The organism is Gluconobacter sp. OJA (assembly GCF_039638325.1).
In the GTDB taxonomy this organism is placed as follows: Bacteria; Pseudomonadota; Alphaproteobacteria; order Acetobacterales; family Acetobacteraceae; genus Gluconobacter; species Gluconobacter cerinus.
This window is the reverse complement of the sequence record NZ_JBDIWI010000002.1, coordinates 112745-170204: the sequence shown is the minus strand read 5'-3', so window position 1 is coordinate 170204 and position 57460 is coordinate 112745. Positions and strand designations below refer to the sequence as shown.

Below are 57460 nucleotides of genomic sequence, written 5' to 3'. Positions count from 1 at the left end.
GCTTACGATAAGGATGAGAAGCTGCGCAGTGTTACGCTGACGGAAGCTGGCTCACACCGTATCGAAGAGCTCCTAAACCAGGACGGTGTTTTGCAGGAAGGTGGTCTGTACGACATTCATAACGTGGCTGTCGTTCACCACGTTCAGCAGTCGCTTCGCGCCTATACGCTCTTCACGCGGGACGTTGATTACATCGTCCGTGACGGCAAGGTGATCATCATCGATGAATTCACCGGACGTATGATGGATGGCCGTCGTTATTCCGATGGCCTGCATCAGGCGCTGGAAGCGAAAGAGCACGTCGAGATCCAGCAGGAAAACCAGACGCTCGCATCCATCACATTCCAGAACTACTTCCGCCTGTATCCGAAGCTCTCCGGTATGACGGGTACGGCCATGACGGAAGCAGATGAGTTCGCAGAAATCTATAACCTGACGGTTGTTGAAATTCCGACGAACCGTGCCGTCAAGCGGATTGATACGGACGATGAAGTCTATCTGACTGCGGGCGAAAAATATAACGCCGTTGCAGATCTCATCCAGGAAGTGAGCGCCAAGGGGCAGCCAATCCTGGTGGGTACGACGTCCATCGAAAGAAGCGAGTACCTTTCCAGTATTCTGGATCAGCGCGGCATCAAGCATAGCGTGCTCAATGCGCGTCATCATGAGAAAGAAGCCAGTATCATCGCGCAGGCTGGTGCGCCGGGTGCCATTACGATTGCCACCAACATGGCGGGTCGTGGAACGGACATCAAACTGGGCGGCAATATCGAGATGCTGACCCATGCTTATACGGATGGGATCGAGGATGACGCAGAGCGTGCGCGCATCACCGAAGAAATCCGTGCAGCCGTTGAAGCCAATCATGGCGCGGTTCATGAATCCGGCGGGCTATATGTCATCGGTACGGAGCGTCATGAGAGCCGTCGTGTTGATAACCAGTTGCGTGGCCGTTCGGGACGTCAGGGTGATCCGGGGAATTCCCGCTTCTTCCTGTCCCTCGAAGACGATCTGATCCGCATTTTCTCTGGCGACCGTATGGGCGCGATGATGCAGAAGATGGGCCTGAAGGAAGGGGAGGCGATTGTTCACCCCTGGCTGAACAAGGCCGTCGAGAAGGCTCAGAAGCGCGTTGAAGCCCGTAACTTCGACATGCGCAAGAACACGCTGAAATACGACGACGTCATGAATGACCAGCGCAAGGAAGTTTATTCCCAGCGCAAGGAATATATGTCGTCCGAAGATCTGTCGGGTGTGATTGCGGAACTGCGCCTGCACACCGTTGAAGATCTGGTTCACGCCCACATTCCTGAGAAATCCTTTGCCGAGGCTTGGGATACGGCTGGGCTCACGGCTGAAATTTCCCGCGTCCTGAATCTTGAACTTCCGATCGCTGACTGGGCGAAGGAAGACGGCATGGACGCTGACAGCGTGATCGAGCGCGTGGAAGCTGAAGCCCAGAAGGCTCAGGCTGCCCGGACGGCCAACATGGGGCCGGACCTCATGCGCATGATCGAGAAGCAGGTTGTTCTCACCACGTTCGATGCCGTCTGGAAAGAGCATCTGCATGGGCTGGATCAGCTTCGCCAGGGTATCGGCCTGCGTGCGTATGGTCAGCGGGATCCGCTGAACGAATACAAGCAGGAAGCCTTCCAGATGTTCACGGCGATGCTGGATGATATGCGCCTGCGTGTGACGCAGACGATGTGCCGCATCCAGGCTGTGAGTGAGCCGCCGCCGTATCCGGTGGTCGATAGCTCAGCACACCATGAAAGCTTTGAAGCGCTGCCAGCAGCGCCCGCACTGACGCAGCCAGAGCCTGTAGTGAGCTTTGCAGCGCCGCAGGCACAGTTTGCGGCTGCGGGCTCAGTTAACGAGCCGGATGCAGCGACGCTTCAGCAGTGGTATGAAGAAACGCCGCGCAATGCGCTTTGCCCGTGTGGCTCGGGCCAGAAGTTCAAACACTGTCATGGCAGGCTCGTCTGAGCCTCTGACACCCGTAGAGGAAGGAGCGACCGATGGCCGGTCATTCACAGTTTAAGAACATCATGCACCGTAAAGGTGCGCAGGATGCCAAGCGCGCCAAGCAGTTCGCCAAGATTTTGCGTGAAATCACGGTTGCAGCGCGGTCCGGTCTGCCTGACCCAGCCTCCAACCCGCGTCTGCGTGCTGCTGTCACCGCAGCGCGTGAAGCAAATATGCCAAAAGACAATGTCGAGCGTGCCATCAAGAAGGCATCTGGCGCTGCTGGTGGCGAAGACTATGTGGAAGTGCGCTACGAAGGCTACGGCCCGGCTGGTGTGGCAATCATCGTCGAAGGTCTGACCGACAATCGGAACCGGACGGCCGGTGAAGTTCGTGCCGCGTTTTCCAAGCATGGTGGCTCGCTGGGTGAATCGAACTCCGTGTCCTTCATGTTCCAGCGCCTGGGTGTTGTGACGTATCCGGTCGATGCCGCCTCGGAAGACGAGATGCTGGAAGCCGCCATTGAGGCTGGTGCGGATAATGCCGTGCTGACCGAGGAAGGGCACGAGATCACCTGCGAGATGGAGAACTTCTTCGCAGTGCGTGACGCTCTTGAAGGTCGTTTCGGCGAGCCACAGTCCGCCAAGCTCGACTGGCGCCCGGAAAACAGCATTTCTCTGGATGAAGAGAAGGCCCGGACAGTTCTGAAGCTGATCGACGTTCTGGAAGATAACGACGATATTCAGGCTGTTTACGCCAACTTTGACCTTCCAGACGATGTGGCGCAGGCGCTCGCCGCTTGATCCGTCTGATGGGAATAGACCCCGGCCTGCGTTTCATGGGCTGGGGAATTATTGATGTGGATGGCAACCGCCTGAAGCATGTGGCCTCTGGTGTGATTGCGACAGATGGTCATGAATCGGTTCCCCTGCGGCTCTGTGAGCTGCACGGGAAGCTCCAGAACCTGATTCGTGAGTATGCTCCCGCCGAAGCTGCGGTTGAGGAAACTTACGTAAACCGCAATGGCTCTTCCACGCTCAAACTCGGTTATGCCCGTGGCGTGGCACTCCTGACGCCCGCTTACGAAGGCCTTCCGGTAGCGGAATATGGCGCTATGACAGTCAAGAAATCTGTTGTGGGAACCGGGTCTGCCACGAAGGAGCAGGTCACGATGATGGTGAAGCGGCTGCTGCCTGGCGTCGCCATCTACAAGGCCGACGCTTCGGACGCGCTGGCTGTAGCGATCTGCCATGCTCATTATCGTGCAAGCGCGGCCTATGTAACGGCTGGAAGGCGGATGGCGTGATTGGACAGCTTACAGGGCTCGTCGGGCAGATCGAAGGAGAGCGCTGCATTGTTGACGTCAATGGCGTTGGATATGTGGTGTCAGCGTCAACACGCACACTCTCATCCGTTCCGCAGCCTCCGGAAGTCGTGCGTCTTCTGATCGAAACCGTTGTTCGGGAAGACGCGATCCTTCTGTATGGGTTCGTGACAACGGACGAACGTGAGTGGTTCCGCCTGTTGACGACCGTGCAAGGTGTGGGTGCCAAGGTCGCGCTGGCGATCCTTTCGGCCAATTCTCCCGGTGAGCTTCTCTTGGCAATCAATGCGGGCGATCGTGGTTCTCTGACGCGGGCGGCAGGTGTCGGCCCTCGTCTTGCCGATCGAATTCTGAGCGAACTTCGCAACAAAGTCGCCAAGATGCCCGGTGGTGGCGCGTCCGCCCCTACGCCAGGCGTGGTGACCGGGCCAAACGTCGAGAATGATGCGCTCCTGGCTCTGGCTGGTCTCGGCTTTCGGCGGGCAGAGGCCTGGCCTGTTCTCAGTCGTGTTCTGGCCGAAAACGAAAATGCCTCGCTTGATCTGGCAATTCGCCTTTGCCTGAAGGATCTCGCCCGATGAGCGAATTTCGTGAAACGGACGCCGCGCGGCTTCCGGACGATATTGCCGAAGGCGGCTTGCGGCCTGAAACGCTAGCGGATTTTACAGGGCAAAAAGCAAGCCGTGAAAATCTGGCTATCTTCATCGAGGCAACAAAGGCCCGTGGAGATGCTCTGGATCATGTGTTGCTGCATGGACCGCCAGGTCTGGGCAAGACGACACTGGCGCAGATTGTGGCGCGTGAACTGGGCGTTGGATTTCGGGCAACGTCTGGGCCGGTGATTCAGCGCGCTGGAGACCTTGCGGCAATCCTGACGAATCTTCAGCCTCGTGATGTGTTGTTCATCGATGAAATTCATCGTCTTCAGCCGGCGATCGAGGAAATTCTCTATCCGGCGATGGAAGATTTCCAGCTCGACCTGATTATCGGGGAAGGGCCGGCAGCACGTTCGGTGCGGATTGATCTGGCGCCATTCACGCTTGTTGCCGCCACAACCCGTGCAGGTTTGTTGGCAACGCCTCTCCGGGATCGTTTTGGTATTCCCCTGCGACTGGTGTTTTACACGCCGGAAGAGCTGCGGGCGATCGTATCACGGGGCGCCACGAAGCTCGGGGTTCATCTGAATGATGACGGAGCAGAGGAAATTGCCCGTCGTTCTCGCGGCACGCCCCGTATCGCGGGCCGTCTTCTGCGTCGTGTTCGGGATTTTGCGCTTGTCGCGAAGAAGCCGATCATTGATCGCGCGACGGCTGATGCCGCACTTTCGCGTCTTGAAGTTGATGAGCGCGGTCTGGATGCGATGGACCGCCGCTATCTTCAGCGTATCGCAGAGCATCACCATGGTGGCCCTGTGGGTGTTGAGACGCTGGCTGCCGGTCTGGCAGAGGCGCGTGACACACTGGAAGACGTCATCGAGCCTTATCTGATTCAGGAGGGGCTCATCCTGCGGACAGCGCGGGGGCGCATGTTGGGTGAGGCTGGGTGGAGACATCTGGGCCTGAACCCGCCAGCGAGCCAGGTTGATCTTCTGTCCGGGCTCGACGACGACACGGCAGGCTGAAGAGCTACTGCCAATGAGCGGAGAAACTGATGGCAACGCATAAGATCCGTTTCCGGGTTTATTACGAAGACACGGATGCAGGTGGCATCGTCTATCATGCCCGCTATCTCGGCTTTGCGGAACGTGCACGCAGTGAAGCCATGCGCGATGCAGGGGCTTCGGTGACGGAGCTTCTGCGCGATTTTGGTCTGGCGTTTGTCGTGCGGCAGGTTGGGGTGCGTTATCGCGCGCCGTTGCGACTCGATGATGAAATGGAAATCGAGACAGCGCTGGTTGCAATGACGCCAACGCGGTTGAAACTTGAACAAACTGTTCGAAACAGCACGAATGGCAACGAAACCGCCGTCGTCATTGACGTAGAGCTGGCGTGTCTTTCTGCCGAAGCCATGAAACCTGCCAAAATTCCGCCTCGGTGGTGTGATGCTGTTCGAAAACTCGAGGCTGGAGAGGTCTGACCCACTTTCCTGTTTCCTCACGAAGTGCAATGGAGAGTCCTGACCCGTAAGGGACAGGATCTGGACAGGAGAGAACAGTGGATCATGAGGTAAGTTCGAGTGCGCTTGGGGCGGTCGGTGCGGCCGGTCTGTCGCCTCTGGACCTGTTCCTGCACGCGTCCATCGTCGTTAAGCTGGTCATGGTCGGGCTCGTCCTGTGCAGTGCAGGCGTGTGGGCGATCATTGCGGAAAAAATCCTTCTGATGCGTCGCGTCAATCGCGAAGCAACGGAATTTGAAGACCGTTTCTGGTCCGGCGGTTCGCTGGACGACCTTTACGAATCTGATGGCGCACGCCCGACTCACCCGATGGCTGCCGTGTTCGGCGCTGCCATGGGCGAATGGCGTCGCTCGGCACGGATTGTCGGAATTGATCTGGCGCGCGGTGGCGTGCGGGACCGTATCGACCGTGCCATCAACATCACCGTTTCGCGCGAAAACGACCGTCTGGGTCGCCGCGTGATTTTCCTTGCCACGATTGGCCCGGTTGCGCCGTTCGTCGGACTGTTCGGAACGGTCTGGGGTATCATGCATGCGTTCGGCTCGATCGCTGCCATGCACAACACCAACCTCTCCGTTGTGGCTCCGGGTATTTCCGAAGCTCTATTCGCAACGGCGATCGGTCTTGTGACCGCTATCCCGGCCTATGTGGCCTATAACGTCATCAGCAACTCGCTGGACAAGTTCGCGGACCGCATGGATGCGTTCGGGACCGAATTTGCCGCCATTCTTTCCCGTCAGTCGGAAGAACGTGCGGACGAGACGTCCAGCGGGAAGGCCTGATCCATGGGGATGTCCGCTGGAGGAGGTGGGCGTATGGGTGGCCGTCGTCGGCGCCCCGCGTCTGAGATTAACGTTACGCCGCTTGTGGACGTCATGCTGGTGCTGCTCATCATTTTCATGGTGACGGCGCCGATGATGACCAGTGGCGTCAATGTCGATCTGCCCAAGACGGATGCCAGCCCGGTCAATGCTGACACCAAGCCGATCACGGTTTCCCTGCGCAACGATGGTTCGTTGTACCTGGGGGAAGACCCGATCACACCCGAGCAGCTTGTGGACCAGCTCAAGGTCCAGTCCCAGAACGATCCGAACCATCGGATCTTTGTCCGGGCTGATGCACATATCGACTATGGTCGCGTGATGCAGGTCATGGGACAGATTACGTCTGGCGGCTTTACGCATGTGGCACTGCTGGCTCAGCAGCCTCAGAGCGGCCAGTAAGAGGACACCGCAGTGGTGCGTCCACGTCGTTCGGACAGGCGTCGCTTTCGCAACGCGCTTCTGGGTTCAGTCGGTGTCCATGCGGCACTGATCCTGTACCTGGTTGTGCGGATCCCGTTCGAGAAACCACCTGAACCGCCGGAGCCTCCGGCGGTGCAGATGGAATTTGAGGAGGCAGGGCCTCCCACCCATCCCATCAAGGCTGACCATCCGGCTCCGAAGCCGGCTCCTGCGCCTGCGCCCGTGAAGAACGAGGCTCCTCCGTCTCCGACGCCTCCTCTGAAGGCGCCGACGGAAGAACCGCCTCCGCCACCACCGCCGCCGCAGCCTGTTCCGCCGACGCCTGAGACAAAGCCTCAGCCTCTGCCGCCGACGAAGCTTCCGCCAAAAATTACGGAGCCGTCGCCTGAGCCTGTTCCTGCGTCCCCGCCGAAGCCGTCTCCGCCGTCTAAGTCTGCAATGGTGGCTCCGCCGAGCCCGCAGACACAGAAGGCTGACAAACTGCCGGATACGCCGAAGTTCTCGCATCTGACCCAGCCGAATGCGTCCAAGAATACGCAAGCGGACAGTCATTCTCTTTTGGCGACGCTGGATAGCTTCCGCTCCGACCAGAAGCAGACGCATGCGCCCAAGGCGAAAGCCAACCCGCCGCAGGGTGGTGCGCCGGATGGCGGCGGTGTGCCGAATGGCGATATCACCAAGTCTCTGTCCATGGCGGATCAGAAGGCGATCGGTGGCTCCGTGCGGCGTTGCTACACGGAAGACACGGAAGCGCGGAACTATGCGAGCTTTGTCGCGCATCTGATTGTGACGGTGGATGCAACGGGTGAGGCGCGTCTTGTGAAGTATGCTCCTGATACGGCAGCGAAGATGGCGGCAGATCCATCCTATCGTGTGCTGGCCGAGCGTGCGCGGGATGCGGTTCTGAGCCCGACCTGTGCCCATCTCCCCATTCCTTCCAACCTGCTAGGCCAGACGCATCAGCTGCGTTTTGTCTTCAGGCCGTAAACCCTAGAGGAATCATCATGACCTTCATTTCCGATTCCGAAGCTGATGCTCTGAGCGCGCTGCTGTCGCGCCGTTCCATCCTCGGTGCCACAGCCGCGGCTGGTGGTCTTCTTGCAACCCCGCTTTCTGCTTTTGCGCAAGGAACTGCGGCCGGTGGGGCTGGGGAAGCTGAAATTACTGTTGATCAGGCCCGTCAGGCGCCTATCCCCATTGTCATTCCGAGCTTTGGTGCCGGAATGGGTGAACAGATCTCCAGTGTCATTTCTTCCGATCTGGCTGGGACTGGCCTGTTCAAAGTCATGACAGGCGATGTGTCGCCCAGTGGCACACCGGATTTCAGTGCACTCAAGGCTCAGGGCGCACGCGCTGCTGTTGCCGGACGTGCAGTTGGTTCGGGCAGTGTTCGTGTTGAGATGCGCCTGTGGAATGTTGTTGCCGGTGAGCAGCTTCAGGGTACGGCCTATACGGCGTCGCCATCCAACTGGCGCCGGATTGCACACATTATTGCTGACGTGATTTACGAGCGGATGTTGGGCGAGAAGGGGTACTTCGATACCCGTATCGCTTATATTGCCCGTACAGGTCCGCGCCGTCATCAGATCACCCGTTTGGCGCTAATGGATCAGGACGGGTTCAATTCCCGGATGCTGACAGGCGGCCAGTGGCTGACCCTGACGCCGCGCTTCAACCCGGCGCGCGATCAGGTTGCGTTCATGTCGTATGCGAACAACCGTCCGCGCGTGTATCTGTTTGATCTGGGCTCTGGCCGTCAGCAGATGCTGGGTGAGTTTGACGGCATTTCCTTCGCGCCGCGCTTCTCTCCGGATGGAAGCCGCGTTGTTCTGTCTGCAACGCGCGGTGGTGGATCTGACATCTTTGTTGTGGATCTGGCCTCCCGTAGCAAGCATCAGATCACCAGCTCTGGCGGTGCGATTGATACCAGCCCGTGCTTCAGCCCCGATGGTAGCCAGATCGTGTTCAACTCCGATCGTGGTGGCAGCCCGCAGCTTTACATCATGGGGGCATCGGGCGGTGGTGCGCGCCGGATTTCCTATGGCTCTGGCCAGTATGGATCTCCGGTCTGGTCACCTCGTGGCGATCTGATTGCCTTTACTCGCATTGGGCATGGTGGCTTCTCTCTGGGCGTCATGAACCCGGATGGTACGGGTGAACGTATCCTGACACAGGGCTTCACTGTTGAGTCTCCGACGTTCTGCCCGAATGGCCGTGTGCTGGCGTTCTGCCGTCAAAGCGCTTCGGGTGCGGGCGGTGCCGGGTTTGCATCTGGCATCGGTACAATCGACATCACGGGCTTCAATGAGCGCCCAATTCGCACGGCAACAGGTGCGTCTGATCCAGCCTGGTCTCCACTGAACGGCTGATCATCTTTTCTCTCCCCGTTGGCAATGATCAACGGGGAGTATTTTGCCCTGAACAGATCTGGAGCGTTCGCTCGATCACACAGGGGCACGACACATCTGTCCTGATGAAGTGCGTAAAAAATGGCTTTGAACGGAGTCGATTTGGGGCGTTCTCTCCAGGTGTCAGAGTCCGGCGTTCCATCGCATCTTCTGTAAATCGACTTTAGCGCCTCAGCTCCCGGATTGAATGTGCCCCGCATGCGGCGCTTGGCTGATACGCAAGGCTTGCATGAGGATAAAACGATTAAAGAATGTTCAGCAAAACAACTGGCAGAATTCCGCCACATTCCTGTCTAACTGCTGTGACATTTATGTTGCATTTTCTAGTTTCGAAACAGAATCGTTCTCTGGCTCGGGGGTAGGCCCTCACAGGATGCTTGACCCCGGATTTAAGTCATGGGTATGGGCGCTAGTGGCCAGTGCTTTTCCAGTGGTTCGCAGAGAGTTCGTAAAGGATTCTTGAGCGTTCCTGAGTGGAAGGGTGTGTGGTCCGGAACAACGCGGCAATATGCCGCATTTCGGTTTCTGATACGGAACCGTTCTCAGGGTTGAGACACATGAAGTTCAAGGTGTTTGGTGCGCTTGGTCTGGCGCTTGTTCTCGCAGCCTGCTCCGACGGCAAAACCGATACGGGCAACAGCACCGGTGCTGGCGCAGCCACGCAGGAAGCCGGCCCGACGCCGGGCAGCGAAGCTGACCTGGTTGCCAATGTTGGCGACCGTATCTTCTACGAGCTGAATGTATCCCAGCTTTCTGAAGAAGCTCGTGCAACGCTGGACAAGCAGGTTGCATGGCTTGCGAAGTACCCGCAGGTCAGCGTTCAGATCGCTGGTAACTGCGATGATCGCGGCACCGAAGAATACAACATTGCTCTCGGCCAGCGTCGTGCGAATGCTGCTCGTGACTACCTCGTTGCCAAGGGCGTGAGCGCTTCCCGCATCACGACGATTTCCTACGGCAAGGATCGTCCGACGGCTGACGGTGACGATGAAGCCTCATGGGCTCAGAACCGTAACGCGATCACCTCGGTTCGCTGAACCCAGGTCATCCGTCTGACGGACTGACAGTTTGAACGGCCGGGGGAGTTTATCCCCCGGCCGTTTCTGTTTTAAGACTGTTCATCAGCCGAACTCGCCGGTGATTGCGAGAGGGCGCTCAGGCCGGGCGTCGAACATGTTTCAGGAGATCTTGCATGGCCCTGTCCCGTCCCCTCCGTGCCGTCATGCTCGGAACGGCGCTTTCTGTGCTTTGTCCTGTCCTGCCAGTCATGGCTCAGGACGCGTCAGATGGTGGGGGTATTTCCTCCCGCGAGGCGATTGCCCTTCAGGATGAAATTGCCTCATTGCGGCAGCAGCTTTCGCAGATCCAGAACAGCGGGCCGTTGCCTGCGCCCAGTTCGTCGTCATCGCGTGGTTCCTCCTCTTCGGGAGCTGATGGCAACATGACCGCCCAGCTTCTTGAGCGTGTTGCTGCGCTTGAAGAGCAGAATCGTCAGATGCGGGGTGAGCTGGATCAGCTCAGCAATGCGCAGAAGGAAACGCAGGCCAATCTGTCCAAGCAGATTTCTGATATGCAGTTCGCCTCCCAGAATGGCGGCGGTGGAGGTGGAGCGTCTGCTCCTGCCGCCGCCGGTGCTACTGTGGCCACGTCTAAAGCGGCAGAGACGGCGCCTGCGTCTTCTGATGAGGCCCCCAAAACGGCTCTTGAAGCTTTGAAGGTCGGCAATGCTGCTCTCAAGGCTGGCAAGTATGAAGATGCTGAAACGAATGCACGCTTTGCCGTGAAGACCGCCAAAAGCGCTTCGGGTAAAATGGATTCTCAGTTCCTGCTGGCTCAGTCCCTTGCGGGGCAGAAGCAGTATCGTGAGTCTGCGGTCGCCTATTACGACGCCTACAATAAAGCTCCGAAAACGCCGAAAGCACAGGACTCCCTCCTGGGTGTTGCGGCTTCTCTGCTGGCTATGGGCGATAAGAACTCGGCCTGTCAGGCACTTGATAAGCTGAAGACCGAATTCCCGACACAGACGCCTCGCGTCAAATCGGCAGCAGCGACGTTCCGTGGGCGTGCAGCCTGTCACTGATGTAAATAATCCCATCCAGGTGGCGGAGTTTTCTGCCTGGATGGAGTCTTTGGGGCCTTGGTTGCCTGATGCGCCAATCGCGCCGGTTGGGCTTGCAGTTTCCGGAGGCGCAGATTCTCTGGCGCTGGCATGGCTTGCACGGCGTTGGCGTCAGCATGTTCTCGCCTTCATTGTTGACCATGCCTTGCGTCCCGAGTCCGCAGCAGAAGCGAGACTAACGGCTCAAAGGCTGTCCGAGATGGGCGTGGAAGCCCGGGTATTAACTCTGGCGCCATTTCCAAAGGGGCGGCTTCAGGAGCGAGCCCGGGATGCGAGATTTGATGCTCTGGAACGGGCATGTGTCGACGCAGGGTGCCTGGACCTTCTGGTTGCGCACCATCTTCATGACCAGGATGAAACCGTCTCGATGCGGCATGGTGCAGGAAGCGGACAAGCTGGTTTGGCCGGGATTGCTGCATCTGCCATTCGGGGGCGGATCAGGATTGTTCGGCCGTTGTTGGCCTGTCATCCCGAACGCCTGAGAGGGACGCTGCGGGCTGTCGGCCTGAGTTGGGTCGAAGATCCTTCCAATCAGAACCGTCGATTTGAACGGGTGCGATGGCGCCAGGATCTGACGCAGAGCGAGCGGACTCAAGCTCGCGAGTGGCAAGCGGGCGCTGTGCTGAACCGCGCGGTAAGAGATGCTAGTCTAGCTGACTTATTGGCGAATGAGGCCGTATGGCATCCTGCGGGTTGGGTTTTCTTAAGAAAAAACGGCGTTTGCGAGGACAGCGTGTCTGCTCTGGTACGGTTGGTCTCTGGCAGTCGTTATCGCCCATCGCGTGAGAAAGTCCTGTCACTCATAAAGCAGGGACGAGGCTCACTCGGGGGCGTGATCATGCGGACAGCAGGGCGATTTGGGGACGGCGTTATCTTTGTCAGAGAAATGCGATCTGTAGAGGCATCTGTCTGTGCTGCCGGGCAGCCTCTCTGGGATGGGCGCTGGCGATGCCTGCAAGAGGATGTGCCTGAAGGAACTCTTATTGGAGCTCTTGGAAGTGGGGCGCAGGGTCTTGATGCCAGACGATTGGGAATTCCTGTCGAAGCATTACAGGCACTCCCCGCTCTCTGGCGCGACGGCTATGTCATAGGGTTGCCAGATTTTCTGGAAAGGGCCGGAACGGTTCCATTCGTCTGGGCTGGCGGGGTTCCAGTTACCGGCGAAAACGGCGTAAATGGGTGAAAAGCGTACCAAAATGCGTGGAAATGCGTTTTCCTGCCCTTGGTGGGGTAGGATCATGGGCAGGACCGCCTATGTTATGAAGTCAACGCAGACTATGACGTCGGCCTGTTGAGATGATGAAGCCCCGCTGCATCTGACGGACAGTCTGAAGGACGACAGAGAACGAGATGAACAATTTAGGCCGTAACGTTGCGATCTGGGTGGTCATCATCATGGTCGGAATGGCAGTGCTGACCGCCTTCCAGCCCGGTGGAAGCCAGCATGCTGCCCAGCAGATCGCCTATTCCGATTTTGTCCATGATGTGGACGAGCACCAGGTGCGCTCGGTGGTTATCCAGGAACAGAATATTTCTGGAACACTGACGAACGGTACCTCCTTCGAAACCTATGCACCGATGGATCCGGGCCTTCCGGCTCGTCTGACCGGCGCGGGTGTTGAAGTGACAGCCAAGCCAATGGATAGCGGTGAGAACTCCATCCTGCGGTATGTGGGAAATTATCTTCCCGTTCTTCTGCTTGTTGGCCTGTGCTTTATGGTGTTTCGCCAGATGCAGGCCGGTGGTGGCCGTGCGATGGGTTTTGGCAAGTCCAAGGCTCGTCTGCTGACGGAAAAGACGGGCCGCGTCACATTTGACGATGTGGCAGGTATCGATGAAGCCAAGGCTGAGCTCGAGGAAATCGTCGAATTCCTGAAAGACCCGCAGAAGTTTACGCGTCTGGGTGGCAAGATCCCCAAGGGCGCCCTGCTGGTCGGCCCTCCAGGTACGGGTAAGACGCTTCTGGCCCGTGCGATTGCTGGTGAAGCCAATGTGCCGTTCTTTACGATTTCCGGTTCGGACTTCGTGGAGATGTTCGTGGGTGTCGGTGCATCCCGTGTGCGTGACATGTTCGAGCAGGGCAAAAAGGCTGCTCCGTGCATCATCTTCATCGATGAAATTGACGCCGTTGGCCGCCATCGTGGTGCCGGTCTTGGTGGCGGCAATGATGAGCGCGAGCAGACCCTTAACCAGATGCTCGTCGAGATGGATGGCTTTGAGAGCAATGAGGGCGTTATCCTGATTGCAGCAACCAACCGTCCGGATGTTCTGGATCCGGCTCTGCTGCGTCCGGGGCGTTTTGATCGTCAGGTCGTTGTGCCAAACCCTGATGTTGCTGGTCGCGAAAAGATCCTGCGCGTTCACATGAAGAAAGTACCGCTGTCTTCAGATGTGGACCCGAAAGTGATTGCTCGTGGTACGCCAGGCTTCTCTGGTGCTGATCTGGCCAACCTTGTGAACGAAGCTGCTCTGATGGCTGCCCGTCAGGGACGCCGCACGGTCGGAATGGCTCAGTTCGAAGAGGCCAAGGACAAGGTCATGATGGGCGCAGAGCGTCGGTCCATGGTCATGACCGAAGACGAAAAGCGCTCGACGGCTTATCATGAGGCCGGTCATGCCATCTGTGCGATCTTTACGCCGGGTAGTGACCCCATTCACAAGGCCACGATTGTGCCGCGTGGGCGCGCTTTGGGTCTGGTGACGACGCTGCCTGAGAAAGACAACATTTCCTACAGCCGGAAATGGTGCCTGGCGCGTCTGGTGATTGCCATGGGTGGCCGTGTTGCTGAAGAAATCATCTTTGGCCCGGAAGAAGTCAGTGCCGGTGCGTCGGGTGATATCAAGAGCGCTACCGATCTGGCTCGCCGAATGGTTACGGAATGGGGCATGAGCGACAAGCTCGGCATGATTTCCTATGGCGATAACGGACAGGAAGTCTTCCTGGGGCACTCTGTCACACAGAACAAGAATCTGTCTGAGCAGACGGCGCGCGATATCGACGTAGAGATCAAGGCTCTGATCGATACGGCTTACCAGCAAGCGCATCATCTGCTTCTGACGCGGATTGATGATCTGCACCGTCTGACAGCGGCTCTGCTCGAGTATGAGACCCTGACCGGAGACGATGTCGGTCGGATCATGCGGGGAGAGGCGATCGAGCGCCCGTCCGATGACGAGCAATTGCCGGATAATCGCCGCGCCTCTGTGCCGACGACACGTCCGGGTGCGTTTGATCCGGCTCCTCAGGCAGGCTAATCAAACCGTTAACCGCACCGCAAGGCGCGTCATTGGAGGGGAATTTCCCCTCTGGTGCCGCGCCTTTTTCTTATCTATCGAGACAGGCAGGATTTCATAACCATGGCCAGCAAGAGGGCTCTGTTCGGGACGGACGGCATCAGGGGAACTGCAAACACCGCTCCGATGACGGTGGAAGTTTCCCAGAAGCTTGGACAGGCCGCGGGCCTGTATTTCATGCGCAGTCAGAGCCGTCGACACACTGTTGTGCTGGGCAAGGACACACGCCTGTCCGGGTATATGATTGAATGTGCTCTTGTTGCGGGCTTTCTGTCCGCCGGTATGGATGTGATCCTTGTCGGTCCGCTTCCGACGCCAGCGATTGCCATGCTGACGCGGTCTTTGCGGGCGGACCTCGGTGTTATGATTTCAGCTTCTCACAATCCCTTCACCGACAATGGCATCAAGCTGTTTGGCCCAGACGGTTTCAAGCTCTCCGACGAAGTAGAAGGGGAGATTGAAGCCATGATGGGACAAGACCTGTCTCAGCGTTTGGCTTCGCCGGCAGAAATCGGGCGTGCCTCTCGTTTGAACGATGCCGCTGGCCGCTACATTGAGAATGCCAAGGCATCCTTCCCGCGCGGGCTGCGTCTGGATGGTCTGAAGATTGTTCTCGATTGCGCAAATGGATCCGCATATCGCGTGGCCCCAACTGCTCTCTGGGAGCTGGGTGCGGAAGTTATCAAGATTGGTTGTTCACCGGATGGCCTGAACATCAATGACGGTGTTGGCTCTACCCACCCAGAGACGCTTTGTGCTGCCGTGAAGGAACATGGCGCGGACTTCGGCATTGCGCTGGACGGAGATGCTGATCGTGTTCTGATTGCCGATGAGAATGGCAATCTGGTTGATGGCGACCAAATTCTTGGGTTGATCGCCCGATTCTGGAAGCAGCATGGACGTCTGCGGACCAACACGGTCGTGGCCACGGTCATGTCCAATATGGGGCTGGAGAAGGCTCTTGCGGAAGATGGTTTGGAGCTTCAGCGGACGGCAGTCGGGGATCGCTACGTCGTTGAGCGCATGCGTGAGAATGGTGGGAACCTGGGCGGGGAGCAGTCCGGGCACATGGTCCTGTCCGATTACGCTACGACCGGAGATGGGCTGATTGCCGCCCTCCAGGTTCTGGCTGTTTCAGTGGAGACCAAGAAGCCTGCCAGTGAGATCTGTCAGGTCTTCCAGCCTTTCCCGCAGCTTCTCAAAAACGTTCGCTACTCAGGGGCTAATCCGTTGAGCAGTCCCGAGCTGGCTGCTGCCAAAGCCTGGGCGGAAGAACGTCTTGCCGGGCGCGGTCGTCTGGTTCTGAGGGCCAGTGGCACCGAACCTCTGATTCGCGTGATGGCGGAAGCAGAAGACGACGCTCTGGTTCTTCAGGTCGTGGATCATGTCTGTGAGGCGATCAGAGCAATTACGGGGGCCTGACGTATGCGTGGCCGGGTTCTGACAGTTGCGGGAAGTGACTCGGGTGGCGGGGCCGGGATTCAAGCCGACCTGAAGACCATTACCGCTCTGGGCGGCTTTGGAATGAGCGCCCTTACAGCTCTGACGGCACAGAATACATTAGGCGTCTTTGGGGTGGAGGCTGTTTCCCCCGCGTTTGTTCGGCAGCAGATGCAGGTCGTTCTTGATGATCTGGGTGCAGATTGCTGCAAAACCGGAATGCTGGCGACGGCAGACATTGTTCATGCCGTTGCTGACGAACTGGAATGCCACCCGCAACTCCCGTTGGTGCTTGACCCGGTCATGGTGTCCACCAGCGGGTCAGCTCTTCTAGCCGACGATGCTGTAGACGCTGTGATGACCCGTCTTTTGCCGTGGGCCTTGGTCGTGACTCCCAATATTCCCGAAGCAGAAGTCATGACGGGTGAGGTCATTCATGATCTGGCAGGAATGCGTCGGGCAGCTCATATCCTGCAAAAGCGGGGAGCCGCGGCCGTTCTGCTTAAGGGGGGGCATATGACGGGAGAGGATCTCGAAGATCTTCTGGTCTTCCCAAATGGTGATGAGTACGTACACCGCGCGACGCGGATTTATACGCGTCACACTCATGGAACGGGTTGTACGCTTGCCAGTGCCATTGCGACGGGCATTGCACAGGGCATGGACCTTGAAGCGGCGGTGCGTCGGGCTCATGCCTATCTACGGCTCGCGCTCTCAAATGCGCCGGGATATGGCGCTGGTCACGGGCCGGTCAATCATGGTGTGACGATCCGGCCGGACTGGTACCAATCCTGAAAAGTACGCTTTAGGCGACGGTCAGTTCAGATGCAGTTCTGGTCATTGAGCTGACAGGCGCGGGCAGGGGCTCGGCTGCTGTTTCTTCACGCAGAATGTAACCACGTCCCCAGACGGTAGAGATGAGGTTACTGGCCCCTGCTTTCTGAAGCTTACGGCGAAGTTTGCAGATGAAGACATCGATGATCTTCATCTCAGGCTCATCAATGCCGCCATAAAGATGATTCAGGAAAGCATCCTTGGTCAGGACAGAGCCTTTCCGAATAACCAGAAGCTCCAGAATGGCATATTCCTTGCCCGTCAGGTGCAGGGCATTCCCCTCAACAGTGACGTTTTTCCCGTTCAGATCCAGTTCCAGATTGCCAATGCGCAGGCAAGGCTCGGAAAAGCCGCGAGAGCGACGCATGACGGCCTGAAGGCGGGCAACAAGCTCGCCTGAGTCATAAGGCTTTGTCATGTAGTCATCGGCACCCATCGAGAAGGCACGGATTTTGGCCTGGGGACGGAGAAGTGCAGAGAGAACGAGAACGGGCGTCGTAATCCGGGCTGCGCGGACACGGCGGATCACATCGTAACCTTCGATATCGTTCAGCATCAGTTCCAGCACCATCAGATCATAATCGTAATGCCGGAGCATCTCGATTGCTTCCTCGCCAGAGGACGTATGATCGACGGTGAAGGCAGCCGTACGAAGGGTCTGAGACAGATGGGCTGCGGCCTGAAGATCGCTATCGACAAGAAGGATACGCATGTTTCTCAACTCCCGGATTGGTGAAGCAATGGTTACTACCCAGAGTTGTGTTTGTCGATAGATACAAATCAAAAAGCGTAAAATTTTCATTATTGCTTCATTAAAGGGTGCGTGTTCAGGGTTTGTTAAGGTTGCGCTCCTTATGGTTGTTTGATGACATCACACCTCGGAAACCCTCAGAAAATCCAGGGAAAAGGCGGGTTGAAGAGCCTTCTCGAAGAGCTCTCATCCGTGCAGGTTGACGGTGCAACCGGAGTTGTTCGGGATGTAACGGGGTTGTGCATGACCATTCACGGCCTTGAGGGACTCGTTTCCATCGGTGATAGAATTAACGTGAAGGCACGTTCTGGAGTATCGATACAGTCTGAGGTTGTAGGGTTTCATAATGCACACGCCCGGGTCATGGCTTTTGGGAGCCTTGAAGGGATTGGGCCCGGATGTGAAGCGCGTATTTCTTTGAGTGGGCGTCAGTCAGCCAGTCTGGGTGTGAATGAGAGCTGGCTTGGAAGAGTCGTGGACCCCCTCGGGATGCCGATCGACGGGAAGGGGCTATTAGCGCCGGCATTCCAGCAACAGCCTGTCAGTGCCGCACCTCCAAACGCTGCAACGCGGGCACGGCTTGGAGAGCGCATAGATTTGGGAGTGCGGGCGCTCGATGCGTTTACAACCTGTCGGCGTGGTCAGAGGCTGGGATTGTTTGCCGGGTCTGGTGTCGGAAAATCCACTCTGCTGTCCATGCTGGCGTGCGGTGCCAACTGCGATGTGGCGGTCATTGCACTGGTCGGTGAGCGCGGCCGTGAAGTTCGTGAATTCATTGAAGACGATCTGGGGGCTGAGGGGCTGGCGCGGAGTGTGGTGGTCATTGCCACATCAGATGCCCCGCCGTTGATGCGTCGGGATGCTGCCGTTGCGGGTATGGCGATTGCAGAGCACTTTCGTGATCAGGGTAAATCCGTACTTTTGCTAATGGATAGTGTGACCCGTTATTGCATGGCCCTGCGTGAGATCGGTCTGTCAGCTGGCGAACCTCCTGCTACGCGTGGCTATCCCCCATCTGTTTTTGCTGAACTGCCGCGATTGCTGGAACGCGCGGGGCCTGGTTATCCGGGAGAAGGTATGATTACCGCTCTGTTCACTGTGCTTGTGGAGGGTGACGATCATAACGAGCCGGTTGCAGACGCCGTTCGTGGAATTCTCGACGGACATATTGTGTTGGATCGGCGGATCGGTGAGCAGGGGCGTTACCCCGCGATTGACGTTCTTCGGTCTCTGTCACGTGCCGTACCAGGATGTAATTCAGATGAGGAAAACAGGCTCACGAAGCAGGCGCGGGCGACCATGGCAACCTATGAGCGGATGGCCGATATGATTCGTCTGGGGGCATACAAGGCTGGAACAGAGCCGGACGTCGATGAGGCTGTGCGGCTTATGCCCAGGCTTGAAGAGTTTCTTTCTCAAGGCAAGAGCGAACGGTCTAACTGTGCGGAAGCGTTTGAACAGCTCTCCAGCATTATGAATGCCGAGGCCTAGACACGATGGGAGCAGGTAAAATGAAGCAGATGCCCTTGGATACGCTCAAGCGCCTGCGGCGCCATGAACTCGAGGTGGTTGAGAAGGCGTTTGGCGAAGCAGTAGCGCGCGAGACTGCTGCTGAAGCAGTGTTGAGCAAGGCCCATCTGCTCCTGATTCAGGAGCAGGGGTTGGCGTCAGATCCACAGGCTGATGACGACGCAGTAGAAGCATTCAGCCGCTGGTTGCCCGTTGGCCAGCGTGCGATCGCTGACGCACATGAGCTTTGCCGGGAGGCAGCACTTGATCGGGATTGTCTTCGTTCGGCTCTACTAATGGCTCAGGCAGCTCTAAAAGCTGTTGAGAAACTGCAGGATAAGCAGCGGCTTGAGATGAATTATCTCGCTCTCCGTAAGGAGCAAGCCGCTCTGGACGAACTGGCTCTGCGTCAGAGGGCCCTATACTGACGTTGCTGAGCGTAAAACGCCTGCGAGTTGGTGTGCCGTTCCAATAAGTGTGCAGGCAACAGGGTGCGTTTCATCACGGACGAATGCGAGAATCAACGTCCGGTCGCTCGGGAAAAGATCGCTTTCAAGGCTGACGACGGGAGCAGTCCCGCCTTCTTCCGACGCTGCCTGAGCGGCATGGGCCAAGAGTCGCGTTACGGCTTTTTCGAGGGCCGGAAGAACGATGGTGTGCGGCTTATCATGTTCTGCGGCGTGGGCGGCAACAAGCTCGTCCCATCCTTCTCTTGTGATGAACGCAGGAACACCATCGGGCGGTGTTTCCCGTTCAGCACGGAGAATAGCCCCAGACTGGGCAAGCCCCAGAATGTTGACGGCAGGGAGTGTGGAAGGATCAAGCACGACAGACATGTCGGCTTTTTATCAGTGAGAAGGTGGGAAAAGAAGGCGCGCCCTGCACAAAGTCAGGGCACGCCCGTAAAAATTAGTGGGGAGGGTTGCCCATGGCCTGCATCAGGGCGTTGACATGATCCGGATGGGCTTTGAAGAGCGCAACGTTGTTCGGGTTGGGAGACGGCATGCCTGCTGGAACCTGTCCGTTGCTTACGGCAAGTGTCATGCCAAAGGTCGTCATGCCCGTGATGAAGCTTTCCGGCGTAAAGCCATGGGATGAGAGCACAGCAGCAAAACCCGGAACCTGACCTGCCTGGCTGATCATTGCCTGCAAGCCAAGCCCCTGAGAGTTGGGGGGCTGGATATTGCGGGCCTGGAGCTCCCCAATCGCGCTCGTGGCACGTGGCATGAAGTCTGCGGGCAGGGCGTAGCGCATGGCGCGCTCTGTGTCGGCCTTGAACTGCGGGGGAACCTGCGCCGGCTGCTGGGCTTGCTGCCCATCAACCTGTGTCTGGCTTGGGTAGCCCTGTGCGTGAGCAGAAAAAGGAAGAGCCGCGCTGGCGAAGAGAGCGAGCGCTGTGAGCGTTTTGATGTTCAAAGTCATGCGTTTACCCATTCGCCGGAACGCATCAGAGGCGTGCGGCTGCCGTTTTTGATCCCATCGAGATCGATTTTATCCGAGCCAATCATCCAGTCGATATGGATCAGGGAGTCATTAACGCCACGCTCCAGAAGCTGTTCCGGCGTCAGACCTTCAATGTCGACCATGCACTTGGTGTAGGCTTGGCCCAGCGCAATGTGGCTGGATGCGTTCTCATCGAACAAGGTATTTCGATAGAGGATTTCGCTTGCGGAAATTGGCGACGAGTGGGGCACAAGAGCCACCTCGCCAATCCGGCGTGCGCCTTCATCGGTGTCCAGAATGCGATGGAGAACGTTTTCACCCTTGCTCGCGTGCGCTTCAACGATGCGACCATCTTCAAAACGGACGGAAATGTCGTCGATCAGGGTACCCTGATGGAATAGCGGCTTGGTACTGCAGACGGTGCCGTTCACACGGGAGCGATGCGGTGTTGTGAAGATTTCTTCGGTCGGGATGTTCGGATTGCAGACAATGCCGTTCAGTGCCTCTTCCGATCCGCCAGCCCAGGCATGGCCATCTGCAAGGCCAACCGTAAGATCAGTACCGGGCCCGGTGAAGTGCAGGGCGTCAAAGCGTGTGTCGTTCATGAATTTGGCACGGGCATGCAGGCTGGCGTTGTGGGCCTTCCAGTCTGCTACCGGATCTGGGACATCCACGCGCGAAGCTTTGAAGATGCCGTTCCACAGCGCCGTCAGTGCATCTTCTGGAGCCAAATCGGGGAAGACCTGTGCGGCCCATGCCGGGGTGGCGCAGGCGATGATGTTCCAGTTCACTGCGAACTGGGTAATGATTTCCATCGCCGGGCGGTTGGCTGCTGAGTTGGCGCGGTTTGCGCGTGAAATCCGCTCTGGATCCTGGCCTGCAAGGAGGGTTGGGTTGGCACCAGTAATGGCCATGCGCGCCGCGCCCTCACGGAAGGCGCGGGCAATACCGTCAGCAAGCCAGGTCGGGGCTGTATCGAAGGCGGCGTCAGAGGCATGGACATAACGGGCGAGTGTCGTCTCGTCATCGGCGTACAGCGTTGTGACGAGTGATGCTCCAGCCTTGTAGGCGTGTTCGGTAACGCGCCGGACCAGCGGAACGGCATCCAGCGGGGCTGTAATGAGGAGCTGCTGCCCCGGCTTGATGTTCAGTCCGACGCGAACTGCGACTTCGCCAAGGCGGTCAAGAAGCTGCTCGTGCGAAAATTGGGAAGTAGCGGACACATCTTGCTCTTTCGCAGTGGAATTCTGTTTTTCATCGTGGGGGCTGCACGACCGAAGTGCAAGAGCATGCCCTGTGCAGTCTGAAGTGGTTGGGCCGCCGTTTTAATGCGGTTGGTGTGGGGCTTGGAGCTGGGACGTGATTAAGTGCCAGATGACCAGCATGGACGGAGAGTGCTGCACGCCGTAGTCTTGCAGGATGCGTCCTGGACTTCATATTTTCGCTGACGATGGTCAGCCGGACCAGCAGCCTTTTGATGTCGCTGTTGTCATGCCCAGCCTGCTGAGGCCCTCATTATTTCACGCTTTGCGGTCGATCTTCGCCCAGAGTGGTGACCTGCGCGTGCAGATTATGATCGGTGCGGATACTACGCCACCAGATGGAGCGCAGGAGATGCTGGAGAGTGCCTGTCAGGCGCGTCCGGAGGGCTGGTCAGTGGACGTGCTATGGCCCGGATATTCCACGTCTGTGCGGCATGGAGGGTTTGGCCGCGCACGTGATGGAGGCGTGCTGCGGAGTGTCCTGAGCCAGCTCTCCAATGCGCGTCGGGTGGCTTATCTGGATGATGACAACTGGTGGGCACCAGATCATCTGTCGTCGCTTCTTGAAGCGATTGATGGAAAGGACTGGGCCTGGTCAGGTCGATGGTTTGTACATCCCAAAACGTTAAGGCCGGTTTGTGAAGATCAGTGGGAATCTGTGGGCCCGGGCGGGGGGCTCTTCCGCGAGTCCTTTGGAGGGTTTGTAGACCCGAATTGTCTGATGATTGATCGGACCAGAGTTCCGGAGGTTCTGGATCTCTGGAATCAGCCTCTTCCGCAGGATCAGGGCGGGATGACGGCAGATCGAAGTGTTTTCAACTGGCTGAAAAATCGGCCCGGCAAACCTACCGGAAAGTACTCAGCATTTTATGTTCTGACGGAAACGGACGGCATGCATCCCGTTCGTCTGCAGTGCATGGGAGAGGCGTGGAACCGGGCAGGCCTGTAAGGCTGCGGCTGCCCGGTTCGCAATTTCACATGGAGCGAATGGTGTTCCGGCGCGGCGCGCGGCGCTGACGCTGCTGGTCCTGCGGTTGGGCGCTCGGGTTGGCGGCGCGGGTAGCCTTGTCACGGGCTGCGGCACGGAGTTCGGTTTCCAGTTCCTTGATACGGCGCTGGACGCTCTCTTTCAGAGCAGGGGATGTGTGAGACTTCATGGAAGCAAGTGTTTCCTTGAGGTCCCGAAGCTGCTTTTCCTTCTCTGCCTGGTTACGGCGGATAGGCTGATTGTCGGACATCTGTCCGTGGAATGCGCGCATGGTCTTGGTCTTTCAGCACGAAACGCCAGAGGCCTCCGCATCATCACTGAATGCGGAACGGTGCGCGAATGCACACCGGGCAGCCTCTGAAAGGTCATGATCGTGAGGGCGGATCAGTCCGCCCAACTGTGGTTCAGGATCGGTTTGTGAGAATGATGGCCCGCAGGGCGTCAATCAGGCGTGTGCAGGCCTCGTCAGTTCCGATCGTGACGCGTAGCCAGTTCTGGATACGCGGGGTTGAAAGATGCCGCACCAGGATCGAACGTTCGCGCAGGGCGCTCGCAACCGATCCGGCCGGATGCGCCGGGTGGCGCATGAGAATGAAGTTGGCACAGGATGGAAGGACTTGGAAGCCGAGATTTTCCAGTTCAGGGACAAGTGTTTTCCGGCTGGCAATCACTCGGGCTGTAATCTCTTCCAGCCAGTCCGTATCCTTGATGGCAGCGATGGCCCCTGCCTGCGCCGGGCGTGAAAGCGGATAGGAGTTGAAGCTGTCCTTGACGCGGATCAGTCCTTCAATCAGTTCCGGTGAGCCAATGGCGAAACCGACGCGCAGCCCCGCCAGAGCATAGGATTTTGACAGTGTCTGAACGACCAGAAGGTTGTCATGACGCTTCGTCAGCTCGATGGCCGAGTCGGCACCAAAATCTACGTATGCTTCGTCGATGATGACCGTCCGGTCCGGGTGACGAAGAGCAAGCGTCTCGATCTGTTCAAGCGAGAGGGCCAGACCTGTATTGGCGTTGGGGTTAGCGACGACAACGCCACCGCAGGGGCCATCATAAGCGTTGATGTCGATCTCGTAGTCGTCGTTTAGCGGGAACTGCTTGAAGGGCTGTTCAAACAGGCTGCAATAGACCGGATAGAAGCCGTAAGTGACGTCCGAGAAGTAGAGCGGTGCGTCATCGTGAAAGAGGGCACGGAACGCGTGAGCCAAGACTTCATCGGAGCCGTTTCCAACGAAAACCCGGTCTGTTGTGACACCGAAGCGCTTTGCGATGGTTTCACACAGGACCGTCGCAGTTGGGTCCGGGTAAAGGCGAAGGTCGTCCGTTGCAGTCTCTCGAATAGCCTCCAGCACCCGCGGGCTCGGACCATACGGAGACTCGTTCGTATTGAGCTTCAGCAGGTTGGTTAGTTTAGGTTGTTCGCCAGGGACGTAAGGGTCCAGAGCGTGGACGCGTTTGTTCCAGAAGCGGCTCATGCGCCTGTTTCCTGATCGAAAAAGCCAGTCACACCCTGTCGCTCTGCGAGGTCACGGGCAGAAACGCCGTCGCCGTCCCGATGATCCGGATTGGCGCCCGCAGACAGAAGAAGCCGTGCCATGTCCGTACGGCCAAACATGATGGCAAACATCAGAGGCGTCCGGCCTGAGAAATTTGCGTGATCCACCTGAGCCCCATTGTCGATCAGGACCTGTGCAATGTCCGTCATGCCTTTGAAGGCGACGCCGGACAGGGCCGTGGCCCCCTTCAGATCAACGGATTCCGTATTGGCCCCGCGTGCGAGGAGTAGCCGCGCGGCGTCCAGATGCCCGTTGTAGGTCGAGACAATGAGGGCCGTGTAGCCGCGACTGTCAGGTGTATCGATGACCATTCCTGCATCCAGGAACTGGGTCAGGAGGTCCGTGTCACCCTCACGGGCGGCGTCAATGAACAGGGCAGTGATCTGTTCAGGCGTAAAATTGACGGTCTGTGCGTTCATGACGGTTTCCACAAGGGGGACATAGTGCCGTTAGGTTAGCGGCTTGCGGGAGGGGGCGAAAGAGCCAGGGTTTCCCCGTTTTCCAGAGCTTTAAAGGGACAGGCACGGTCCTGAAAGGCCAGATTGAGGCGTGCCGCAGGCTCCAGAATAGCTTCATCAGTCAACTGGAATGTCCCGAAGTGAATGGCCATTGCCTGGGTGGGCTTGAGGGTGTCAAAGGCCATGACCGCCTCTTCCGGATTCATGTGAACACGACGCATGAAATTGCGTGGCTCGTAGGCACCGATTGGCAGGATTGCGAGGTCAATCGTGTTCCAGCGATTATGGATCGCGTCAAAGTGACGGCCCCAAGCTGTGTCTCCGGCGAAGAACACGGTTTTGTCCTGAGTTTCGATCATGAAGCCGCCCCAGAGGGCCTTGTTCTGATCGAACGGAGTACGAGCACTTCCATGCAGGGCGGGCGTTGCAGAAATGCGCGCGCCTTCCGCCTGCGTGCTGTTCCACCAGTCAAGTTCGACAATGCGGGGCAGCCCAGCTTTTTCCAGATGGCTGCGGTTCCCCGGCAGCGTAATGCACAGCGGATCACCTTTGCACGCCAGAATGCGCAGGGTCGGGAGGTCCATGTGGTCGTAATGGCAATGTGAAACCAGAATGAGATCGATTGGCGGCAGGTCTTCAAAACAGATGCCAGGTGGCCGGACGCGTCTGGGGCCGAAACTCCGGAACGGGGAGCAGCGTTCTGAAAACACCGGGTCCGTGATGATGCGTAATGGTTCACGTCCCTGCCGGCCGAACTGAAGCAGAACGGTGGCATGGCCGATGAACGTTGCGAGACATTCACCGGGCGCGGGAGCAGTCAGGGTGTGGGGTTTCTGAGGAGGCAGGGCATCAGGCCAGCGGGGACGCAGGCTGAGCTGCCACTTCAGGATATTGCGGAAGCGCTGGGCAGGGGGGCGTCCTGAAACAGCGTTATCCGGGCGCCACGAAGGTGGGTTGAAATAACGTGTTCCATCGAAGTGAGGCGGGTTGTCTTCAAGCACAAGACCGTGTTTCACAATATGGTTTACCCATCAAGCATTGCGTCAGACGTGATATCGCGTCATGCCGTGGCTGCAGAAGGTGCGGGGGCATCATTGACCTTTCCCCCGCTCGTCACAAGCCGGAGACCCCATACCGATGAGTACGCTTCCTGAACTCGGTATCAATACCATCCGCACCCTTTCCATGGACGCCGTCGAGCGTGCGAATTCCGGGCATCCCGGAACCGCAATGGCTCTCGCCCCGGCCATGTATGCGCTTTGGCAGCATGATCTGAACTACGATCCTGCCGATCCGCTATGGCCAGCCCGTGACCGGTTCGTCCTGTCCGTCGGACACGCCTCCATGCTCCTGTACTCGACGCTGTTCCTGACAGGCGTTCGGGACATCCAGGATGGAAAGGTCGTGGACCAGCCAGCTCTCACTGTCGAGGACCTGAAGCAGTTCCGCCAGCTGAGCTCCCGGACGCCGGGCCACCCGGAATATCGTTTCACCTCAGGCGTTGAAACAACGACCGGCCCGCTGGGTCAGGGCTGTGGCAACTCCGTGGGTATGGCCATTGCTGAAAAGTGGCTGGCTGAAACGTACAACCGCCCGGGCTTCAAGCTGTTCGACTATCACGTCACGGTTTTCTGTGGTGATGGCGACATGATGGAAGGTGTGGCTTCGGAAGCGGCTTCAACGGCCGGTCATCTGGGCCTCGGCAACCTGACCTGGGTTTACGATTCCAATCAGATCTCCATTGAAGGCTCGACCGACCTTGCCTTGACCGAAGACGTCGGCAAGCGTTTCGAGGCCTATAAGTGGCACGTTCAGACACTGACGGACGGTAACGACGTTCAGGCAATCCTGAAGGCCCTTCAGGAAGCCAAGAAGGTCACGGACCGCCCGAGCATGATCGTTCTGAAGACGGTCATTGGTTACGGTGCGCCGAAGAAGGCCGGCACGGCATCCGCTCATGGTGAACCGCTGGGCAAAGATGAAATCAAGGGCGCGAAGGCAGCTTATGGCTGGCCGGAAAATGCCGGTGATTTCTATGTTCCGGATGGTGTCCAGGAGCATTTCGCTGAAGGTCTCGGCAAGCGCGGTGCAGCGGCCAGTGCCCAGTGGCGCGAACTGTTCTCGGCTTACAAGGAAGCGCATCCGAAGGAAGCCGCCGAGCTTGAAGCAATCTTCGAGCACCGTCTGCCAGAAGGTTGGGACAAGGACATCCCGGTTTATGAGGCTGATGCCAAAGGCGTTGCATCCCGTGCAAGCTCTGGCCAGGTGCTGAATGCCGTTGCCAAGAACCTGCCCTGGATGATTGGTGGGTCTGCTGACCTGACGCCGTCCACGAAGACGGACATCAAGGGTGGCGGATCGTTCCAGCCGCCGCAGTGGGGTGGCACCTATGGTGGCCGCAACCTGCATTTCGGTGTGCGTGAACACGCGATGGGTTCGATCTGTAATGGTATCGCGCTGTCCGGCATCCGTGCCTATGGCTCCGGCTTCCTGATCTTCTCTGATTACATGAAGGCTCCGATCCGTCTGTCGGCCATCATGGAACTGCCGGTCACGTATATCTTCACGCATGACTCCATTGGCGTCGGTGAAGATGGCCCGACCCATCAGCCGATCGAGCAGCTTGCTCAACTTCGCGCGACCCCGGGCATCATGACGATCCGCCCATCCGACGCCAACGAAGTGGCAGAGGCATGGCGCACGCTGATCCCAATGACGCACAAGCCTGCTGTTCTGGCTCTAAGCCGCCAGAATCTGCCAACCATTGACCGCACGAAGTATGCAGCGGCTTCCGGTCTGGCCAAGGGCGCGTACGTTCTGGCCTCCTGTGAAGGTAAGCCGGATGTGATTCTGATGGCTTCGGGTTCTGAAGTATCGCTGGTTGTCGAAGCTTATGAAAAGCTTAAGGCAGAAGGTGTGAAGGCCCGCGTGGTGTCGATCCCGAGTTTCGATCTGTTTGAAGAGCAGAGCCAGGAATACCGCGATTCCGTTCTGCCGCCTGACGTGATCGGCCGCGTGGCTGTCGAGCAGGCTGCGGCCTTCGGTTGGGACCGTTATGTCGGTCTTGGCGGCTCGATCATTGCCATGAATTCGTTTGGTGCATCGGCTCCTGCCTCTGCACTTCTGACCAAGTTCGGTTTTACGCCGGAAGCAGTTTATGGCGCCGCGAAGCGTCAGGCTGCCCGTAGCAAGTAAGGAGAGAACCTGTGGCGGACACAATCTCTAACACCGGCCTAGACAAAGTGGGCAGTGTCCTGCGGGATCTGGAAAAGCACGGCCAGTCCCCCTGGCTGGACTTTATCCAGCGCAGTTTTACGGAAGATGGCAGCCTCAAGAAGCTTGTCGAGGAAGACGGGCTTCGCGGGGTGACCTCCAACCCGGCCATTTTCGAGAAGGCCATCGGTAAGGGGACGGAATACGATCCCCAGATCCGCAAGCTTCTCGAAGGGGAAGGTCTCTCTGCTGGAGACCTTTACGAGCACCTCGCGATTGATGACATCCGCGCTGCCTGCGGTGTCCTTTATCCGGTGTTCGAAAAGACAAAGGGTCTGGACGGGTACGTCAGCCTCGAAGTCTCTCCGTATCTGGCCTTTGACGCGCACGGCACCATCACGGAAGCCCGTCGCCTGTGGAAGGCTGTTGGTCGTAAGAACCTGATGGTCAAGATTCCGGGTACGGAAGAAGGCACGGGTGCGATCCGCGAAGCGATTGCAGACGGCATCAACATCAACGTGACGCTGCTGTTCTCTCTGGATGCGTACAAGGCCGTTCTGGAAGCTTACATTTCCGGTCTTGAAGCCCGCGCAGCCCGTGGGGAAGACATTTCCCACATCTCCAGCGTTGCTTCCTTCTTCGTCAGCCGTATTGACGCAAAGATCGATGGCGAAATCGATCGCCGCGTCGCTGCTGGTGACAAGGATGCGGAAGCGCTCAAGGCTCTGCGTGGCAAGGTTGCCATCGCAAACGCCAAGGCCGCCTATCAGTATTACCTTGACGTCAAGAAGAGCTCGCGCTGGCAGGCACTTGCTGCCAAGGGTGCAAACCCGCAGCGTCTGCTCTGGGCTAGCACCGGCACGAAGGACAAGGCTTATTCTGACGTTCTGTACGTCGAAGAGCTGATTGGTCCGGAGACGGTCAACACCATTCCGCCAGCAACGTTCGATGCGTTCCGCGATCACGGCAAGCTCCGTGAGAGCCTGACGGAAAACATTGAAGAAGCCCGTCACGTTCTTGCTGAGGCCGAGCGCCTTGGTCTGGATCTGGTCGGTGTCACGGCGAAGCTGGTGAAGGATGGCTGTGCCTCCTTCTCTGAGTCCTTCGACACTCTTCTCGGTGCGGTCGCTGAAAAGCGGGAGTCTGTGCTGGGAAAACGGTTGCTCCACGTCACAGCTGACCTTCCCTCGGATATCCGCGACGATGTTGCTGAATCCGAGACGGCGTGGAGCAAGGAAGGTCTGGTCCGTCGCATCTGGGCGAAGGACGCCTCTGTTTGGACGAATGGTGCTGAAGCCGGTTGGCTGAACTGGCTGACCATCGTTCAGGATCGTCTGTGGCACATCGAAGAGCTGGAACTTCTGGCTCGTGATGTCCGCAGTCGTGGTTTCTCTGACATCCTGCTTCTGGGTATGGGCGGTTCGAGCCTTGGCCCAGAGGTTCTGGCCGAAACCTTCGGTCAGCAGGAAGGTTGGCCGAAGCTGCATGTTCTCGACAGCACCGACCCGCAACAGGTTCGGGCTTACGAGAAGGCCGTTGATCTCAAGAAGACCCTGTTCATCGTGGCCAGCAAGTCTGGCGGCACGCTGGAGCCGAACATTCTGTTCGCGCATTTCTGGACGGTTGCCGGTCAGGCTCTGGGCAAGGCTCCGGGCGATAACTTCATCGCCATCACGGACCCTGACTCCCACATGCAGAAGGTCGCCGAAGAGAACGGCTTCTGGCGCATTTTTTACGGTGATCCAAAAATTGGTGGACGGTTCTCTGTCCTGTCAAACTTTGGACTGGTGCCAGCCGCAGTCAGCGGTCTTGATGTTCGCAAGTTCCTGACCATTACCAATCTGATGGTCGAGAGCTGTGGTCCGAGCGCACCGGCACACGTTAACCCGGGTGTGACGCTGGGTCTGATCCTTGGTCATTCCGCCAAGTGCTTCGGTCGTGACAAGGTGACAATCCTTGCGTCCAAGGGCATTGCGTCCTTCGGGGCCTGGCTTGAGCAGCTTATTGCGGAAAGCACCGGTAAGAAGGGCACAGGTCTGATCCCGATTGACGAGGAAGTGCTCGGCACGCCTGACGTCTACGGCAAGGACCGCGTTTTCGTGGATATCCTGCTGGGCGACGACGTTCCGGATAGTCGTCTTGGGGCGCTACGCGAAGCTGGAGCTCCGGTGATTACGGTGCGTCTGGCAGACAAAAACGAGATCGGGCAGGCCTTCTTTGTCTTTGAATTTGCAACTGCTGTCGCAGGTGCGGTTCTGGGCATTGACCCGTTTGATCAGCCGGATGTCGAGTTCAGCAAGGTTGAAACCCGCAAGCTGACGAACGCTTATGCTGAAACTGGTTCATTGCCAGCAGAAGAGCCGTTCGCGATCGACGGAAAGCTGTCTTTCTACGCAGACGAAAAGAATGCGGGTGTTCTTGGGGGAGGAGACGCTGTTTCCGTTCTCAAGAAGCATTTCAGCCGTGTTGGTGCTGGCGATTATGTTGGCCTTCTGGCCTATATCGAACGCAACCGTGAAACACGGGACTGGGCGCAGGACGTTCGTATGGAATTGCGCGACGTGCTGAAGGTTGCCACGGCAGCCGAGTTCGGTCCGCGGTTTCTTCACTCGACAGGCCAGGCATACAAAGGTGGCCCCGACAGTGGTGTTTTCCTTCAGGTAACTGCGGCTGATGCTGCTGATGTCCCGGTTCCGGGGCATGGTTTCAGCTTCGGTGTCGTTAAAGCGGCACAGGCACGTGGTGACTTCGAAGTTCTCTCGGCCCGTGGGCGTCGTGCCCTCAGGGTGCATATCGATGGACCGTTGGAAGAGGGCCTGAAGACCCTTGCCACGGCAATCCATAAAGCGGTGGCAGGAGCATAAACATGCGGATCGGTATCATTGGTCTGGGTCGTATGGGCGGCAATATTGCCGTCCGTCTGACCCGGCATGGACATGATGTTGTTGTGCATGACCGCACGGCTGCCGTGACGGCAGCGACTGTGGAGCGATCCGAAAAGGGTCGCGCCACAGGCGTGGACAGCGTCGAGGCGCTTGTAAAGGGTCTTGAAGGTGACACGCATCGTGTCGTCTGGGTCATGCTTCCGGCTGGTGCGATTACCGAAGCCTGCGTGAAGCAGCTCGGCACGCTTCTCGGCAAGGGAGATGTCATTATTGATGGTGGCAACAGCTACTACAAGGATGACGTCCGTCGTGCGGAAGAGCTGGCAGCGAAAGGGATTTCCTACGTTGACGTTGGCACGTCCGGCGGTGTGTGGGGCCTCGAACGTGGCTACTGCATGATGTATGGCGGGCCGAAAGAGGCTGCGGATTATATCGATCCAATTCTGGCGGCTCTGGCACCTGGAAAGGGCGATGTTCCCGTCACGCCGAACCGGGATGCGGCCAATCTCGATCCGCGTGCCGAGCAGGGTTATCTGCACTGTGGTCCGTCCGGTTCGGGCCACTTTGTGAAAATGATCCATAACGGCATCGAGTACGGCATGATGCAGGCCTTCGCTGAAGGCTTTGACATTATGAAGAGCAAGAACTCACCCGTTCTGGCCGAAGGTGAACGCTTCGACCTGAACATGGCGGATATTGCCGAAGTCTGGCGTCGCGGCAGTGTCGTGTCGTCCTGGCTGCTGGATCTGACGGCGGAAGCGCTCGCGAAGTCGGGCGAACTGTCCGAGTTCTCGGGTGAAGTTGCTGACTCTGGTGAAGGTCGCTGGACGATCGAAGCCGCCATTGAAGAAAATGTGCCGGCGCCTGTTATGACGGCGGCTCTGTTTACCCGTTTCCGTTCGCGGTCGGGCAATAACTTCGCCGAGAAGATTCTCTCGGCGCAGCGTTTCGGCTTTGGCGGTCACGTCGAGCAGAAATAAGCCCCTCTGACGGATGGGCAAGGGGGAGTGGGCACAGTATGCTCACTCCCCCATTCAATATGGCCGACCGACTGGGGCTTGTATGTCCATTGACCTAGATACCATTCACGCGGAACTTCCAGCGCTTCCGGATACGATCCGGATGGTTGTGTCCGACATGGATGGAACGCTCCTGACACCGGAAAAGACAATCGCTCCCTCTACAATGGCGATGGCAAAGGAGCTCCAGAAGCGCGGTATTCCGCTCTGTCTGGCAAGCGCGCGGCCCCCGGCTGCGATGACAAAATACATTTCACAACTCGGCTTGAGCGGTCAGAACGCGGGTTTCAACGGCGGCATTATCTTTTCGCCGGACGGAACGCCGACAGTGAGCCGTGTCCTTTCGCGTGATGTGCTCTCCGTGGTGCATGACATGCTGCATGTCCATGGGATTGAAACGTGGCTGTTGCGTCAGTCTTACTGGATGGTCAGTGACGCCGCGACGCCGTTTGTCGAGCATGAGCGCCGTATCACCGGGCTGACGCCCCACGCTGTGCCGGATCTACGTCATGAGTTTGACGGGATTGGTAAGGTCATGGGTGTGAGCAACAACTACGACCTGCTTCAGCGTGTCGAGACGGAACTGGCTGTTATGCTTCGTGGTGAAGCCAGTGTGCGCCGTTCCTCCGAAATGCTGCTCGATATTACGCCTGCGCTCGCCAACAAAGGCGAAGCCGTCCGTGAGCTGGCTCTCGCTCACGGTGTAAAGCCGCATGAAGTGGCCTGTCTGGGTGATGCCCATAACGACCTGCCGATGTTTGCTGTCGCGGGGTTGGGCATTGCCATGGGACAGGCTGAAGACGATGTGAGAGCCGCTGCCCAGGTTCTTACTGACACCAATGAGCGTGATGGCTGGGCCAAAGCCATTGAGCGCTACATTCTGCCAAGGGTCAAAAACACATGACGACCGATATCCGTACTGCCACACTGGAAACACTGCCGAGCTCAGAAGCAGTAGCCCTTCGAATGGCGGATCTTCTGGTGGAAGGTGTTTTTGCCAAGACGGACGGCAAGTTCCGTGTGGCTCTGTCTGGCGGTTCGACACCCAAGCGACTTTTCGAACTGCTGGCCGAGCCAGAGCTGGCAAAGCGCATTCCGTGGGATCGTATTGAGATTTTCTACGGGGACGAGCGCCATGTTCCCGAAGGGCATGCGGACAGCAACCACACGGTTGGCCAGTCTGTTCTGATCAGCCATGTTCCGGTTCCTGCCGAGAACGTTCATCCGATCCCAACGGCTGGGACGGTTGAGGCGGATGCGCGTGCCTATCAGAAAACTCTTGAGACTGCATACGGCGCGACGGAGCTGGACCCGGCTCGTCCGCTGTTTGATCTCGTGATGCTTGGTCTGGGAACGGATGGACATACGGCCTCCCTGTTTCCAGGCGAGCCTGTGCTTCAGGAAAGGACGGCATGGGTGGGAACGGCAGCTCCGAAAACCGCACCTTACGAGCGCATTACTCTGACGTATCCTGCCATCCATTCCAGCGCGCTGGTCGTCTTTCTGGTGACCGGGGCATCCAAGGTTGAAATGCTCCAGCGTCTTCGTGAGGGCGATAAAACTCTGCCGTCTGCAAATGTGACCAGTGAAGGCCGTATCGTCATTCTTGCAGATCGTGCTGCAACGGGAGACGCCGCATGAGCTCGGATATGGAGGCGCACAAGCGCACTGCCGCTCGTCGTGCTGCCGATATGGTCAAGAGTGGCATGGTGGTTGGACTCGGCACGGGAAGCACCGCCACCTACATGATCGAGCGGCTCGGTGAGCGCGTGGCAGAAGGCCTTCACATTGTCGGGATTCCGACATCCGAAGACAGTGCCCGCAAGGCTAAAAAAGCGGGTATTCCACTGACGGATTTTTCCGCTCATCGTCAGCTCGATATTGCCATTGATGGCGCGGATGAGGTTCAGCGGGGGCCGTTGCACCTCATCAAGGGCCTTGGCGGGGCGCTTCTGCGTGAAAAGATCGTGGCTCAGGCTTCGAAGATATTTGTGGTGATTGTGGATGGCAGCAAGCCGGTTGATCACCTTGGGGAGCGTGCTCCTGTTCCCGTGGAAGTGATTCCTTTTGGTTGGGAATGCACGGCAGAACGGTTGTCAGCCTGCGGTGCCAAGGGCGTTAAGCCCCGGACCGACCGTGATGGGAACCTGTTCGTCAGTGACAATGGCAACATGATCCTGGACTGCACGTTCGGCCCGATCGAGGACCCGGAAGATCTGGCGCGCCAAATAGACGCGATCGTGGGCGTGGTGGAACACGGCATGTTCCTGAACATGGCGTCTGAAGTTCTGGTTGCGACAGAACAGGGAGTGGAGCGATGGGAACCATAGAGACTGCGCACGTCAGTAAGGCCATAGGTGTCCGGCCGCGTTTTCTGGTCGTGATGGGTGTTTCCGGGACAGGCAAGACAACGATCGCCACCGGCCTTGCCACCCGCCTGGGGTGGCATTTTCAGGAAGGGGATGCGCTCCATCCCCAAAGTAACGTTGACAAGATGAGCTCAGGTCAGCCGCTGACGGACGAAGACCGCAAGCCTTGGCTGGAACTCTGTCGTGACTGGCTGAGCAGGGAAGTAAAAGCGGGTCATGGTGCTGTCCTGACCTGCTCCGCCTTGAAGCGCATTTATCGCGAACAGCTACGCCGCGATCTTCCCGTTGAATTTATTCATATTCGTGTTGCTCGTGACACTCTGGCTGATCGTATGACCCATCGAAAAGGTCATTTCATGCCGCCAAGTCTGCTGCCGAGCCAGCTTTCCACATTTGAAGAGCCTGGTGACGACGAGCCGGTTATTCATGTTTGTGGTGAAGATCACCCCGATGTTGTGCTGGAGAAGCTGATCCAGCAGTTTCGTGATGAAGAAAACCAGAAGGAACTCCATGCGGCTGTTGGTTGATGCAGATGCCTGCCCTGTAAAGGACGAGATTTACCGTGTGGCAGGCCGTTATGGCCTCCAGACGCTGGTTGTTGCCAATCGCTGGATCAATATCCCCCAGTCGCCACTGATTGAGCGTGTGGTCGTGCCGGAAGGGCCAGACGTTGCGGATGACTGGATTGCAGAGCAGGCTGTCACAGCAGACATCGTGGTTACGAACGACGTGCCACTGGCCGTGCGGTGTCTGGAAAAGGGGGCTGCCGTTTTGCGCCCTAATGGCGAAGAAATCGATGATCGGTCCGTGGGAATGGTCTCGGCCATGCGGGATCTGATGCATGACCTGCGCGAAACCGGGGTGATGAATACGTACAATCCATCCTTTGGAAAAGCGGATCGAAGCCGGTTTCTTTCCGCTCTCGATACGCTCATCGTGCGACTCCGCAGGAAAGCTGCCCTTTCCAGAGTGATCCCCAGTTCTTCATAAAACATCCACAGGGACGTCCCCGGAGATGTTCCATGAATCTGGGGATAAGAGTCCGCTGCTGAGGAAAAATCGCCCATGAATCCGTTGCGTCTTGCACAGCTGGAAATGTTCTGTGCTGTCGTCGAGACAGGAACTGTGGTGGCAGCGTCACGGAAACTGAACTGTGTGGCGTCCAACGTGACGGCGCGCTTGCGGGAATTGGAGCAGCTTCTGGGGCGGGAGCTGTTTACGCGGGAAAAGAACCGTCTCTTTCTGACGCCGGAAGGACGATTGTTTCACCAACAGGCCAAAACCGTCGTTGAAGAGGCACGACACCTGACAGATCTCTTTTCTGAAGGTGTGCCTCGCGGGATACTGACTGTTGGCGCCTTGGACGTCGCACTGAAGGAATATTTACCCAGTCGAGTGCCGCAGTTTCTGGCGGCGGCACCGGGCGTAGAGATCAGGATCCTGATCCGGCCGACAGATACACTTGAGCGTATGCTGGTTGATGGCGAGATTGATCTTGCTCTAACGGATGGGCCAATCGAGCATCCCATGATGGGCAGTGCGTTTGCCTTTCGCGAGCGTCTGGCACTTATTTTGCCCGAAGGACAGAAGACACTTCAGTCAGGCCAGACAGTCTTTCTGTTCAATACAGACTGTTTGTATCGCCGGTATTTTGAGGCTTGGCTGGAACAGAAGGGCTTTGGCGGCGGTCTTATCCATACCGTTGAGTCTTATGACGTCATTATGGCCTGCGTAGAGGCGGGGTTGGGAATTTCGTGTATTCCGCAGAGTGTTCTCTCAACTCTGGGGGCTGTCCGTAAGACAGACATCGCTGTGCAGTACCCCGCAGATCTTCAGGGTAGTGATATCTATTCGGTCTGGCGGGAGCCGCGAGTGAGCGTGTTGGCCCGGTTGTTCATGGATAGTCTGGGTTCAATCTCTAAAGACTCATAAATAGTGAACGAAACACTGATTTATCATCACTTTTAATAAAACATATCTCTTGCCAGTGTCGGGCCATCGATTGAACCGGCAGCGGTCTCATGCGTCTGGACTAAAGCGGCGCAGGATGCGCTTCCTGCAAAACAGGAGCACTCATGGCTCAGAAATACGATCTCTTCATTAACGGTGAATGGGTTTCCCCGCAGACGGGAGAATGGATTGCTGTCGAAAATCCTGCCACGAAAGAAACGGTCGGCCAGGCGGCTCGGGGTGGTGAAGCCGATCTGGATAAGGCGGTAGCAGCAGCCAAGGCGGCATTTCCGGCCTGGAGCCGAAAGACAGCGACGGAGCGCGCTGATTATGTCCATGCGCTGAAAGATCTGGTGAAACGGGACAAGAAGGTTCTGGCCCAGATCATTACGTCCGAAATGGGTAAGCCCCTGAAGGAAGCTGAAGTCGAAGTTGATTTCGCAATCGGGCTTCTGCGGTTTTCGGCTGAAAACACGCTGCGTCTTCAGGGGGAAATCATTCCCGGGAGTACCCCGGACGAGAAAATTCTGATTGATCGTGTGCCTCTTGGCGTGATTGGAGCCATTACGGCTTGGAATTTTCCGCTGGCTCTTTGTGCTCGCAAGATTGGGCCGGCCATCGCGGCTGGTAATACGATCGTTGTAAAGCCGCACGAACTAACGCCGCTTGCGTCCCTTCATCTGGCGAAGCTGGTTGAGGAAGCAGGCATTCCCAAAGGTGTCGTTAATATCGTCACGGGGGACGGTCCAGAAGTCGGAGTTCCGCTGGTCGCGCATTCGGATGTGAAGCTCATCACCATGACCGGCTCAACGCCGGCCGGGAAAAAGATCATGGCCGCCGCAGCGAAGACGCTGAAGGAAGTCCGACTGGAACTTGGTGGCAAGGCTCCCTTCCTGGTGATGGAAGATGCTGATCTGGAAAAGGCGGCGGAAGCGGCTGTGCAATCTCGCTTTATGAACACGGGGCAGGTCTGTACCTGCAATGAACGCACCTACATCCATGAAGCGGTTTACGACGACTTTGTGCAGAAGGTTCGCCAGAAGATCGGCGCTCTGAAAGTTGGTTTGCCGACTGACCCTTCAACGGACATGGGCCCCAAGGTGAGCGAAGACGAACTCAACAAGGTTCACGAGATTGTCGAAAAAGCTGTTCGCCAAGGTGCTACGCTGGAAACTGGCGGAAAACGCTTAACAGGCGGTGTCTATGATAAGGGCTATTTTTACGCGCCCACACTGCTGACGGACGTCTCACAGGATATGGACATCGTTCATAACGAGGTGTTTGGCCCTGTCATGTCGCTTATCAAGGTGGCGGATTTTGATCAGGCGCTCGCCTGGGCTAATGACTGCCGGTATGGGCTGTCAGCCTACCTCTTCACGAAGGATCTGGGTCGTATCCTGCGTATGACGCGCGAACTGGAGTTCGGAGAGGTCTACGTGAACCGTCCCGGCGGTGAAGCGCCGCAAGGTTTCCACCATGGCTACAAAGAAAGTGGCCTTGGGGGGGAAGACGGACAGCACGGGCTGGAAGCCTATGTGCAGACCAAGACGATTTATCTCAACGCTTGATGTTGAGAAGGGCAGCCCGAGACCGGGCTGCCCTTTTTTATGAAAGGACCAGAAACATGGTTAAAGTTGCTGCACTGGCCACTGATGGCCTGGAAGAAATCGAACTGACATCTCCACAAGAGGCGCTGGAAAAAGCGGGCGCGACTGTGAGTGTAATCTCGTTGAAAGCAGGCGAGTTTCAGGCGGTCAACATGGACATTTATCCGTCTCGCAAAATTAAAGCAGAGCTGGGTATTGCGGATGCGAAAGCTTCCGATTTTGATGCTCTTTTGCTGCCGGGAGGGCTTGCCTCTCCTGATAGCCTCCGCATGAACCGGGATGTCGTGGCGTTCGTGAAGGAGTTTGTGAAGGCCAACAAGCCGATCGCTGCGATCTGTCACGGAGCGCAGGTCTTGATCGAAGTAAACGAGCTACGAGGCCGTACCGTTACATCATGGCCTGCAATCAAGACCGATCTTGAAAATGCGGGAGCAAGCTGGGTGGACACAGAAGTTGTGACAGACGGCCCTTATGTTTTCTCACGATGCCCCGACGATCTGCCTGCTTTCAACAAGGCGATTATCAAGCATTTCAAGGTGGGGTGATACATCGCATCACCAAGGCTGGACGAACGAGTCATGAATTGGATGGTCGGTCGTCTGGCTTGGAGATGTAATTTTCCAATGATCTTTCACAAACCGATAGCGTAGGCCGCTCCCTTTTAGGGATCGACTGAATGCCTGTCGGGGCGTCAAGACACCTGAGACGGCTGGCGCTTTCATGGTGCCTAGAAGCGCCGGATCCACCTCTACGAAACACCCTGTCTGGTGAGCAAGGTTTTGCAGTCGCTCATCCATACGTTGACTAGGAAGTTCCAAGGAAAACGGGCTCTGCTTGCAGTCGTCTGATGCTTCGATTGGAATGATGTAAGATAATATGGAATATATAAAAATGGATGATAGATGCTTTCAAGAATATTTTGAAAGCATCTTATTCTACATTCCGAATTAATTACTATATTATATAGGAGCTGCTATCCTTTAGTTTTGCACGAACGAAATCTTTTCCATCTTTATCTAGCAAGTCAAAAACTATTTCTGTTACGCATGATAAATCTTTTTTTGTTATCTCTTCATTCCTCGTGGTAATTAACCTATTTGGAAAATTACAAACAAACATGGAAATATGCTGTAAGCGTTCCTTAAGTGTTTCTTCAGTAACATTAACCTTTTCTATATGAAATTTTTCCCAATCTCCTGTTTTTTTTCTGTCGGAAATTATAGTTCCGCCTATATGAACTGGCTCGGAAGTTAAAAAATGTTTTGTGTTAGGATGTCTTAAAAAGAACTGGTTTTCTTTTCCTGTTGGGAAAATTTCATAAGAAAAAAACCGGCGTAATCTGCGATCATGCAGAATAGAAAATCGATTTAAATTTTTAGAAAAAATAAAAATTTTATTTTTATCCGTAAATTTTATACCATATATTTCTTGTAAATTGCCATCATTGGCAACGGTCAGCCCGCGGGAATCAACGCCGCAATATTTATCATGAAATGTTTTCAGCTTAAACAAATTAACGTGTGGGAGTATGTTAATGCTTTGAAAAAGATCCGATTCAAATTTTTCCATTGAAATATATTTGTATTGTTTTCCAAATACGCCAATTTCATTGGCAACTCTTTGGATGGTATTTTCAAAAAAGTATCCCATTGTTTCGCGTAATTTTAAAACATTTTTACTCCCCTTATCATCGTATTCATGTCCCTTATTGTATTCAAGCCATAGATGGGTAGAGGGGTTTATATTTGTTCTCTTTTTAAATCTCTCTACAAAGTGCTCCATGCTTCTGCATTGGAAGTGCATAACCTTTCCATTGGTCCAGTCTGGTTCATCTTCCATGATTCCGACTGTATCTGACCAGGTAAATTTTTTTCCTGAAGAGCTTACGGTTTCTATGTCATTTTTCATTTTGAAAGAATGAACTGTTTGCCATTCTCCGGACCAGTATTTTGGTCGTATGAAAGATTTTGTATGTTTGTTGATGAACTCTTCTTTAGAGAGGTGATGCCTGTAAGAAAAAGTACTTGGCCATGCAGGCTTTGTGATATTATCAGAGCTTCCGTAATTGCACCAATTAAAGCAAATTTGACCCACAGTGGGTTTGAATTCGCCAAGGAAGTCTTTTAGGTTCTGATGTTTTTCTAAAAGAAGATATTCATCACAGTCTAAGAATCCGATCCATTCAAATTCATCTTTGAAGTTATTTATAGCAGAAATATAAACTTCTTTTTGTCTCCATGAGTGAGGAGTTTCTGATGGAGGTAATCTGGTAACTCTAACGTCAAAACTGTTGGAAATATCGGAGAGCGCCTCAAATGTTCCGTCATTGGAATTATCATCGGCAACTATTATTGTGTCGACACCAATGAGTTTGTACCATGATATCCAAGAATATATTTCTTCTACTTCATCTTTTATAAATAAAACAACCGCAATTTTCATTGTACTCTCCGTTTTTAAAATACCAGATCAGAAGCGTTTTTTGTATTTAAATCATGGAGAAAATTTAAAGCCAAGCGGAAAATTTTATTAGAAAAATAGGATGCAGAAGTCTATTTTTGCATTTTACTGAGGGCCTGTTACCTTAATTTCAAGAAGATGAAATCTCCTCTCCACATAGATTGATTTATACGTTTCTGAGTAACATGTGGGTTCTATTTAGAAATTTGTGTCCACGAGATGGCGTCCCAGGGCTGGGTCATCTGTGAAGAACCCGTCGATCCCCATATCCAGGTAGCGGCGGACCTCTGCGATCATACCTTGGGGGTTGCGAGCCGCTGGGCCTGCGTCATTTCGAAGCTGAGCAGGAAGAAAGTAGTTTTCCGGGCGTGCTGTGTAGGAATGAACGAGCAGACCTGCACGGTGCGCGTCATCCACCAGTGTGCTGGGTTCAAGCCATGCGCCTTTGGAATCCCGGGGGATCAGGTCCGTGTTCGATGGGCCGATGACGTCGGCATAATGACGGACCTCCTTGAGGCCGCTCGGTGTCATCAGGTCGCCGAAGGTTGTTGTTTTTCCTGCTGCGGCAAGATCAGGGGGAACCTGTCTGCGTTCACCCATCAGAAGCATCAGCTGTGTCTGTGGGTTGATGGCCAGTGCCTGCTCCCGGATACGGGCGAGGTTGGACGTCTCGAAAGACTGGATTTCGAGCGGGGCCTGGCGCGTATATTCGTGCGCCGCGATGGTCTTGAGGAAGATTGCTTCCGGGTCATGACCAAGGCTGTGAAAATGCGTGGAATGCTTCAGTTCCGGGATCAGACCGAAGGTCTTGCCGGTGGCAGCCGCCTGGGCAGCCACAACTTCGATGACCTCCTCAAACGTCGGGATTTCAAAGCGGTCGTTGTAACGAGTGTTATGGACACGCAGGGTGGCCAAGCGCTCACGGGCACGGAGTGTTTTGAGTTCCGCAAGCGTGAAATCCGTTGTGAACCAGCCGGTCTGCTTTTGGCCGTCGATGGTGACGGTCTTTTTGCGGTCGGCGAATTCCGGGTGATCCGAAACGTCTGTCGTATCGGCGATGTTGCTTTCATGACGGACGACCATATGGCCGTCTTTTGTCATGACCAGATCGGGCTCGATGAAATCGGCGCCGTCCAGCATTGCCTTGGCATAAGCACCGAGTGTGTGTTCAGGACGGAGAGCCGACGCGCCACGGTGAGCAAACACCAGTGGCTTTGGAGCCAGGGAAGGAGCCGCCTTTGCGGAGCGGCTCAGGTGAAGGGCAGGGAGGGCTGCAGAAAGCAGCCCCAGAGTGCGGCGGCGCGTCAGCATGGATCAGTCCTTACAGCGTGGCGTTCAGTGTCAGGAAGAAGCTCCGCGGAGCAACCGGGAAGGCACTGAACTGACCAGAAGTCTGGGTCGCGTTGATGGTGGACCAGGCGTGTGTGTTGGTCAGGTTGGTGATGTTACCCTGAACACGCAGGGCTGCGATGTGTGGGATGCCATGGAACGTGTAGCCGGCGTTCATGTCAAACTGAGCAAATGGGGCGGCGTACATGTCGTTGGTGTAGGTTGCATAACGCTTGCCGGTGACGACACCGATGAACTGGCCATAAGCATTGCCCCAGTTGGTGCTGAAGACGAATTTCTCAGACCAGGCAGGCATACCCACAACGTTCTTGCCAGCCGTATGCACGACTGTCGTGCCGGTGCTGTAGTTATCGTTGTAGGTGGACTTGTTATAGGACAGGCCGTTGTAGAGAGAGAAATGCTCGCCGAAATGGGACGTGAAGGAGAAGTCCATACCATCGGTTGTGACGGAACCGACGTTGGCAAGCGTTGTGGCAGACCCGATGATGGAAGACAGCGTCTGCGTGGTGGCAACAGCCAGAAGGCGGTTCGAGAAGTGCACGTGATAGTATGACAGCTGCCCTTCGATAGACGTCAGCGGGCCAAGATGGATCTGGCGATGCTCACGCAGACCGGTCTCGTACGTCCATGATGTTTCGGGTTTGCCGTTCTTCTTGAAGTCTTCGAACGCAGCCTGACTGGTTGCGCCCCAAGGTGTGGCGTTGCCATAGCCCGCGTCCTGGAAGGAGCGCATGTTTTCCTGAATGGTGGCGAACCACTGTTCATTCGGCGTGATGTTCCAGACCGCACCGAAGGATGGCAGGAACGGACGTTCCGCAGCGATCGTACCACCCGGAGCCGTGACAGCGTAGGACGGAGAAAGCGAGCCCGCCTTTGCCGCAACAGGCAGTGTGCCGTTCGTGTAAACCAGCTCAGACTTGAAACCAGCCGTCAGGGAGAAGTTCTTGGAAACCTGCCAGTTGTCCTGCAGATGGGTGACGAACGTGTTGGTGTAGAAGTTGTTTGTATACTGGTCGATCAGGGCGTTCTGCTGGCGCTCGTATGGTGTGGTCGGGTTGTTGGCATCCAGCGGGTACCAGCGACGAGCCTGCGTATTGTTGTTGCGCTCATACCACCCACCAACTTCGATGGAATGCTTGCCGAGGTGATACCGCAACGTGGAGATCAGGCCGCCGCGGTTGTCCCAGTATTCGGTTGTACGGGTCGCATAGCCGGAGCCGCCGAAAACGGTGTTGAGGTCTTGGCCCGGAAAATACGCTGCGAACAATGTCGGCAGGCCTGCGGCAGAAATGGGGCCGGCGACGACACCTTCTCCCAGATCGTGATGATAATAAATCGAGTTGTCCCAGTGCAGGTTGGCACTGAAATCATGCGTCCATTTGGAATAGGCGAGGAAATCCTCGCGCTGGGCTGCGGAATAGTAATTGCGGTAATTCAGGCCGACGGCGTTACTGTTGGCTTTTGCATAGTTGAAGTCTGGGTACATGAACGGACGGACATAAGTGCCGTAGCCCTGCGGCAGGGTTACGCTGTCTTCGTTCGGTTCAACCTTTTGGGACCAGTCGAAGAAAGCTGAGAAGTGATCATGGGCGCTGTGGTGAACGAACTTGGCATTGACCTGATAGCCGCCCTGATGACCGGCGAAGTCCCACGCGCGTGCATCCTGACGAGCGAATGAGACATAAGCCGAATTGCCATTTCCGAACTCACCCGTGTCGAGACGCGCGAAGGTGCGGAATGTGGACCAGCTGCCAAAGACCTGTTCGATCTGAGCACCGCGCTTGCGCAGTGGATCCTGCGTCGTAAATTCGAGTGTACCGCCGAGATTGGACGTGGATGCCGTGCCCAGACCGCCTGCACCGGTGGCAATGGACGCAGAGCCGATGTTTTCGCTGATGGATGCGCGCTGCGGTGAAAGACCGTTGTAGTTACCGTAGGCCTGATCGCCGAGGGGAATTCCATCAAGCGTATAACCGAGCTGCTCTTTGGCAAAACCATGCACATACAGTGATGAGTTCTGTTCGTTGTTGCCCCAGGGATCAGCATTGTTGAACACAACACCTGGCAGGATCTGAAGCGCCTTGATGGGGTTGATGCCCGGCATGATGCGCTGGATCTGAACGCGGCCAAGTGTCTGCTCGGAACGGGTGCGCTTTGCGGTAATAACCAGCTGTTCCGATCCGCCGGAAACGGCTGCGGCCTTGTGCGCTGCGGTGTGTTTCTTGCTGTTTGTCGACGCGGTGGCAGCTTTGGCTGAAGGCAGTGCCATGCTCACTGCCAGCGGAGAACAGAAAAGAAAGAGCAGCGCGCGGTTGCGCTGGGATTTGGATGACATGGATAGCTTTCCCGTAACGAAGCGGAGTCGGAACGGGCGGAAATTAGTCTCAATATCGTGATGGTTGTGTGAACCTAGTGTGAAGGCGGCGTGACAGTTTTATGACGCCGTTTGCCAGCCTAGGCCCACGATCGCGACGCGCCGTCCGAACGGGGTCTCCTGCAATACTATGACTTCTCTTTCCTCAAGATAGGTCAGCTGGCGGCGGGCCCGTCCCAGGGAGTGCGTGCCGTAGGCGCGGGCAAGAGCGCTGTCATCCGGGCAGGTTTCCGAATCGAGTGCCGTGCGCGCCAGCAACAAAAAGACGCCCTGAACATCTTCCGGCAGAGACGCGGCTATGGCTTCGGCTTTCTGCCACTCTTCACTTTCAGCACGTTCCCGGTCCAGACCCGCGCGGATGGTTGCAAGAATGCGCTGGAAACGACCGAGATCGAGGATGTTTCGTGATAGCCCCTGAATGCGGGCCCGGAGCTGAAAGTCCTGATAGAGAGTGGCAAGCGGCTTGTAATCCGCGCCTTCCTCGGATGCCACGCCAGCAACCATGTCCCAGATATGGGCTGGATCAATCTCGGTCGTTTCAGCTGCTGTGGTGGGTTCTTCAGCCGCTTCGCGGGTCGCGCCATAGGCATCAAGCTGTGCGAGAAGATCCGGCGGAGGCGGTCGTGTTTCGCGGCGGGGGCGCGGCGAAAATTCGTGAACGGGCTCGAGAATAATGTCTCGCAGGTCCTCGGCATCCATGGGTTGCAGGGGAACAAGCACTGGCCCCGTGTTGTGGCTGGCTGTTTCAACCGGCCCGATTGTCAGCAGCTTCGGACGACGGGACAGAGCGGGGCCGAGCGCCATGAACTGCCCGCGGGCAAGATCACGAAACGATTCCGCGGCCCGACGCTCCATGCCCAGAAGATCTGCCGCACGGGCCATGTCGATGTCGAGGAAGGTCCGGCCCATCAGGAAGTTCGAGGCTTCTGCCGCGACGTTCTTGGCCAGTTTGGCCAGACGCTGTGTTGCGATGACACCGGCCAGACCACGTTTACGCCCACGACACATGAGGTTCGTCATGGCCCCTAGTGAGAGGCGACGGGCTTCATCGGATGTGTCCCCGCCCGCAACCGGTGCGAAAAGCTGGGCTTCGTCCACCACAACCAGAGCCGGATACCAGTTGGCGCGGGGTGCTTCGAACATGCCGTTCAGGAAGGCACCGGCTGCACGCAGCTGCATTTCGGCTTCCACCTGTTCAAGGTTCAGCACAACAGATGCACGATGCGCCCTTACACGTTCACCGGCTGCACGCAAACTGGCTTCGGACTGGTCTTCAACGTCAATGACCAGATGGCCATAGCGGTCTGCCAGGGTGACGAAGTCGCCTTCCGGGTCGATCATGACCTGTTGAACGAGGGTTGCTGTCTGTTCCAGCAGGCGGCGCAGAAGGTGGGATTTGCCCGAGCCGGAGTTACCCTGAACCAATAGGCGCGTGGCCAGCAGTTCCGGCAAATCAATGCAGGTGTCTGAGCCGTCGCGGCCCTGTCCGAGAACGATGGATGTCATGGCGTCAGCGGATACCCGAAACTGACGATTCTAGCCACCCAAGGACGCCTTTTGCTGCGGCAAGACCGGTGGAAAAACATCCCTGCAGAAGATAACCCCCGGTTGGGGCTTCCCAATCCAGCATCTCGCCAGCTGCAAACACCCCGGGATGAGCCTTCACCATGAACTTTTCGTCCAATGCGTCCTGACGTAATCCCCCTGCGGTCGAAATGGCGCGGTCGAGGGTGTCTGTCCCGGTCAGGACGATGGGGAGGGCTTTAATGGCCCGGGCCAGCTGGAGGGGTGTCGCTTGTTTTGGCGTTGCCTGTCGCAGAAGTTCTCGGGAGGCACCATCGAGAGACAGAGCTTTGCGGAGGCGGTTAGACTGGCTCTCTCTTGGTCGCTGGGCCTGAAGGCGTTTGAGAATGGCATCTTCAGAAAGGGTAGGGCGCAGATCCAGTGACAGGGTAGCGGTGCCCGTAGAGGTGATGGCATCACGGAGAGAGGCCGAGAGGGCATAAAGGGCAGAGCCTTCCAGTCCGCGCGGCGTAATGGTGAGGTCTCCACGGGTTTCCGTTCCCTGAAACAACAGTCCGACGGAATGGAGCACTTCACCGTCATGGCGTTGCAAGACGTCATCGGGCCAGTTGGGCATGAAACCGCAGTTTGACGGTTTAAAAGGGGATGTTTCCGTAGGGAACAGACTGGCCCAGCGCCCGTCTGATCCCAGGCGAGACCAGCTTGCTCCGCCTGTGGCCATGAGCGTGGCGTCCGCAGCAAAGGTGACAGGACCTGAAGGGCTTTCAAAGGTCAGTCGTGAACCCTCCCATCCTGTGAAGCGATGGCGTGTCCTGATCTGAACGCCTTGTTCTGCAAGGCGACCGAGCCAAGCGCGAAGGAGAGGAGACGCTTTCATGCTTTTGGGGAAAACTCGCCCCGAGCTTCCACTAAAGCACTCTTGCCCAAGGCTTTCAGCCCAGCGGCGTAGGGCATCTGGCGGGAAGTTGAGCAAGGCTGGGGTCAGCCAGTCCTGAGCTGGTCCATAGCGTGTTATGAAAAGGTCGGGTGGCTCAGAGTGGGTCAGGTTGAGGCCACTTCGGCCTGCCATGAGCAGTTTCCGCCCCACGCTGGGCATCTGCTCAAAGATTTCGACGTGACATCCATGACCAGAAAGATATTCAGCGGCAAACAGTCCGGCGGGACCTGCGCCAACGATGGCAACAACTGGAGGGGTGGAGAAAGGGCTCATGGCTGTCTGATTGCCATGAGCCGGATGGTTTGTCAGGTTCTACGTGCTTCTGAGGCCGACGAGGGTCAGCCTCAGGAGGGGATCAGAAACCGGCGCTGATGGAGCCCGTTGCGGCGAAAGGTGCTGCAATGGCGTAGGTCGGGGCCGTGCCCTTTACAGTATTGCCGAAAATGCCCTTCATGGTTGTTGCATTCGTCTGCACGCTGAGCGGGAAGCCCAGATAGTGCTTGTCGGCAATGTTGGAGATGTTGAGCTTGACGTTGGGGCTCTGCAGGAAGCCAACATTGTGGAAGCGATAACCGACGGTCAGGTTCATGCGCACGTAAGACGGGAGTGCCTCGTCGTTCATGAACGTTGAATACTGCTTGGCCACGTATTTCAGGCTGTAGGCGCCGAAGAGATTTCCGTCATCGTAATCCAGGTTGAAGCCAACCTGATATTTTGGTGTTTCAGGCGCGAACTTGCCCTTGGTGTGCAGGTAATCCACGGAACTTCCGCTGCCGCCGCGCAGGTTGCTGGTCGTGCGGGCATCAACATACTCAAAGGATACATACGGGCGCAGATGATAGAAAATCGGACGCGTGCCGATTTCTGCATCCACACCGTTTGTGCTCTGGCCGCCCGCATTGATGTTGTTGCTGTAGTAGTTTGAGCAGGCGTCATCGGTGCACTGGCTCTGCGAGAAGAACCGGTTGGTGAAATTATAATGGAAGTACGTGATCGATCCCATGACGGTCGAACCGGTGTAACGCCAGCCCGCTTCTTCCGAGATGGAAATTTCCGGGTTGAGGTTCGAGGTGCCACGTGTGGCGTAACCGCTGCTGGCCTGGTTGGGAGCCTTCACATTGTAATATGTGCCGGCATCGAAAAGCGCGTAGTTCGTCGGCATCCGGAAGTTGGTCGCACCGGAGATGAAGATCTGGTTTTCCGGGTTGATCTGATAGCGGATCGACGCAGTCGGCAGCGGCTCATAGTACGTCTTGTTGATGTACGGGCCGGTGGATGTGTTTGGTAGCATATTCTGCGCATCACGGGTGACGATGGCGTATTTCAGGCCGCCCTCGATCGTGAGCTTGTTGTTCAGCAGAGACAGGCTATCCCCGATGAACATTGTGTGCACGCGGGTCTGCGTGAGGTTGGAGCGGTACTGATAGGTCTGCCCGTTGTCAAAGACGTAGTTTGCAGCCTGTCCCCAAACGCTCCAGGGCGTTCCGTCCGCACCAATGCCCGTGGCGGGGCCGCTCTGGATCTGCTTGGAATATTCGAACCAGTAACCAACCATCAGGCGGTTTACGCCTGTTGTCAGCGTCAGCTTCGTGACGGCACCGGGGCGATAGGTTGTGGTGATGGACGGTTCATAGAGCAGGCTGCCTTTGGCAACGGACTGCCCTTCAAGCGTTCCGCCCATTGTTGTCGCACCATAGCTGGTGGGAACCGTGTATGCCCCGCCGCCACTGCCGCTGCCATACCAGAAGTAAGGCGTTTCCGTCAGTGTCAGGTGATCGGTCAGCTTGAAGGTGGACGGCGCACTGACATAAATGTTGGTGAACGGGTTCTGATGGAACTTATAATAGTCCGCATCGCTCTTCGTAGTCTGGCCGGTCGGATCTTTGTACACGCCATTATAGACGGTGTTGGAGATCGTGGACGTGGTGGTGTTCTTGAATGTGCTGCCATTCGGGCGCGTGCAGGTTGCACCAGCCGAACAGGACGTAACGTATTTGTCCTTCACGCCCAGACCGTATTCGTCCCAAGACGCCATGTTCACGGAACGGTTCAGGTAGTTGTAGAGGCGATTGCCAACGATCGCGAGAGAGACGCGGTTGCCGTCGCCCCAGTCATTCACGATCTTGCCTTCGGCGTGCAGCTTCCGGTTTGTTGCCTCACTGTGAACGGCATCTTCCGTCGCATAGGAACCGGAAAAATAGGCGCGCAGGTTCGTGTGGCCGATCTTGCCGGTGTCGAGGCGCAGGAAGCCGCGGGTGTAATCATAAGACCCGTAGGACACGTCGAATGCGCCGCCAGCCTTCATCTTCGGATCGATCATATACATGTCGACCACGCCGCCTGTGGCGCTCAGATGTGGGCTGTCCAGATCCGCGGAACCCTGTGCGAGATTAACCTTCTGAAGATTTTCTGAATCCACGATTTCCTGGGAGTACGTCTGGAACGAGCCGACGTCGTTGATCGGGAAGCCTTCAAGGGTAAAGCCCATCTGCGTCTGATCGAGGCCTCGGGAGCTCATGTGGCTTCCTGTCAGGCCTGCCGGGTCGGAAGACGACACGTTGGCGCCTGGAAGCAGGGAGATGAGCTGCATCGGGTCCTGACCCGGAGCCTGCTTTTCAATGAAATCGCGAGACACGCTGGAAACAGACTTTGCCGCGTCCTGCTTCTGCATCAGGCCGCCACCAACGTCACGGCGTGTAACGCCGTCAAAATACTTGCGACGACCGCTGACGGACACGTGCTCTTCATGCACTTCATCTGTTGGCGCGGTATTACCCATCATGGACGGTGCCGCTGCGGCTGCCTGATGGCGGTTTGACTTATGATCAGGGGAAGACGCGGCGGGAGCTGCCAGTGCAGGAGCAACCCCTAAGGCAATGAGTGCAGACGTTGAAAGCAGGCGTGCAAGGCGCATCAGGAAGATGGTCTTTCTCGGATAGTGAAATAAGCGAGAAGGGGAAAACCACGCTTTGTCACAATCATCAACAGTTTGGCATATGAAACATTACGACATAAATAATCGTGATATTTTCGCAACAAAAAGTGGCCCGAAAGCTTGCTTTGAGTGCCAGGGCGTCTGCGCGCTATAAGTGGTCATTGCTGACATTCGGAGGTTTCAGGCATGCAGAACGCAATCCAGCGCCGGGTGGCTCAGGGGCAGGGACGGGAACCAGCAGATCTGGTGATCCGCAACGTCCGTCTTCTGGATCTCGTGACAGGTGAACTGGTCCCGACGGATATTGCGATTTGCGGTGACCGGATCGTTGGAACGTACGGGACATACGAAGGCAGGCAGGAGATTGATGGACGCGGGCGGGTCGCCGTTCCCGGTTTCATTGATACCCACCTTCATGTTGAGTCCTCTCTGGTCACGCCTTTCGAGTTTGATCGGTGCGTTTTGCCGCATGGCGTGACGACCGCCATCTGTGACCCCCATGAGATGGCCAACGTCCTTGGGCGGTCAGCCTTCGATTATTTTCTGGCAGCGGCTGAGCGGACCGTCATGGATCTGCGGATCAATTTGTCGAGCTGCGTTCCTGCAACGCCTATGGAAACATCCGGGGCCACACTGGATGCAACTGATCTGGTGGCCTACCGGGACCATCCCAAGGTGATCGGGCTGGCAGAATTCATGAATATCCCGGGTGTTCTAAACGGTGATCCAGGTTGCCTGGACAAGCTGGCCGCCTTTGCTGGCGGTCATATTGATGGTCATGCGCCGCTGATGCGCGGCAAGGCACTGAATGGCTATCTGGCCGCGGGCATTTCGACGGACCATGAAGCGACCGCAGCGGAAGAAGCGCTGGAAAAAGTCCGCAAGGGCATGACCGTGCTGATCCGGGAAGGCTCCGTCTGCAAGGATTTGGAAGCTCTGGTTCCGCTGTTGAATGTTGCAACGTCGCCCTTCTTTGCCTTTTGCACAGACGACCGTAATCCGCTTGAAATCGCGCATGAAGGGCATCTGGACTTTTTGATCCGCCGGGCAATCGAACTGGGGGTTGAGCCGCTGGCTGCGTATCGTGCGGCCTCACTTTCGGCTGCCAATGCCTTTGGTCTGCGGGACCGCGGGCAGATTGCTCCCGGCAAGCGTGCAGATGTTGTACTTCTGGACAATCTGGAGGCCTGTCTGGTGTCAGACGTCATTTCTGCCGGGCGTCTGGTCACGGATGCCCTGTTTGGTGAACGGGAGATTATTCCGCCCGTGGGGCTGGGCAGTGTGAAGTTGCCAGGTGTGGTTTCTGCGTCAGATATGGAAATTCATGGCAGCGGAACAGACCGCCCTGTGATGGGGCTCATTCCTGGGCAAATTATTACGGAATATCTGCGGCTGACATTGCCGGAAGAGAACGGGCAGGTTCTGTCAGATGTGCCGAACGATGTGGCCAAGGTCTGTGTGGTGGCGCGACATGGACATAATGACAATATCGGCAGGGGGTTTGTGAAAGGGTTCGGCCTGAAGCACGGAGCACTGGCGTCATCTGTCGGGCATGACAGCCACAATATCTGCGTTGTGGGCACCAACGATGCGGATATGGCGACTGCTGTGAACCGGTTGGAAGCGACGGGCGGCGGATTTGTTGCCGTTCAGGATGGCAAGGTGCTGGCAGAACTGAAGCTGCCGGTGGCGGGCCTCATGAGTGATGCGCCGTTCGAACAGGTCCGCGACGAACTGATCGTATTGCGGAAAGCTGCGAAAGAGATGGGCGTTTCTCTGGAAGAGCCGTTTCTGCAACTGGCTTTCCTGCCTCTTCCTGTTATCCCGCATCTCAAGATTACGGATCTTGGAATGATTGACGTCAGAACGATGGAACTGGTCTGAAACGAAAAAGACCCGCCCCTGTGAGAGGGCGGGTCTTTTTTATCAGGCCTGACGAAGGCTGATCAGTGGGTGGAGGCACCCGTTGCATTGGCAATGCCCTGCTGCGCACTGGTTGCAGCGTGGGACGTTGCATGGCCAACAGCACTGACATCCTGGCCTGCGCCACGCGTCGTGTTGCAGGCGGACAGAGACACTGCCGTACCTGTAAGCAGGGCAGAGATCAGCATCAGGCGAGCGAACGTGGATTTACGGGTCTTGGTCATGCGGGCATGTCCTTATGTTCTGTGTGTTTGTTCAGGGGTAAAAGCCTGTCGTGTCAAAAAGTTGCGTTTTTAAGTACTGACCTGCGTCGGCAGGAACGGAAAAAGGCCTGAAAATTGTTAGAGAAATTTCATTGGGCCACAGCGATGTTCAGAGTGTTTCGTCGTAACCCGGAGCGTTCGCCTGGAAAGTCAGTTCTGATTGTGGACTGTAATTTTCCGCGGCCCCTCCATGATTCCGGTTCGATGGATCTGGACGCGCTGATCCACTCGCTGCTACGTCAGGGATGTAAGGTCAGCTTCCTTGCGCTGGGGGAGTATTTCCTTCCCAGAGAGCAGCGGGATAGGAACGCGAGGGAAGAATATCGCGCCTTTGGAGTGACCTGCCTGACGCCCGATGATGATGTGGCTTTATCCGGATGGAAGGGGATCGAAGAGGCTCTTCAACAAATCGGGCCGAATCTTGATACCTGCATCCCATGCCGCGTGAGCTGTGGGGGCGCAGCTTACGATCGGCTTCGTGCGGCGTTTCCATCCGCCCGCCTGATTTTCTACGCGTGTGATCTGCATTTTCTGCGAGAAGAACGGGCTGCGCGTCTGGCCGGAGATTATACTGCGCTCAAAGCAGTTGAGGTCACGCGGGATAATGAATTCGCCATTATGCGTCGTGCGGATGCGACACTGGTGGTGTCCAGCTATGAGAAAAATCTTTTACGTCAGGAATTGCCAGAAGCGCTGGTTGTTCATCTGGCTTTCCCCCGGCCATCTGCGGAGGGAGAGGGCTGGGACGCGCGCCGCGATATTGGTTTCATTGGCAATTTCGGGCATCGGCCGAATGAAGATGCGGTGCGTTATTTTCTAGAGCATGTCTGGCCGGATCTGGCTGTCCGCATGCCGGATTGCAGATTTCTGATCGTGGGAGCGGGTGCGCCGGACTGGCTGACAGAATGGGCGGAGAAAGACGCGCGGCTGATTGTGCTAGGGCATGTGCCAGATTTGGGGGCCGTGTTGAACAGTTTAAGGATAACTGTCGCGCCGCTTCGGTATGGAGCTGGGACGAAAGGAAAGGTTCTAAGCAGCCTGTCTCATGGTGTACCCTGTGTCATGACATCCGTTGCCGCTGAAGGTTTCGACTTCACGCCGCAGCTCAAAGAGCTGGTTGTTGCTGATCTTCCGCAGGATGTGGTGGATGCCATTGTGGCGCTCTACACACAAGCCTCTCGATGGGAGATGGCCGTTCGTCACGGGCGTGATCTGATATTGCAGAATCATACGCCCGAGAAGCTTGATGCGGCGGTGGCTCAGTTGCTGCGTCTTGATGCTGCAGGCCGGTGACCGAAGGATAAACTTACGAAGGCGCCCGTTACCAAGAGTCCTTCGCGCCGCCTCCGCCAGAATCTCCACCGCCGGATTTGTAGGAGTTTTTCTTCTTGTCGCCGCCGGACGAGTTGGCGTTATTACGTGACGCGGCTGATAGAATATTGATCAGCAGGCTCAGGATCACGTCCCAAGGAATGCTGATCAGAAACCTGTCAAAAATTGAAAGAGGCAGGCCCTGAGCTTCGCGGCGTTGAGCGCGGACGGTAAAGCCAGAGCCAAGAGCAAACAGCACCATCCCTCCGACACCGAGTGCGAGATCAAATCCGTTGATGTTGAAATCCGTATCGGATGTGGCCTGCTCCTCGTGAACCTGCGTCTCGCTTTTACGCAAAATGTCGGCGATGGAATCCAGCATCCCGTTTAGTGCGGCGGCATAGTGACCGGCTTTCAGGTCCGGTTGGGCAGCATGCAGGATATTGAATGTCTGAAGGTCCGTCAGATCGCCTTCAAACCCATACCCGACTTCGATGCGAGCCTGATTGTCCGGAATATCCAGAACGATCAGGAGACCGTTGTCCTGACCTTTTTGACCAATGCCGGAAGCATGGAACGTCTCATTCGCATACTGATCGATATCGTCCACATGGCCGGGCAGAACGATCAGAATGTGCGGGTGACTTGGGAGTGTTTGCCGAAGATCCGTCAGCTTCTGGACGAGCTGGTCCTGTTCCGGCTCGGACAGGCTCTGATGCGGGTCTGTCACGAGCTCAGTCAAAGGTGTGGCCGCGCCTGCCGGGCCAGTCAGAGACAGGCACAGCAGGGCAGTCACGGCAAGGACCAGATGCAGGGTGCGCGTTAGAAGTGGGCGGGAAACAGTCGGCACGTTCATCCGGTCCTTCAGTCAGATCAATGCTTGGAGAAGTCTACGACTGGCGGCGTCTGTGCGGCTGGGGAAGCCTCGTAGTAGACGCGCTGATGGTAGCCCATGATCCCGGCGGCGAGGTTGCCCGGGAAGTGCATGACTGTCTGGTTGTAAGCCAAAATGGCCTGCTGCAGACGCTGGCGTGCCACGGTGATGCGGTTCTGTGTGCCTTCAAGCTGAACCATCAGGCTCGTGAAGTTCTGATTGGCCTGTAGCTGCGGGGACTGCTCAGCCACGACGTTGATGGCCTTGATTTCCTGTGCATTACGGGTCTGTGCGTCCAGGATTTTTTTCTGAAGGTCTTCATCACTGACCGAGCGGGGATCAATGCGGTTCAGGGGCGTTTCACCCGAACGTGCCGCAGCGTAATCCGTCAGGGTGTCATGCTCGTGGGTGGCATAGCCTTTGACTGTGTTGACCAGATTGGGAATCAGGTCGGTCTGGCGCTGAACTTCGTTCTGAAGCTGACCCATCTGTTCCTTGACGTTCTGGTCCGCTCCCATGAAACGGTTATAGCTTGATCCCAGCAGGGCAATAATGCCGATTACCAGAATGGCAGGAATGAGAAGTTTTCTCATCAGGGGTCCTCTTAAATCAAAAAACGGATCATCACTCCGATCGCAGAAAAAATCGTCAGTCGTGAGTGTCTGTTCTTCGCCTTTATACAACAGGATGGACTGAAGGAAAAAACGTTTCTTTTTAGTCCATGTTTGTGGGGCAAGTATTCCGGTTTCCCGTTATGTTATATCGGTAGAATGTCCATGTTTTATTTGGCCGGCGGAGTGTCGAGAAACTGGAGAGTGTCGGGTGTTCTGAGCACGATGCTTCATGCATCTGGCATGACGCGCAATCATGCGGCATTAAGGCGGCATGAAACTGCGCTTTGCCCCATCGCCAACCGGCTATCTCCATGTTGGTAACGCCCGTCAGGCCGTCGCCAACTTCCTGTTCGCCCGCCGTCATGGCGGCAAGTTCCTCCTGCGTATCGACGATACGGACGTCGCGCGCAGCAAGCCTGAATATGAGGACGCGATCCGTAAGGATCTGGCGTGGCTCGGTCTGGACTGGGACGAAGAGGCCCGTCAGTCCGCGCGGATGGAGCGGTATGCTGCGGCGATCGACAAGCTGAAAGCCTCTGGTCGGCTGTATCCGTGTTTCGAGACCGAATACGAACTGAACGCCAAGCGTGAGATGCGCATCCGGGCGGGCAAGGCCCCGATCTATGATCGCGCTATGCTGAAACTGACGCCTGACCAGCGGGCACGTGCCGAAGCCAATGGCAAAACGCCGCACTGGCGCTTCAAGCTGACGGATGGCAGCCGCAAGTGGCAGGATCTCGTCATGGACGATTGCTCCGTCAAGCTGACGGCAATCTCCGATCCGGTTCTAATCCGCGCGGATGGTACGATCCTCTACACGCTGGCGTCAGTTGTTGATGATCTGGAAATGGGCATCACGCATATCGTCCGCGGTGAAGACCATGTGACGAACACGGGTGTTCAGATCGATATTGCAGAAGCGCTGGGTGCAAAGCCGGATCGCTTTACGTTCGCGCATCTGCCGTTGCTGCTGGATTCTGACGGCGGAAAGCTGTCCAAGCGTTTCGATGCGCTGGGCCTCAAGTCGCTTCGTCAGGATGGGATTGAGCCGATGTCCATCGTGTCGTATCTGGCACGCGTTGGGACGTCCGATGATCCGGAAGTCATGACGATGGAAGAGGCGATTGCGGCATACGAAATCTCCCATGTTTCCAAGTCTGCGGCGCGGTTCGATATGCGCCAGCTTCTGGCTCTGAACCGCAAGGCTCTGCATAATCTGCCGTTCTCGGTGGCGAAGGAACACCTTCCAGCCGAGGCGACGGAAGAATTCTGGAATGCAGTGCGCGGTAATGTCGATCTGACGGCTGAAATCCCGCATTGGTGGGATGTGACGCAGGGCACGATCATTCCGCCGTCGCAGCCGGAAGACCGTGAATTTCTTCAGCAGGCGCTTGAAACCCTTCCTGCCGAGCCATGGGGCGAAACCACATGGCAGGACTGGACCACGGCTTTGAAGGAAAAGTCAGGTCGTAAGGGCAAGAGCCTGTTTATGCCGTTGCGCCTTGCCCTTACGGGTGAGGATAACGGCCCAGAACTGCATGTTCTTCTGAACCTAATGGGACACGCCCGGACGGTGTCACGTCTTCAGGACGCTATTGGCGCCTGAGTGATGAGTGGGAATGCTCGTTTGTCCGGGCATTCCCACTTCCGGGCGTCAGGCGGGTTCGACGCTCCAGAAAGCTTCCCAGCTTTCGCCAGGCTGTAGATGCAGCAGACCCGGCTTTTCCGAAAAATCGCCGCTGAATCCAACGGGTGTGGCGTAACCGTACCATGGCTCGATGCACAGGAAACCGGCGCCTGGCTTGGTCCAGAGTCCAAGATCCTTGAACCCGTCCCAACGCACGCGCAGGCCGCTTCCGTCGGGGCCCGTAAAATCGACAGCCTTGCTGCGGGCATCCAGAAGGATGATGGCGTCAGCTTCGAACAGACTGTCTGCCAGCGGAAGAATCCGGTCATGGATTGGGGATGGGACTGCCTCTGGAAGCAGACCATCCGGGCTGATGCGCCGGATATGATCGGCTTCATTCGTGTCAAAGGTCAGGCGATGATTTTCGCGGCCCGTTTCTGGGTTCAGGGGCCACATGAAAGCCGGATGCACACCAAGGGACGCGTGTAGCGTGGCATCTTCGGACGGGTTGGTCAGAACATAGCCGACGTGCAGGCCGGTTTCTTCCATCCGGTAGATCAGATGCAGCCGAAATGCCGCCGGGAAGAGCTGCCATGTTTCGGGTGTATCTTCCAGCTCCAGAACACAGCCGGTTTCTGTTCGTTCGAGCCAGCGGAATGTCATGTCACGGGCGAAGCCATGCTGGCTCAGCGTAACGGGGTGGCCATTCAGCGCCGTATCTTCCGGCGGCTTTCCAACGATGGGAAACAGAACGGGCGAATGGCGTTTCCAGGCGGGGCCAGCGTTCCAGAGCAGGTCCTGCCCTGAAGTGGTCCGCAGGGAGGTCAGCTCTGCGCCATGGGCGGAAACCGTTGCCGTCAGGCCATTTTTTCCGAAGCTGTGCTGGGTGTCAGACATGGTGATGGTGCCTTTCATGCGCTGTGGACGGATCAATCGGCTCGTGGTCCCCGTGTTCGGTTGTGTGGAACCGGGTGAAGTCGACCTCGACCCTGCCATCCGGGCGGTGATGGATCATGTCCGAGAAACGGTATCCGTGTTTCACATGGCCGATCTCGTAGGCATGTCGTGCGAAGAGTGTCTGGGAGGAGATTTCGTCTGTCCCATCCATCGTGATGATGATTTCCGCATTCTGGTCAATCAGCGTGTCTGCTGACAGGCCATAAAGCGGGCTGGTCTCATCAATCATGTGTGTGGCGTTCAGGCTGATCCGGAAGATCGGAACATGCGACTGGATTAGCGCCAGTCTGTCGAAACGGCGGACCAGTCGCCCATGATCGTCCGGCATCAGGCGCGTCAGGGTCATTTCAACGTTGGCAGACAGGATCAGCGTGCGACGACGGTTCGCGATGCGAATGGTGAGTGTCGGGATTAGGTCATCATAGGCCACGACGGCGACATGGCTGAACAGGATACGGGCTCTTGGGCGCGAGAAGCGAGCAAAGACCAGCCCTGTTGCGAGCGCATTGAGCATCATGCCGGCGAGCACTTCAAAGGACACGATGGTGTTGGTCAGAC

52 protein-coding genes (2 of these 52 cut by a window edge) are annotated in these 57460 nt (G+C 56.7%); 33 read left to right on the top strand and 19 right to left on the bottom strand.

Features of this window, described 5'->3' with window-relative positions; all coding sequences use genetic code 11:
• The 16 genes from secA to thiD all read left to right on the top strand — a co-directional run.
• Positions 1-1986: the 3' portion of a preprotein translocase subunit SecA gene (gene secA / locus ABDK75_RS11195; protein WP_346005933.1), read on the top strand. Its footprint begins 753 nt before the window's first position; 1986 of the gene's 2739 nt are visible here — the last part of the coding sequence; its start codon lies off the left edge, out of view; it ends in the stop codon at positions 1984-1986.
• 32 nt (positions 1987-2018) lie between these two features.
• Positions 2019-2768, top strand: coding sequence for a YebC/PmpR family DNA-binding transcriptional regulator (locus ABDK75_RS11190; protein ID WP_046899943.1), 750 nt, complete (start codon positions 2019-2021; stop codon positions 2766-2768).
• Positions 2765-3271 (top strand): crossover junction endodeoxyribonuclease RuvC, encoded by a 507-nt coding sequence (gene ruvC, locus ABDK75_RS11185; RefSeq protein WP_046899942.1) that lies wholly within the window; start codon positions 2765-2767, stop codon positions 3269-3271. The genes ABDK75_RS11190 and ruvC overlap by 4 nt, the downstream gene beginning before the upstream one ends.
• Positions 3268-3870 carry a Holliday junction branch migration protein RuvA gene (gene ruvA, locus ABDK75_RS11180; protein WP_346005932.1) on the top strand — a complete coding sequence of 201 codons (603 nt, stop codon included), beginning with the start codon at positions 3268-3270 and terminating at the stop codon, positions 3868-3870. Before ruvC ends, ruvA begins: the two co-directional genes overlap by 4 nt.
• Positions 3867-4910: a Holliday junction branch migration DNA helicase RuvB gene (ruvB, locus tag ABDK75_RS11175; RefSeq protein ID WP_046899940.1), complete on the top strand. Its 1044-nt coding sequence runs from the start codon at positions 3867-3869 to the stop codon at positions 4908-4910. Before ruvA ends, ruvB begins: the two co-directional genes overlap by 4 nt.
• A 29-nt stretch (positions 4911-4939) precedes the next feature.
• On the top strand, positions 4940-5365 hold the full coding sequence (ybgC, locus tag ABDK75_RS11170; RefSeq protein WP_046899939.1) for a tol-pal system-associated acyl-CoA thioesterase: 426 nt from the start codon (positions 4940-4942) through the stop codon (positions 5363-5365).
• Between the two features lie 77 nt (positions 5366-5442).
• Positions 5443-6186, top strand: coding sequence for a protein TolQ (tolQ, locus tag ABDK75_RS11165; protein ID WP_046899938.1), 744 nt, complete (start codon positions 5443-5445; stop codon positions 6184-6186).
• A 3-nt stretch (positions 6187-6189) separates the two neighbouring features.
• Complete coding sequence (gene tolR, locus ABDK75_RS11160) at positions 6190-6627, top strand: protein TolR (RefSeq protein ID WP_046899937.1); 438 nt, start codon at positions 6190-6192, stop codon at positions 6625-6627.
• A 12-nt stretch (positions 6628-6639) separates the two neighbouring features.
• Positions 6640-7635 carry an energy transducer TonB gene (locus ABDK75_RS11155; protein ID WP_086634400.1) on the top strand — a complete coding sequence of 332 codons (996 nt, stop codon included), beginning with the start codon at positions 6640-6642 and terminating at the stop codon, positions 7633-7635.
• Positions 7636-7652: 17 nt separating this feature from the next.
• On the top strand, positions 7653-9017 hold the full coding sequence (gene tolB, locus ABDK75_RS11150; protein WP_086634401.1) for a Tol-Pal system beta propeller repeat protein TolB: 1365 nt from the start codon (positions 7653-7655) through the stop codon (positions 9015-9017).
• A 596-nt stretch (positions 9018-9613) separates the two neighbouring features.
• A complete protein-coding gene (gene pal, locus ABDK75_RS11145) occupies positions 9614-10093 on the top strand; it encodes a peptidoglycan-associated lipoprotein Pal (protein ID WP_046899934.1) in 480 nt (159 codons plus the stop codon).
• A gap of 155 nt (positions 10094-10248) precedes the next feature.
• Positions 10249-11136: a tetratricopeptide repeat protein gene (locus ABDK75_RS11140; RefSeq protein ID WP_346005931.1), complete on the top strand. Its 888-nt coding sequence runs from the start codon at positions 10249-10251 to the stop codon at positions 11134-11136.
• 61 nt (positions 11137-11197) lie between these two features.
• Positions 11198-12358 carry a tRNA lysidine(34) synthetase TilS gene (gene tilS / locus ABDK75_RS11135; protein WP_346005930.1) on the top strand — a complete coding sequence of 387 codons (1161 nt, stop codon included), beginning with the start codon at positions 11198-11200 and terminating at the stop codon, positions 12356-12358.
• A 167-nt stretch (positions 12359-12525) separates the two neighbouring features.
• A complete protein-coding gene (gene ftsH, locus ABDK75_RS11130; protein ID WP_346005929.1) occupies positions 12526-14430 on the top strand; it encodes an ATP-dependent zinc metalloprotease FtsH in 1905 nt (634 codons plus the stop codon).
• Between the two features lie 102 nt (positions 14431-14532).
• Positions 14533-15891, top strand: coding sequence for a phosphoglucosamine mutase (gene glmM, locus ABDK75_RS11125; protein ID WP_046899931.1), 1359 nt, complete (start codon positions 14533-14535; stop codon positions 15889-15891).
• A 3-nt stretch (positions 15892-15894) separates the two neighbouring features.
• On the top strand, positions 15895-16704 hold the full coding sequence (gene thiD / locus ABDK75_RS11120) for a bifunctional hydroxymethylpyrimidine kinase/phosphomethylpyrimidine kinase (protein WP_346005928.1): 810 nt from the start codon (positions 15895-15897) through the stop codon (positions 16702-16704).
• 10 nt (positions 16705-16714) lie between these two features.
• Here thiD and ABDK75_RS11115 read toward each other — a convergent pair whose 3' ends face one another.
• Positions 16715-17455: a response regulator transcription factor gene (locus ABDK75_RS11115; RefSeq protein ID WP_211511650.1), complete on the bottom strand. Its 741-nt coding sequence runs from the start codon at positions 17453-17455 to the stop codon at positions 16715-16717.
• 153 nt (positions 17456-17608) lie between these two features.
• Between ABDK75_RS11115 and fliI the strand changes: the two genes are divergently transcribed.
• A complete protein-coding gene (gene fliI, locus ABDK75_RS11110) occupies positions 17609-18985 on the top strand; it encodes a flagellar protein export ATPase FliI (RefSeq protein ID WP_346005927.1) in 1377 nt (458 codons plus the stop codon).
• A gap of 20 nt (positions 18986-19005) precedes the next feature.
• The gene (locus tag ABDK75_RS11105) at positions 19006-19431 is read left to right on the top strand and encodes a flagellar export protein FliJ (protein WP_346005926.1); all 426 of its coding nucleotides are present in this window, start codon (positions 19006-19008) and stop codon (positions 19429-19431) included.
• On the opposite strand, the gene ABDK75_RS11100 is transcribed toward ABDK75_RS11105, so the two are convergent.
• From ABDK75_RS11100 to ABDK75_RS11090, 3 genes are all read right to left on the bottom strand, one after another.
• Positions 19423-19839: a hypothetical protein gene (locus ABDK75_RS11100; RefSeq protein ID WP_346005925.1), complete on the bottom strand. Its 417-nt coding sequence runs from the start codon at positions 19837-19839 to the stop codon at positions 19423-19425. The genes ABDK75_RS11105 and ABDK75_RS11100 overlap by 9 nt on opposite strands.
• Positions 19840-19912: 73 nt before the next feature.
• Entirely contained in the window at positions 19913-20425 is a 513-nt protein-coding gene (locus ABDK75_RS11095) for a hypothetical protein (RefSeq protein ID WP_346005924.1), read from the bottom strand.
• Positions 20422-21669 (bottom strand): aminopeptidase, encoded by a 1248-nt coding sequence (locus ABDK75_RS11090; protein ID WP_346005923.1) that lies wholly within the window; start codon positions 21667-21669, stop codon positions 20422-20424. The genes ABDK75_RS11095 and ABDK75_RS11090 overlap by 4 nt, the downstream gene beginning before the upstream one ends.
• Positions 21670-21865: 196 nt before the next feature.
• On the opposite strand from ABDK75_RS11090, the gene ABDK75_RS11085 reads away from it, so the two are divergent.
• Entirely contained in the window at positions 21866-22657 is a 792-nt protein-coding gene (locus ABDK75_RS11085) for a glycosyltransferase (protein WP_346005922.1), read from the top strand.
• Positions 22658-22682: 25 nt separating this feature from the next.
• On the opposite strand, the gene ABDK75_RS11080 is transcribed toward ABDK75_RS11085, so the two are convergent.
• From ABDK75_RS11080 to ABDK75_RS11065, 4 genes are all read right to left on the bottom strand, one after another.
• A complete protein-coding gene (locus tag ABDK75_RS11080; RefSeq protein ID WP_046899925.1) occupies positions 22683-22967 on the bottom strand; it encodes a hypothetical protein in 285 nt (94 codons plus the stop codon).
• Between the two features lie 133 nt (positions 22968-23100).
• Positions 23101-24171 carry a histidinol-phosphate transaminase gene (gene hisC, locus ABDK75_RS11075; RefSeq protein ID WP_099210660.1) on the bottom strand — a complete coding sequence of 357 codons (1071 nt, stop codon included), beginning with the start codon at positions 24169-24171 and terminating at the stop codon, positions 23101-23103.
• Entirely contained in the window at positions 24168-24671 is a 504-nt protein-coding gene (locus tag ABDK75_RS11070; RefSeq protein WP_046899923.1) for an ankyrin repeat domain-containing protein, read from the bottom strand. The genes hisC and ABDK75_RS11070 overlap by 4 nt, the downstream gene beginning before the upstream one ends.
• Before the next feature lie 35 nt (positions 24672-24706).
• The gene (locus tag ABDK75_RS11065) at positions 24707-25726 is read right to left on the bottom strand and encodes an MBL fold metallo-hydrolase (RefSeq protein WP_339405660.1); all 1020 of its coding nucleotides are present in this window, start codon (positions 25724-25726) and stop codon (positions 24707-24709) included.
• Between the two features lie 121 nt (positions 25727-25847).
• Here ABDK75_RS11065 and tkt point away from each other — a divergent pair, with 121 nt between their 5' ends.
• The 11 genes from tkt (at position 25848) to ABDK75_RS11010 (ending at position 38298) form a co-directional block, all read left to right on the top strand.
• Positions 25848-27905 (top strand): transketolase, encoded by a 2058-nt coding sequence (tkt, locus tag ABDK75_RS11060; RefSeq protein WP_346005921.1) that lies wholly within the window; start codon positions 25848-25850, stop codon positions 27903-27905.
• A gap of 11 nt (positions 27906-27916) precedes the next feature.
• Entirely contained in the window at positions 27917-30787 is a 2871-nt protein-coding gene (locus tag ABDK75_RS11055) for a bifunctional transaldolase/phosoglucose isomerase (RefSeq protein ID WP_346005920.1), read from the top strand.
• Positions 30788-30789: 2 nt separating this feature from the next.
• The gene (gnd, locus tag ABDK75_RS11050) at positions 30790-31788 is read left to right on the top strand and encodes a phosphogluconate dehydrogenase (NAD(+)-dependent, decarboxylating) (RefSeq protein ID WP_211497756.1); all 999 of its coding nucleotides are present in this window, start codon (positions 30790-30792) and stop codon (positions 31786-31788) included.
• Positions 31789-31870: 82 nt separating this feature from the next.
• Positions 31871-32731, top strand: coding sequence for a Cof-type HAD-IIB family hydrolase (locus tag ABDK75_RS11045; protein WP_099210652.1), 861 nt, complete (start codon positions 31871-31873; stop codon positions 32729-32731).
• Positions 32728-33468, top strand: coding sequence for a 6-phosphogluconolactonase (gene pgl, locus ABDK75_RS11040; protein ID WP_346005919.1), 741 nt, complete (start codon positions 32728-32730; stop codon positions 33466-33468). The genes ABDK75_RS11045 and pgl overlap by 4 nt, the downstream gene beginning before the upstream one ends.
• Entirely contained in the window at positions 33465-34157 is a 693-nt protein-coding gene (rpiA, locus tag ABDK75_RS11035; RefSeq protein ID WP_046899916.1) for a ribose-5-phosphate isomerase RpiA, read from the top strand. The genes pgl and rpiA overlap by 4 nt, the downstream gene beginning before the upstream one ends.
• A complete protein-coding gene (locus tag ABDK75_RS11030; protein ID WP_317214800.1) occupies positions 34145-34723 on the top strand; it encodes a gluconokinase in 579 nt (192 codons plus the stop codon). Before rpiA ends, ABDK75_RS11030 begins: the two co-directional genes overlap by 13 nt.
• Entirely contained in the window at positions 34707-35186 is a 480-nt protein-coding gene (locus ABDK75_RS11025; RefSeq protein ID WP_099210648.1) for a YaiI/YqxD family protein, read from the top strand. Before ABDK75_RS11030 ends, ABDK75_RS11025 begins: the two co-directional genes overlap by 17 nt.
• Positions 35187-35261: 75 nt before the next feature.
• On the top strand, positions 35262-36128 hold the full coding sequence (locus tag ABDK75_RS11020; protein ID WP_346005918.1) for a LysR family transcriptional regulator: 867 nt from the start codon (positions 35262-35264) through the stop codon (positions 36126-36128).
• 143 nt (positions 36129-36271) lie between these two features.
• The gene (aldA, locus tag ABDK75_RS11015; protein WP_346005917.1) at positions 36272-37714 is read left to right on the top strand and encodes an aldehyde dehydrogenase; all 1443 of its coding nucleotides are present in this window, start codon (positions 36272-36274) and stop codon (positions 37712-37714) included.
• A gap of 56 nt (positions 37715-37770) precedes the next feature.
• Positions 37771-38298 carry a type 1 glutamine amidotransferase domain-containing protein gene (locus tag ABDK75_RS11010; RefSeq protein ID WP_346005916.1) on the top strand — a complete coding sequence of 176 codons (528 nt, stop codon included), beginning with the start codon at positions 37771-37773 and terminating at the stop codon, positions 38296-38298.
• A gap of 409 nt (positions 38299-38707) precedes the next feature.
• Here the strand turns inward: ABDK75_RS11010 and ABDK75_RS11005 are convergent, their stop codons facing one another.
• The 6 genes from ABDK75_RS11005 to ABDK75_RS10980 form a co-directional block, all read right to left on the bottom strand.
• The gene (locus ABDK75_RS11005; protein ID WP_346005915.1) at positions 38708-40195 is read right to left on the bottom strand and encodes a glycosyltransferase family 2 protein; all 1488 of its coding nucleotides are present in this window, start codon (positions 40193-40195) and stop codon (positions 38708-38710) included.
• Between the two features lie 216 nt (positions 40196-40411).
• Positions 40412-41524, bottom strand: coding sequence for a glycerophosphodiester phosphodiesterase (locus ABDK75_RS11000; RefSeq protein ID WP_346005914.1), 1113 nt, complete (start codon positions 41522-41524; stop codon positions 40412-40414).
• A gap of 10 nt (positions 41525-41534) precedes the next feature.
• Complete coding sequence (locus ABDK75_RS10995; protein ID WP_099210634.1) at positions 41535-43898, bottom strand: TonB-dependent receptor; 2364 nt, start codon at positions 43896-43898, stop codon at positions 41535-41537.
• Positions 43899-43997: 99 nt separating this feature from the next.
• Positions 43998-45443 (bottom strand): ATP-binding protein, encoded by a 1446-nt coding sequence (locus ABDK75_RS10990; protein ID WP_064273877.1) that lies wholly within the window; start codon positions 45441-45443, stop codon positions 43998-44000.
• A gap of 4 nt (positions 45444-45447) precedes the next feature.
• Positions 45448-46671, bottom strand: coding sequence for a TIGR03862 family flavoprotein (locus tag ABDK75_RS10985; protein ID WP_346005913.1), 1224 nt, complete (start codon positions 46669-46671; stop codon positions 45448-45450).
• Positions 46672-46753: 82 nt separating this feature from the next.
• Positions 46754-49312: a TonB-dependent receptor gene (locus ABDK75_RS10980; protein ID WP_086634424.1), complete on the bottom strand. Its 2559-nt coding sequence runs from the start codon at positions 49310-49312 to the stop codon at positions 46754-46756.
• A 207-nt stretch (positions 49313-49519) separates the two neighbouring features.
• On the opposite strand from ABDK75_RS10980, the gene ade reads away from it, so the two are divergent.
• Complete coding sequence (gene ade, locus ABDK75_RS10975; protein ID WP_346005912.1) at positions 49520-51217, top strand: adenine deaminase; 1698 nt, start codon at positions 49520-49522, stop codon at positions 51215-51217.
• 62 nt (positions 51218-51279) lie between these two features.
• Here the strand turns inward: ade and ABDK75_RS10970 are convergent, their stop codons facing one another.
• Positions 51280-51480, bottom strand: a complete 201-nt coding sequence (locus tag ABDK75_RS10970; protein ID WP_346005911.1) for an entericidin A/B family lipoprotein — start codon at positions 51478-51480, stop codon at positions 51280-51282.
• A gap of 144 nt (positions 51481-51624) precedes the next feature.
• On the opposite strand from ABDK75_RS10970, the gene ABDK75_RS10965 reads away from it, so the two are divergent.
• Positions 51625-52812, top strand: a complete 1188-nt coding sequence (locus tag ABDK75_RS10965; RefSeq protein ID WP_346005910.1) for a glycosyltransferase family 4 protein — start codon at positions 51625-51627, stop codon at positions 52810-52812.
• A gap of 28 nt (positions 52813-52840) precedes the next feature.
• Here ABDK75_RS10965 and ABDK75_RS10960 read toward each other — a convergent pair whose 3' ends face one another.
• Both ABDK75_RS10960 and ABDK75_RS10955 read right to left on the bottom strand, forming a co-directional pair.
• Positions 52841-53686 carry a TPM domain-containing protein gene (locus tag ABDK75_RS10960; protein ID WP_211507351.1) on the bottom strand — a complete coding sequence of 282 codons (846 nt, stop codon included), beginning with the start codon at positions 53684-53686 and terminating at the stop codon, positions 52841-52843.
• A 17-nt stretch (positions 53687-53703) separates the two neighbouring features.
• The gene (locus ABDK75_RS10955) at positions 53704-54297 is read right to left on the bottom strand and encodes a LemA family protein (protein ID WP_046900877.1); all 594 of its coding nucleotides are present in this window, start codon (positions 54295-54297) and stop codon (positions 53704-53706) included.
• A 292-nt stretch (positions 54298-54589) separates the two neighbouring features.
• Between ABDK75_RS10955 and gltX the strand changes: the two genes are divergently transcribed.
• Entirely contained in the window at positions 54590-55924 is a 1335-nt protein-coding gene (gene gltX, locus ABDK75_RS10950) for a glutamate--tRNA ligase (RefSeq protein ID WP_346005909.1), read from the top strand.
• Between the two features lie 48 nt (positions 55925-55972).
• On the opposite strand, the gene ABDK75_RS10945 is transcribed toward gltX, so the two are convergent.
• Both ABDK75_RS10945 and ABDK75_RS10940 read right to left on the bottom strand, forming a co-directional pair.
• Positions 55973-56842: an aldose 1-epimerase family protein gene (locus ABDK75_RS10945; RefSeq protein WP_346005908.1), complete on the bottom strand. Its 870-nt coding sequence runs from the start codon at positions 56840-56842 to the stop codon at positions 55973-55975.
• Positions 56835-57460, bottom strand: the 3' portion of a protein-coding gene (locus ABDK75_RS10940) for an ion channel (RefSeq protein WP_346005907.1). The gene runs 361 nt beyond the window's last position; 626 of the gene's 987 nt are visible here — the last part of the coding sequence; the start codon falls outside the window, past its right edge; the stop codon is at positions 56835-56837. Before ABDK75_RS10940 ends, ABDK75_RS10945 begins: the two co-directional genes overlap by 8 nt.

What these genes read in the sequence shown, in the direction of transcription:
- tolB (WP_086634401.1), top strand. Translation starts at nt 7,653, where the DNA reads ATGACCTTCATTTCCGATTCCGAAGCTGATGCTCTGAGCGCGCTGCTG.
- tolR (WP_046899937.1), top strand. Translation starts at nt 6,190, where the DNA reads ATGGGGATGTCCGCTGGAGGAGGTGGGCGTATGGGTGGCCGTCGTCGG.
- glmM (WP_046899931.1), top strand. Translation starts at nt 14,533, where the DNA reads ATGGCCAGCAAGAGGGCTCTGTTCGGGACGGACGGCATCAGGGGAACT.
- ruvB (WP_046899940.1), top strand. Translation starts at nt 3,867, where the DNA reads ATGAGCGAATTTCGTGAAACGGACGCCGCGCGGCTTCCGGACGATATT.
- ABDK75_RS11080 (WP_046899925.1), bottom strand. Translation starts at nt 22,967, where the DNA reads ATGCGCGCATTCCACGGACAGATGTCCGACAATCAGCCTATCCGCCGT.
- ABDK75_RS11030 (WP_317214800.1), top strand. Translation starts at nt 34,145, where the DNA reads ATGGGAACCATAGAGACTGCGCACGTCAGTAAGGCCATAGGTGTCCGG.
- ABDK75_RS10985 (WP_346005913.1), bottom strand. Translation starts at nt 46,671, where the DNA reads ATGAGCCCTTTCTCCACCCCTCCAGTTGTTGCCATCGTTGGCGCAGGT.
- ABDK75_RS10995 (WP_099210634.1), bottom strand. Translation starts at nt 43,898, where the DNA reads ATGTCATCCAAATCCCAGCGCAACCGCGCGCTGCTCTTTCTTTTCTGT.
- ABDK75_RS10960 (WP_211507351.1), bottom strand. Translation starts at nt 53,686, where the DNA reads ATGAACGTGCCGACTGTTTCCCGCCCACTTCTAACGCGCACCCTGCAT.
- gltX (WP_346005909.1), top strand. Translation starts at nt 54,590, where the DNA reads ATGAAACTGCGCTTTGCCCCATCGCCAACCGGCTATCTCCATGTTGGT.
- ABDK75_RS11000 (WP_346005914.1), bottom strand. Translation starts at nt 41,524, where the DNA reads ATGCTGACGCGCCGCCGCACTCTGGGGCTGCTTTCTGCAGCCCTCCCT.
- fliI (WP_346005927.1), top strand. Translation starts at nt 17,609, where the DNA reads ATGACATCACACCTCGGAAACCCTCAGAAAATCCAGGGAAAAGGCGGG.
- pal (WP_046899934.1), top strand. Translation starts at nt 9,614, where the DNA reads ATGAAGTTCAAGGTGTTTGGTGCGCTTGGTCTGGCGCTTGTTCTCGCA.
- ABDK75_RS11020 (WP_346005918.1), top strand. Translation starts at nt 35,262, where the DNA reads ATGAATCCGTTGCGTCTTGCACAGCTGGAAATGTTCTGTGCTGTCGTC.
- ABDK75_RS11190 (WP_046899943.1), top strand. Translation starts at nt 2,019, where the DNA reads ATGGCCGGTCATTCACAGTTTAAGAACATCATGCACCGTAAAGGTGCG.
- thiD (WP_346005928.1), top strand. Translation starts at nt 15,895, where the DNA reads ATGCGTGGCCGGGTTCTGACAGTTGCGGGAAGTGACTCGGGTGGCGGG.
- ABDK75_RS11025 (WP_099210648.1), top strand. Translation starts at nt 34,707, where the DNA reads ATGCGGCTGTTGGTTGATGCAGATGCCTGCCCTGTAAAGGACGAGATT.
- ABDK75_RS10980 (WP_086634424.1), bottom strand. Translation starts at nt 49,312, where the DNA reads ATGCGCCTTGCACGCCTGCTTTCAACGTCTGCACTCATTGCCTTAGGG.
- ABDK75_RS11100 (WP_346005925.1), bottom strand. Translation starts at nt 19,839, where the DNA reads ATGTCTGTCGTGCTTGATCCTTCCACACTCCCTGCCGTCAACATTCTG.
- ABDK75_RS11140 (WP_346005931.1), top strand. Translation starts at nt 10,249, where the DNA reads ATGGCCCTGTCCCGTCCCCTCCGTGCCGTCATGCTCGGAACGGCGCTT.
- hisC (WP_099210660.1), bottom strand. Translation starts at nt 24,171, where the DNA reads ATGAGCCGCTTCTGGAACAAACGCGTCCACGCTCTGGACCCTTACGTC.
- ABDK75_RS10970 (WP_346005911.1), bottom strand. Translation starts at nt 51,480, where the DNA reads ATGACCAAGACCCGTAAATCCACGTTCGCTCGCCTGATGCTGATCTCT.
- ABDK75_RS10955 (WP_046900877.1), bottom strand. Translation starts at nt 54,297, where the DNA reads ATGAGAAAACTTCTCATTCCTGCCATTCTGGTAATCGGCATTATTGCC.
- ABDK75_RS10945 (WP_346005908.1), bottom strand. Translation starts at nt 56,842, where the DNA reads ATGTCTGACACCCAGCACAGCTTCGGAAAAAATGGCCTGACGGCAACG.
- ABDK75_RS11115 (WP_211511650.1), bottom strand. Translation starts at nt 17,455, where the DNA reads ATGCGTATCCTTCTTGTCGATAGCGATCTTCAGGCCGCAGCCCATCTG.
- rpiA (WP_046899916.1), top strand. Translation starts at nt 33,465, where the DNA reads ATGAGCTCGGATATGGAGGCGCACAAGCGCACTGCCGCTCGTCGTGCT.
- tkt (WP_346005921.1), top strand. Translation starts at nt 25,848, where the DNA reads ATGAGTACGCTTCCTGAACTCGGTATCAATACCATCCGCACCCTTTCC.
- aldA (WP_346005917.1), top strand. Translation starts at nt 36,272, where the DNA reads ATGGCTCAGAAATACGATCTCTTCATTAACGGTGAATGGGTTTCCCCG.
- pgl (WP_346005919.1), top strand. Translation starts at nt 32,728, where the DNA reads ATGACGACCGATATCCGTACTGCCACACTGGAAACACTGCCGAGCTCA.
- ABDK75_RS11045 (WP_099210652.1), top strand. Translation starts at nt 31,871, where the DNA reads ATGTCCATTGACCTAGATACCATTCACGCGGAACTTCCAGCGCTTCCG.
- ABDK75_RS10990 (WP_064273877.1), bottom strand. Translation starts at nt 45,443, where the DNA reads ATGACATCCATCGTTCTCGGACAGGGCCGCGACGGCTCAGACACCTGC.
- ABDK75_RS11010 (WP_346005916.1), top strand. Translation starts at nt 37,771, where the DNA reads ATGGTTAAAGTTGCTGCACTGGCCACTGATGGCCTGGAAGAAATCGAA.
- ABDK75_RS11105 (WP_346005926.1), top strand. Translation starts at nt 19,006, where the DNA reads ATGAAGCAGATGCCCTTGGATACGCTCAAGCGCCTGCGGCGCCATGAA.
- gnd (WP_211497756.1), top strand. Translation starts at nt 30,790, where the DNA reads ATGCGGATCGGTATCATTGGTCTGGGTCGTATGGGCGGCAATATTGCC.
- ABDK75_RS11070 (WP_046899923.1), bottom strand. Translation starts at nt 24,671, where the DNA reads ATGAACGCACAGACCGTCAATTTTACGCCTGAACAGATCACTGCCCTG.
- ade (WP_346005912.1), top strand. Translation starts at nt 49,520, where the DNA reads ATGCAGAACGCAATCCAGCGCCGGGTGGCTCAGGGGCAGGGACGGGAA.
- ABDK75_RS11005 (WP_346005915.1), bottom strand. Translation starts at nt 40,195, where the DNA reads ATGAAAATTGCGGTTGTTTTATTTATAAAAGATGAAGTAGAAGAAATA.
- ABDK75_RS10965 (WP_346005910.1), top strand. Translation starts at nt 51,625, where the DNA reads ATGTTCAGAGTGTTTCGTCGTAACCCGGAGCGTTCGCCTGGAAAGTCA.
- ABDK75_RS11085 (WP_346005922.1), top strand. Translation starts at nt 21,866, where the DNA reads ATGCGTCCTGGACTTCATATTTTCGCTGACGATGGTCAGCCGGACCAG.
- ABDK75_RS11095 (WP_346005924.1), bottom strand. Translation starts at nt 20,425, where the DNA reads ATGACTTTGAACATCAAAACGCTCACAGCGCTCGCTCTCTTCGCCAGC.
- ybgC (WP_046899939.1), top strand. Translation starts at nt 4,940, where the DNA reads ATGGCAACGCATAAGATCCGTTTCCGGGTTTATTACGAAGACACGGAT.
- ftsH (WP_346005929.1), top strand. Translation starts at nt 12,526, where the DNA reads ATGAACAATTTAGGCCGTAACGTTGCGATCTGGGTGGTCATCATCATG.